General features: G+C 35.4%; 42 protein-coding genes and 2 pseudogenes. 37 read left to right on the top strand and 7 right to left on the bottom strand.

Features of this window, described 5'->3' with window-relative positions:
- The 4 genes from DET63_RS30430 to DET63_RS09810 form a co-directional block, all read left to right on the top strand.
- Positions 1–897: MSCRAMM family protein (locus tag DET63_RS30430; protein ID WP_220182449.1), on the top strand; the 897-nt coding region annotated here is incomplete at its 5' end.
- A gap of 249 nt (positions 898–1,146) precedes the next feature.
- A complete protein-coding gene (locus DET63_RS09820; RefSeq protein WP_113936587.1) occupies positions 1,147–1,821 on the top strand; it encodes a hypothetical protein in 675 nt (224 codons plus the stop codon).
- 192 nt (positions 1,822–2,013) lie between these two features.
- Positions 2,014–2,490: a PH domain-containing protein gene (locus DET63_RS09815; protein ID WP_113936586.1), complete on the top strand. Its 477-nt coding sequence runs from the start codon at positions 2,014–2,016 to the stop codon at positions 2,488–2,490.
- Positions 2,483–3,895, top strand: coding sequence for a PH domain-containing protein (locus DET63_RS09810; protein WP_113936585.1), 1,413 nt, complete (start codon positions 2,483–2,485; stop codon positions 3,893–3,895). Before DET63_RS09815 ends, DET63_RS09810 begins: the two co-directional genes overlap by 8 nt.
- A 99-nt stretch (positions 3,896–3,994) precedes the next feature.
- On the opposite strand, the gene hmoB is transcribed toward DET63_RS09810, so the two are convergent.
- Complete coding sequence (gene hmoB / locus DET63_RS09805; protein WP_002087141.1) at positions 3,995–4,498, bottom strand: heme-degrading monooxygenase HmoB; 504 nt, start codon at positions 4,496–4,498, stop codon at positions 3,995–3,997.
- 127 nt (positions 4,499–4,625) lie between these two features.
- Between hmoB and DET63_RS09800 the strand changes: the two genes are divergently transcribed.
- The 4 genes from DET63_RS09800 to hemY all read left to right on the top strand — a co-directional run bounded on the left by DET63_RS09800 (position 4,626) and on the right by hemY (position 10,370).
- Entirely contained in the window at positions 4,626–6,743 is a 2,118-nt protein-coding gene (locus DET63_RS09800) for a transglycosylase domain-containing protein (protein WP_113936584.1), read from the top strand.
- Positions 6,744–6,932: 189 nt separating this feature from the next.
- Positions 6,933–7,979 (top strand): uroporphyrinogen decarboxylase, encoded by a 1,047-nt coding sequence (gene hemE / locus DET63_RS09795; RefSeq protein ID WP_113936583.1) that lies wholly within the window; start codon positions 6,933–6,935, stop codon positions 7,977–7,979.
- A gap of 14 nt (positions 7,980–7,993) precedes the next feature.
- A complete protein-coding gene (gene hemH, locus DET63_RS09790; RefSeq protein WP_113936582.1) occupies positions 7,994–8,929 on the top strand; it encodes a ferrochelatase in 936 nt (311 codons plus the stop codon).
- A 19-nt stretch (positions 8,930–8,948) separates the two neighbouring features.
- Positions 8,949–10,370: a protoporphyrinogen oxidase gene (hemY, locus tag DET63_RS09785; RefSeq protein ID WP_063217635.1), complete on the top strand. Its 1,422-nt coding sequence runs from the start codon at positions 8,949–8,951 to the stop codon at positions 10,368–10,370.
- Positions 10,371–10,431: 61 nt separating this feature from the next.
- Here the strand turns inward: hemY and DET63_RS09780 are convergent, their stop codons facing one another.
- Positions 10,432–11,784, bottom strand: a complete 1,353-nt coding sequence (locus DET63_RS09780; RefSeq protein ID WP_002125811.1) for a DUF4026 domain-containing protein — start codon at positions 11,782–11,784, stop codon at positions 10,432–10,434.
- A 241-nt stretch (positions 11,785–12,025) separates the two neighbouring features.
- Between DET63_RS09780 and DET63_RS09775 the strand changes: the two genes are divergently transcribed.
- A complete protein-coding gene (locus DET63_RS09775) occupies positions 12,026–14,392 on the top strand; it encodes a DUF6359 domain-containing protein (RefSeq protein ID WP_113936581.1) in 2,367 nt (788 codons plus the stop codon).
- A 103-nt stretch (positions 14,393–14,495) separates the two neighbouring features.
- Entirely contained in the window at positions 14,496–14,795 is a 300-nt protein-coding gene (locus DET63_RS09770) for a hypothetical protein (protein WP_113936580.1), read from the top strand.
- A 48-nt stretch (positions 14,796–14,843) separates the two neighbouring features.
- On the opposite strand, the gene DET63_RS09765 is transcribed toward DET63_RS09770, so the two are convergent.
- Positions 14,844–15,686 carry an ABC transporter permease gene (locus DET63_RS09765; RefSeq protein ID WP_016101578.1) on the bottom strand — a complete coding sequence of 281 codons (843 nt, stop codon included), beginning with the start codon at positions 15,684–15,686 and terminating at the stop codon, positions 14,844–14,846.
- 433 nt (positions 15,687–16,119) lie between these two features.
- Here DET63_RS09765 and DET63_RS09760 point away from each other — a divergent pair, with 433 nt between their 5' ends.
- Entirely contained in the window at positions 16,120–16,692 is a 573-nt protein-coding gene (locus tag DET63_RS09760; protein ID WP_061688996.1) for a TetR/AcrR family transcriptional regulator, read from the top strand.
- A 206-nt stretch (positions 16,693–16,898) separates the two neighbouring features.
- A complete protein-coding gene (locus DET63_RS09755) occupies positions 16,899–19,634 on the top strand; it encodes a YhgE/Pip domain-containing protein (RefSeq protein WP_113936579.1) in 2,736 nt (911 codons plus the stop codon).
- Between the two features lie 83 nt (positions 19,635–19,717).
- On the opposite strand, the gene DET63_RS09750 is transcribed toward DET63_RS09755, so the two are convergent.
- Positions 19,718–20,437 carry a hypothetical protein gene (locus DET63_RS09750; protein WP_113936578.1) on the bottom strand — a complete coding sequence of 240 codons (720 nt, stop codon included), beginning with the start codon at positions 20,435–20,437 and terminating at the stop codon, positions 19,718–19,720.
- A 343-nt stretch (positions 20,438–20,780) separates the two neighbouring features.
- On the opposite strand from DET63_RS09750, the gene DET63_RS09745 reads away from it, so the two are divergent.
- The 3 genes from DET63_RS09745 to yknW are packed head-to-tail and all read left to right on the top strand — an operon-like array spanning position 20,781 to position 22,034.
- Positions 20,781–20,993: a hypothetical protein gene (locus DET63_RS09745; protein WP_113936577.1), complete on the top strand. Its 213-nt coding sequence runs from the start codon at positions 20,781–20,783 to the stop codon at positions 20,991–20,993.
- Between the two features lie 36 nt (positions 20,994–21,029).
- A complete protein-coding gene (locus DET63_RS09740; protein ID WP_113936576.1) occupies positions 21,030–21,332 on the top strand; it encodes a DUF2087 domain-containing protein in 303 nt (100 codons plus the stop codon).
- 24 nt (positions 21,333–21,356) lie between these two features.
- Positions 21,357–22,034, top strand: coding sequence for a YknW family membrane protein (yknW, locus tag DET63_RS09735; RefSeq protein ID WP_113936575.1), 678 nt, complete (start codon positions 21,357–21,359; stop codon positions 22,032–22,034).
- 175 nt (positions 22,035–22,209) lie between these two features.
- Here the strand turns inward: yknW and DET63_RS09730 are convergent, their stop codons facing one another.
- Positions 22,210–22,551 carry a PH domain-containing protein gene (locus tag DET63_RS09730; RefSeq protein WP_113936574.1) on the bottom strand — a complete coding sequence of 114 codons (342 nt, stop codon included), beginning with the start codon at positions 22,549–22,551 and terminating at the stop codon, positions 22,210–22,212.
- Between the two features lie 149 nt (positions 22,552–22,700).
- On the opposite strand from DET63_RS09730, the gene DET63_RS09725 reads away from it, so the two are divergent.
- Positions 22,701–23,210 (top strand): GNAT family N-acetyltransferase, encoded by a 510-nt coding sequence (locus DET63_RS09725; protein WP_113936573.1) that lies wholly within the window; start codon positions 22,701–22,703, stop codon positions 23,208–23,210.
- A 224-nt stretch (positions 23,211–23,434) separates the two neighbouring features.
- Entirely contained in the window at positions 23,435–24,448 is a 1,014-nt protein-coding gene (locus tag DET63_RS09720) for a LacI family DNA-binding transcriptional regulator (RefSeq protein WP_002087115.1), read from the top strand.
- A gap of 39 nt (positions 24,449–24,487) precedes the next feature.
- Here DET63_RS09720 and yhfH read toward each other — a convergent pair whose 3' ends face one another.
- Entirely contained in the window at positions 24,488–24,616 is a 129-nt protein-coding gene (yhfH, locus tag DET63_RS09715; protein ID WP_000567010.1) for a protein YhfH, read from the bottom strand.
- Positions 24,617–24,819: 203 nt separating this feature from the next.
- Here yhfH and DET63_RS09710 point away from each other — a divergent pair, with 203 nt between their 5' ends.
- From DET63_RS09710 to DET63_RS09655, 12 genes are all read left to right on the top strand, one after another.
- Positions 24,820–25,554 carry an MBL fold metallo-hydrolase gene (locus DET63_RS09710; protein ID WP_113936572.1) on the top strand — a complete coding sequence of 245 codons (735 nt, stop codon included), beginning with the start codon at positions 24,820–24,822 and terminating at the stop codon, positions 25,552–25,554.
- A 9-nt stretch (positions 25,555–25,563) separates the two neighbouring features.
- Entirely contained in the window at positions 25,564–26,553 is a 990-nt protein-coding gene (gene lplA / locus DET63_RS09705; protein ID WP_002030357.1) for a lipoate--protein ligase, read from the top strand.
- A 252-nt stretch (positions 26,554–26,805) separates the two neighbouring features.
- Positions 26,806–27,231, top strand: coding sequence for a hypothetical protein (locus DET63_RS09700; protein WP_113936571.1), 426 nt, complete (start codon positions 26,806–26,808; stop codon positions 27,229–27,231).
- Between the two features lie 176 nt (positions 27,232–27,407).
- The gene (locus DET63_RS09695; protein WP_113936570.1) at positions 27,408–28,940 is read left to right on the top strand and encodes a fatty acid--CoA ligase family protein; all 1,533 of its coding nucleotides are present in this window, start codon (positions 27,408–27,410) and stop codon (positions 28,938–28,940) included.
- Between the two features lie 185 nt (positions 28,941–29,125).
- Positions 29,126–29,377: a hypothetical protein gene (locus tag DET63_RS09690; protein ID WP_002064161.1), complete on the top strand. Its 252-nt coding sequence runs from the start codon at positions 29,126–29,128 to the stop codon at positions 29,375–29,377.
- Between the two features lie 97 nt (positions 29,378–29,474).
- The gene (locus DET63_RS09685) at positions 29,475–30,497 is read left to right on the top strand and encodes an S-layer homology domain-containing protein (RefSeq protein ID WP_113936569.1); all 1,023 of its coding nucleotides are present in this window, start codon (positions 29,475–29,477) and stop codon (positions 30,495–30,497) included.
- 233 nt (positions 30,498–30,730) lie between these two features.
- Complete coding sequence (locus DET63_RS09680) at positions 30,731–31,786, top strand: sulfate ABC transporter substrate-binding protein (RefSeq protein WP_002166179.1); 1,056 nt, start codon at positions 30,731–30,733, stop codon at positions 31,784–31,786.
- A gap of 21 nt (positions 31,787–31,807) precedes the next feature.
- Positions 31,808–32,635 (top strand): sulfate ABC transporter permease subunit CysT, encoded by an 828-nt coding sequence (cysT, locus tag DET63_RS09675; RefSeq protein ID WP_002011198.1) that lies wholly within the window; start codon positions 31,808–31,810, stop codon positions 32,633–32,635.
- An 11-nt stretch (positions 32,636–32,646) separates the two neighbouring features.
- Positions 32,647–33,504 (top strand): sulfate ABC transporter permease subunit CysW, encoded by an 858-nt coding sequence (gene cysW, locus DET63_RS09670; RefSeq protein ID WP_113936568.1) that lies wholly within the window; start codon positions 32,647–32,649, stop codon positions 33,502–33,504.
- Positions 33,505–33,516: 12 nt separating this feature from the next.
- Positions 33,517–34,590 (top strand): sulfate/molybdate ABC transporter ATP-binding protein, encoded by a 1,074-nt coding sequence (locus DET63_RS09665; RefSeq protein ID WP_002125843.1) that lies wholly within the window; start codon positions 33,517–33,519, stop codon positions 34,588–34,590.
- A gap of 165 nt (positions 34,591–34,755) precedes the next feature.
- Positions 34,756–35,607 (top strand): leucine-rich repeat domain-containing protein, encoded by an 852-nt coding sequence (locus DET63_RS09660; RefSeq protein WP_113936567.1) that lies wholly within the window; start codon positions 34,756–34,758, stop codon positions 35,605–35,607.
- 14 nt (positions 35,608–35,621) lie between these two features.
- Positions 35,622–35,939: a ribonuclease E inhibitor RraB gene (locus tag DET63_RS09655; RefSeq protein ID WP_113936566.1), complete on the top strand. Its 318-nt coding sequence runs from the start codon at positions 35,622–35,624 to the stop codon at positions 35,937–35,939.
- Positions 35,940–36,049: 110 nt separating this feature from the next.
- Here DET63_RS09655 and DET63_RS09650 read toward each other — a convergent pair.
- Positions 36,050–37,404, bottom strand: a protein-coding gene (locus tag DET63_RS09650) for an IS3 family transposase (protein ID WP_113936565.1) whose coding sequence is annotated in 2 segments (ribosomal slippage) — positions 36,050–36,951 and positions 36,951–37,404 — 1,356 coding nt in all. Because the reading frame shifts where the segments join, the coding sequence is not laid out codon by codon here.
- 120 nt (positions 37,405–37,524) lie between these two features.
- Between DET63_RS09650 and DET63_RS31025 the strand changes: the two are divergent.
- From DET63_RS31025 to DET63_RS09610, 8 genes and pseudogenes are all read left to right on the top strand, one after another.
- Positions 37,525–37,731: pseudogene (locus DET63_RS31025) on the top strand (RHS repeat domain-containing protein); the annotation flags it as partial.
- A 19-nt stretch (positions 37,732–37,750) separates the two neighbouring features.
- Positions 37,751–38,061, top strand: a pseudogene (locus DET63_RS09640) (hypothetical protein).
- Positions 38,062–38,212: 151 nt separating this feature from the next.
- Entirely contained in the window at positions 38,213–38,500 is a 288-nt protein-coding gene (locus DET63_RS09635) for a hypothetical protein (protein WP_113936564.1), read from the top strand.
- A 48-nt stretch (positions 38,501–38,548) separates the two neighbouring features.
- Positions 38,549–38,722, top strand: a complete 174-nt coding sequence (locus tag DET63_RS30190; protein ID WP_181777907.1) for a hypothetical protein — start codon at positions 38,549–38,551, stop codon at positions 38,720–38,722.
- Between the two features lie 94 nt (positions 38,723–38,816).
- Positions 38,817–39,281 (top strand): DUF6882 domain-containing protein, encoded by a 465-nt coding sequence (locus DET63_RS09630; RefSeq protein WP_113936563.1) that lies wholly within the window; start codon positions 38,817–38,819, stop codon positions 39,279–39,281.
- A 111-nt stretch (positions 39,282–39,392) separates the two neighbouring features.
- The gene (locus DET63_RS09625) at positions 39,393–40,322 is read left to right on the top strand and encodes a hypothetical protein (protein WP_113936562.1); all 930 of its coding nucleotides are present in this window, start codon (positions 39,393–39,395) and stop codon (positions 40,320–40,322) included.
- Positions 40,323–40,378: 56 nt separating this feature from the next.
- Positions 40,379–41,227, top strand: a complete 849-nt coding sequence (locus DET63_RS09620) for a hypothetical protein (protein ID WP_113936561.1) — start codon at positions 40,379–40,381, stop codon at positions 41,225–41,227.
- 1,081 nt (positions 41,228–42,308) lie between these two features.
- The gene (locus DET63_RS09610) at positions 42,309–43,415 is read left to right on the top strand and encodes a metallophosphoesterase (protein ID WP_113936559.1); all 1,107 of its coding nucleotides are present in this window, start codon (positions 42,309–42,311) and stop codon (positions 43,413–43,415) included.
- Positions 43,416–43,546: the final 131 nt, after the last annotated feature.

The following is a 43,546-nucleotide window of genomic DNA, read 5'->3' as shown; positions in this document are numbered from 1 at the left end:
GTAGAAATTACAAAAGTAGATAAAGAGAACCAAAAAGCATTAGAAGGCGTAGTCTTCGAAGTGCAAGATGAGCAAGGAAAAGTAGTAACAGAAGTAACGACAGATAAAGAAGGAAAAGCAACAATTTCAGATTTATCTGTAGGTAAGTACAAATTAGTAGAGAAAGAAAGCTTACCAGGTTACAAAGAACTAACAGAACCAGTATCATTCGAAATTACAAAAGGTATGACGAAAGTTTTATCATTGAAAGTAGAGAATGAACAGTTAGACAAAGGTTCAGTGGAAATTACAAAAATGGCTGCTGAAAGCAAGAATATATTATCAGGAGCTGTGTTTGAAGTTCATGATGAAAAAGGTAAAGTAGTAGCGAGAGTAACAACAGATAAAGAAGGAAAAGCAAAAGTCTCAGATCTATCTGTAGGTAACTACACACTTGTAGAAGTAGAAGCACCAAAAGGATATGAAAAATTAACTAATCCAATTCCATTTGAAATTACAAAAGGAATGATAAATTCAGTTCAATTAGAAGTATTAAACGAATTGAGTCAATTAGCACCACCAGGTCCAGAAAAACCAGATCCAGAGAAACCTGGAACAACAGATCCAGAGAAACCTGGAACAACAGATCCAGAGAAGCCTGGAACAACAGATCCAGAAAAACCGGAAACAACAGATCCAGAGAAGCCTGGAACAACAGATCCAGAAAAACCGGAAACAACAGATCCAGAGAAGCCTGGAACAACAAATCCGGAGGAACCTGGAACAACGAATCCAGAGAAGCCTGAAAAAGAATTACCGAAGACAGGACAGAAAATGCCTGTGGAACCATATATGGGAGCACTTCTTATAATGATGAGTTTTGGGTTACTCGTATTAGGTAGAAAACAACAGAGATAATAAAAGTGGAAAGGTATCCTCAAAGTATTTGAGGGTACCTTTTTAGCATAAAAAAAAGCATCTAGCAAAAGTACTAGATGCAAATAAAAACACAAGGGAAGATAAATGTCTTCCCTTTTCCCGTAAGTAATTATATCAAAAAAATTATAAAAAACTAGCTTTATTTTTAATATAATGAATGTGTGAAGCTATGAAAGTAAAAGATTACACTATTTTCGTAGTGTTTTTTATTAAAAGGAGTGAATTATAGTGCTCGGAGTAAAATTTTATGATTGGAAAAAACAACGTCCTAAAAAACATTATTCGCGTGTGCATGAAATTAGGATTTTTGAGTTAATTTTCTCAAAGAAAATTAACGAGTTTGAAATGGGATTGGGAGAGATTGAGCAAGTTACTGTCTATTGTTTAGCTAATGAAAATACTGATATTTCATATAAAGTGAATAGAGCTTTAGGTGAAATTTGTGTATATGTTCCTTACGATTTTATGGAATTTTTAACACTTGATTCAGTTGAAGAGAAATACAATGAGTTTTGTAAATTAGTACATCAATATGTTATCCCCGGACTTGAAGAAAACTCTACTCTCTCACCACCTATTGTTAGAAAGTATGTCGAAGAGTCTTTGGGAGAAATTGTGAAACGAAACTATGAAGGGATATTTTTAGTAGGAAAGACACCTAAAAAAAGCCCAAGCCGTAAGAAGATAGCGATATTAAAAGGAATTCATCGTGTTAAAGGTTTTCAACTACGATGTGAGGTGTACGATGAAAAGGGTTTAAAGATTCGCGATCAATTATTGGTGGAAGAGGTAGGTAACGAAATGGTGTATTCAAGATTTTTAGGCACATTAAAATGGGAAAGTGAAAATTTAATTGTGGTCAAATCAAAATCTAGTAGTTGGAAAGAAGAAATTTATATTTAATAATAAAGCTATTATAGAAGAAATGATTTGTAGAAAGAAGAGATGCTATTGCTTCTTCTTTCTTTATGTTTATTCGATTAATGAAGGGGATTTTAAAGAAATGCTCGACACAATGTAAGAAACTATAATTTTACAAAACTGTATATAACAACTAATATATAATTAATAAATTCATATAATTGGAGTGATGAGATGCAGCCGTTAGAGAGGGAGATTCATTCTAATATGCTAAAAGTGTGGAGAATTCATGCTTTAATTGGGGCGGCAGTTATACTAGCAGTCGTAATTGCGTATTTCTTTTTTATGATTAACTTTAACTGGTGGGGCTGGTTGTTTGGATTGTTAGTGACAGGAGCAGTTATATACATACCACTCGACTATTTTGTATTTCCAAATTTACGTCAACGTTATTATAGTTACAGATTAAATGAAGAAGAGATTGAGATTCAAAAGGGAATGTTCGTTGTGAGGCGCGTACTTATTCCGATGATCCGCGTGCAGCACGTAACGATTGAGCAAGGACCAATTATGAGAAAGTATAATTTAGCAGAATTACATATTTCAACAGCGGCAACTTCTCATAGTATTCCTGGTTTAACGAAAGAAGAAGCAGAACAATTGAAAAGGCAAATTGGAGAACTTGCGAAAGTGAGTGATGAGGATGTATAAGAGGCAACATCCGATCACGATTTTATTAGGTATTAGGGTTGCGAGTTTGTTGCCACTTATTATTCTTGTTTTATTTAAACCTGACGAACAAGTGGAACCTTGGTATTTATTTTATCTTTTCCTTTTGTTTGTTTTATTCATTATGGCTATTTTTTCAGCAATCAAATGGTATTTCAAAGTGTACTGGATTGAGAATAATATTTTACATATAAAACACGGTGTTTTTGTGAAGAAGGAAAGTTATTTAAATAAAGACCGTGTGCAAAATATTAGTACGTCTTCTAACGTTATTTATCAATTACTTGGGCTTACGAAGTTAAACATAGAAGTAGCGGGTGGCGGTAGTGAGCCAGAAGTGATGTTAGCTGGTATTAAAGAAGACGAGGCAAAACATTTAATCTCTTTATTACATAAGAAAGAAGTTACTGTAAATGAAGAAATAGAAGAGGAAGAAAGCAAGAGGGTTTATCAGTTAACATCGAAAGAAGTTTTAGCAGCAGCGATTACATCTGGTCGGTTGGGACTAGTGTTTTCTGGACTAGTACTTCTTTACACAAAGTTTAATTTTGTTCTTCCGGAAAGGTTCACAAATAAAATAGAAGTGTATGTGATGGGGAATGGTGTCTATAAACTAATTGTAATTGCAGTAATTTTAATGGCGATTTCATGGATTGTTTCTACGGCGGGATATGTGTTAAAATATGCAAACTTTAAAATTGAGCGAAAAGGGGAAGAGATTTGTATCGTTCAAGGGTTATTTGAAAAGAAAGAGTTTGTCTTAAAATTGCACCGCATTCAAGCGATTACTGTGAAAGAAGGTATTTTTCGCCAACCATTTGGTTATTGTGCTGTTGAAGTGGAAGCAATTCAAAGTATTGGAGCAGCAAGTAACGAAGTGATGCTGCATCCTTTTATGAAGAAAAAAGATGTACAGCACCTGCTCACATATTTAGAGTTACCTTATGAAATCGAAGAGGAGATCGTTCACTTACCAAAAACAGCGTTGCGTCGTTATTTCATTATAGGCTGGTTAATAAGTATCATGCTCACGGTTCCAATTGTCGGCGTGAGTATATATTTTAAACAATATATCACTTTATTTGTTCTTTTACCGTTATTTATCGTGTTTTCGTTACTTGCGTATGCTAGATATAAAAGTGGCGGCTATGCAATAAGAGAAAATCAACTAACGGTCGTGTACCGTGATTTTGCGAAATATACAGGAATGATGCGACGAAGACATGTTCAAGCAGTGGGCTATAATCAATCGTATTTTCAAAGGAAAGATGAATTATGTACTACTCCTGTAGCGGTAGCTGGGCGCGGTTATGAAGTGAAGCATATGCGAAAAGAAGACGCGCTTCGCATATATAATTGGTACAAAGAAAAAGGAAACACCGTGTAATGGTGTTTCCTTTATTTGTGTCGTGATTTGTCGATAAGTCGATATATTCGAAAAATCGCCGATATAATTTCATATACCGCCGACTCCGAACTCCGAAAATTAAACTAACACATCAAAAGTAGTCACGAACGACGGGCGAGAGAAAATGCTTTTTTGCTGTTCTGCATGTGGATGCGCCTGAGCCTGAGCTTGTCCCTCTGCTTGTGCAGGACGTTTTTTATGAGCGTTTTCGAATGAACGTGATTCCGTCCAGTCTTTAAAGTTTTGCTCAGTTTCCCACATCGTTAAGATGACATATGTATCGTTACTTAATGGGCGAAGAACACGGATTGCTTGGAAGCCAGGCTCATTTTCGATTAGACCAGCACGGTTTTTAAAACGGTTTTCAAATACTGGGCGACCTTCGTCTGTTACAGAAATGTTGTTACAAACGATGTAGCCAGGTTGTCCTTTAAATTCTCCAACAGCGTCTAATACGTCATACTGAAGTGTGGATTCCACAGATTCTTCAGTATTTTCTTTATAAAACATATCTTTTTCGTTATTTTTTGCAGTGAAATGTGCTTGTTCTAGAGGTGTTTCGTATGAAATAATAGCCTTCATTTTAATGCCCCCTTTATGGTTTGTCTCTATTATATCAATTCTCTTAAAAAACTTCGAAGATTATATACATAAAGATACTTCTTTTTCAAATAATAAATGTACCATCATTTGGAAAGAAGGCCGATGTATGAAGAAAGCAAAGTGGACTTTATTAGGCGGGATAGCAACGTTCGTAGTAGCGATTGTACTCTATAAACTTATTGTGTTAACTGGTGGCTATATGATGGATGAAAAGCAGCTTGTTTTCCACTCTTCATCACGTATCGTTGACCAGAAAGGAAAAGAAATTACGAAGTTATATGTAGAAAATAGAGAGCTCGTGCCGATTGAAGAAATTCCAAAGTACGTGCAGCAAGCATTTATTGCTGTGGAAGATTCTCGTTTTTATGAGCATCAAGGAATTGATTACCCTTCTATATTTCGGGCGCTTTATAAAGACGCGTTAGCTGGAGAGAAGGTAGAAGGCGGTAGTACGATTACGCAGCAACTAGCTAAAAATGTCTTTTTAACTCGCGAAAAAACATTTACGCGTAAATTGAAAGAGGTCGCAATTTCTCTTCAATTAGAGCAAAAATATACGAAGCAGCAAATTCTTGAAATGTATATGAATCATATTTATTTCGGTCATGGGGCATATGGTATTCAAGCGGCAGCAAAGTTGTATTTTAATAAAAATGTAGAAGATTTAACAGTGGAAGAGGGAGCTATGCTTGCAGGGCTTCCGAAAGCGCCAAATGGCTATTCACCGTACTTATCCCTAGAAAAGAGTAAAGGGCGCCGTGATCTTGTTTTGTCACTTATGCATAAACAAGGCTATTTAACAGCGGAAGATAGTGTTCGTTACCAAGGGAAAACAATCGCTCTTTATAAAAATTCAGATGAACGTGAACTCGCATATATGCCGTATATCGATATGGTTATAGATGAAGCGGCGCGTTTATATGGTTTATCGCATCAAGAAGTACTGCGCGGAGGATATACGTTTGTCGTACCGATGGATGAAAAAGTTCAAAAGGTAGCATATAACCAGTTTCAAGATGCGAGAAATTTCCCTGGTAAAGAAAACGGGGCGCAAGGTGCATTTTTATTAATGGATAATCAGACTGGCGGAATTAAAGCCGCGATTGGCGGAAGAGAGTATGTTCCGAGAGGGCTTAATCGCGTTTTTGCAAAGCGGCAGCCTGGTTCTGTTTTAAAGCCGCTTATCGTATATGGACCTGCACTTGAGACGAAGAAATATAATCCATATTCTTTATTAACGAATGAAAAAAGTTCGTTTGAAGGTTATGAACCTCGAAATTATAATCATGAGTATACGAAAGAGATGACGATGTACGATGCGGTATTAGAATCAGCAAATGTGCCAGCTGTATCTTTATTAAATGAATTAGGGGTAGATGAGGGAAAGCAATATTTAGAGAAAGGGAATGTTCATATTGCGGACTCAGGTTTAAGCACAGCACTTGGCGGGCTGAAAAATGGTGTGTCTCCATTTGATCTTGTAAAAATGTACCGATCTTTTTTAGCAAACGGGAATATTATCGAACCGCACGTTATCGATAAAGTATTAAATAGACACGGAGCAGTCATTGGAGAATCATCAAAAGCTGAAACGAAAGTCTTTTCGAAGCAAACGGCATGGTATATGACAAAGATGCTTGAAGGAGTTGTGAAAGAAGGTACGGCGAAAGCTGGCGTATATAGTGGAGCTTTAGCTGGAAAAACAGGCACAACTTCACTGCCGAATGATGACAATGGTGCGCGTGATATGTGGTTCGTTGGATATACACCGAATTTAGTAGGTGCAGTTTGGATTGGCTATGACCGCACCGATAAAGAGCATCAATTACAAGATGGAAATGCATCTGCAACGATGTTATTTAAAAAGATTTTAACGAAAGCAAATATACAAGATAAAGCGAGTTTTCATAGGCCAAAAGGTGTTGAAACAATTGGACTGCCAATTCGTTTAGATAAGATTCAAAACGTGGAAGCAAAACTAGCATTTAGTCCTTTCGGTTTATTTGCAATGAAACTAAGCTGGACGCCGCTTCCTGATGAGAGAATTATGTACCGGATTTATAAAGTTGAAAAAGGAATTCATACTCACGTTGGAACGGCAAAAGGAACAGGGAAATATGAGGAAAAGTTTATTAATATATTCTCAAAACCAAGTTTTTACGTTGTGCCATATAACACACAAACGAACCGTGAAGGAGAAAAGTCAAAAGTAGCTAAACCGTAGTTTTTCTCTGTGCTATAATAAGAATGTTGTGAAAATAGTAAACGTTTTTACGAACGTTTGTGTCAATTTAATGAACAACGTACATAATGTTATGCATTTTGTTTTTACAAGCTGTATAGTAAAAAAAGATAAATATCGGAATAGAGCATATTTAAAGAAAAAGCATTGGTAAGGAAGGGAGCTAGGGTCTTGGTAAGAACTATAAATGAGACATTTTTAAAAGCATGTAGGGGGGAACGTACAGAGTATGTACCAGCATGGTATATGCGTCAAGCAGGTCGTTCACAGCCGGAATATAGAAAGATAAAAGAGAACTATTCTTTATTTGAAATTACACATAATCCAGAGTTGTGCGCTTACGTTACAAAGTTGCCAGTTGATCAATATAACGTAGACGCAGCAATTCTTTATAAAGATATTATGTCACCACTACCTGCAATTGGTGTTGATGTGGAAATTAAATCTGGCATTGGTCCAGTTATCGATAATCCAATCCGTTCTTTACAAGACGTAGAAAAATTAGGGGAAATCAATCCAGAAGATGACGTACCTTACATACTAGATACAATTCGTTTATTAACGACAGAAATGTTAGATGTACCGTTAATCGGTTTTTCAGGAGCTCCATTTACGTTAGCGAGCTATATGATTGAAGGCGGTCCTTCTCGTAATTATCATAATACGAAAGCGTTTATGTATGCAGAGCCGAAAGCTTGGTTCGCTTTAATGGATAAGCTTGCAGATATGGTTATTACATATTTAAAAGCGCAAATTAATGCAGGAGCAAAAGCGGTTCAAATTTTCGATTCTTGGGTTGGAGCAGTAAATGTAGCGGATTACCGCATATTTATTAAACCAGCGATGGAGCGTATTTTTGCAGAAGTTCGTAAGGTGGGTGTTCCAATGATTATGCACGGCGTAGGTGCTGCACATTTAGTGAATGAATGGCACGACTTACCGCTTGATGTAGTAGGTTTAGATTGGCGCTTACCGATCGAAGAAGCACGCGCACGTGGTGTTCACAAGGCGGTACAAGGAAATATGGATCCTTCATTCTTATTAGCACCTTGGCCTGTTATTGAAGAACATGTAAAAGGTATTTTAGATCAAGGGATGAAGCAGCCAGGTTATATCTTTAACTTAGGTCACGGCGTATTCCCAGAAGTAAATCCAGATACATTAAAACGCTTAACTACATTTATTCATGAGTACTCTAAAGAACAGTTAGCGAAGTAAAGGAGATTGTCTGTATGAAAAAGAAAATTGGTTTGCTTGTAATGGCATACGGAACGCCATATAAAGAAGAAGATATTGAACGTTACTATACACATATTCGCAGAGGAAGAAAGCCAAGTCCTGAAATGCTAGAAGATTTAACAGAGCGTTACCGTGCAATTGGTGGTATTTCTCCTTTAGCTACTATTACATTAGAGCAAGCTAAAAAGTTAGAAACGCGTTTAAATGAAGTTCAAGATGAAGTAGAGTACCACATGTATCTTGGTTTAAAACATATTGAACCGTTCATTGAAGATGCAGTACAAGCTATGCATAAAGATGGAATAGAAGATGCAATTGCACTCGTTCTTGCCCCTCACTATTCTACTTTTAGCGTGAAGTCGTATGTAGGACGAGCGCAAGAAGAAGCAGGAAAACTTGGGAACTTAACAATTCACGGCATCGATAGCTGGTACAAAGAACCGAAATTTATTCAGTATTGGGTCGATGCAGTGAAAGGTATATATAACGGTATGTCAGAAGCAGAACGTGAAAAAGCAGTGTTAATCGTATCTGCACATAGCTTACCAGAAAAAATTATCGCACTCGGCGATCCATATCCAGATCAATTAAACGAAACAGCTGACTATATTGCACGTGGTGCTGAAGTAGCAAATTATGCAGTTGGCTGGCAAAGTGCCGGAAATACACCAGATCCTTGGATTGGTCCAGATGTACAAGATTTAACGAGAGAATTAAATGAAAAGCACGGCTACAATTCATTCGTATATGCACCAGTTGGATTTGTTGCGGAACATTTAGAAGTTTTATATGACAATGACTTTGAGTGTAAAGTGGTAACGGATGAAATTGGCGCGAAATATTATCGTCCAGAAATGCCAAACGCATCGGACGCATTTATCGACTGTTTAGCAGATGTTGTATTAAAGAAAAAAGAATCTGTAATGTAAGTAGAAAGGGGGAGCTTACTTGAGGAAAAAAGTTGTGATCATCGGCGGTGGCATCACAGGATTGACAACAATGTATAACTTACAAAAAGAAATTCGTGAAAAAAACTTGCCGATAGATGCATTGCTTATAGAAGCGTCTGGTAAACTTGGCGGGAAAATTCAAACCGTTCAAAAAGATGGATTTACAATTGAACGCGGTCCTGATTCTTTCTTAGCAAGAAAAGAGAGCGCAGCTAAATTAGTGAAAGAATTAGGACTTGATGCTGAACTTGTAAATAATAAGGCCGGTCAATCGTTCGTTCTCGTAAACAATCGGTTACATAAAATGCCGAGCGGTTCAATGATGGGAATTCCAACGCAAATTACGCCGTTTCTATTTTCCGGATTGTTCTCCCCAATTGGTAAACTAAGAGCTGGTTTTGATTTATTAATGCCTAGATCAAAACCAGTTTCTGATCAATCACTCGGGCAGTTTTTCAGGCATCGCCTTGGAAATGAAGTTGTTGAAAATTTAATTGAGCCATTATTATCTGGTATTTATGCAGGGGATATTGATGAAATGAGTTTAATGTCAACATTCCCTCAAATTTATCAAATTGAACAGGAGCACCGTAGTATTTCACTCGGTATGCGTACGCTCGCTCCAAAGCAAGAGAAGGCTGAATTGAAAAAAGGAATCTTTAAAACTGTGAAAACGGGTTTAGAATCTATAGTAGAATCTCTTGAAACGAAGATTCCTAATGATATGGTAATGAAGGGAACTCGTATCGAAAAGGTTGCAAAACTTGGTGATAGTTATACGATTACGCTTAGTAACGGAAAAGAAATGGAAGCAGACGCGATTGTAGTTGCGACGCCGCATAAAGTATTGCCATCTATGTTTGCGCAGTATAAGCAGTTTCGTTTCTTCCGTAACATTCCGTCTACATCAGTTGCAAACGTGGCACTTGCTTTCCCAAAGTCTGCAATTCAGAGTGATATTGATGGTACCGGATTTGTCGTATCAAGAAATAGTGATTATACAATTACAGCGTGTACGTGGACACATAAAAAATGGCCACATACAACGCCAGAAGGAAAAACGCTTCTTCGCTGTTACGTCGGACGCCCAGGTGATGAAGCGATTGTTGAACAAACTGACGAAGAAATTGTGCAGCTCGTACTCGAAGACTTACAAAAGACAATGGATATTACAGAGGATCCAGAGTTTACAATTGTAAGCCGCTGGAAAGAAGCCATGCCTCAATATACAGTAGGCCATAAAGAGCGAATGAAAAAGCTCACAACATTTATGGAGGAAGAATTGCCAGGTGTGTATTTGGCAGGTAGTTCTTACGCTGGTTCTGGTCTTCCGGCTTGTATTGAGCAAGGTGAGTTAGCGGCGAAACGTGTGTTATTTCATTTAGAGAAAGTAATGGAGACTAAATTAGTCGCACATTAAAATATTTCAAACAAAACGCCTTCAATTATATTGAAGGCGTTTTGTTTATTATATAAAATACTTATTCACCAATAAACATATATAAGTTATTTGGCTTTATAACGGCATCTCCTGCATAAATAACCCACTCTGTTAAGTTATCAAAATCTAAATGATAACTATTTCCTTCACTCATATCTTCTATAAAATATGGTTCATTAATGAGTATTCCTTGAATGAAATCTTCGGTAATGTTTTGCATTTCAAACCACATATGTTCACTTTTTCCTTCTTCGTAGGAGACACCAAACTTAGCGAGGAAACGAAAATCTTCATTTGATTGTTCAATGTGAAAAATGTTGCTGAAATACCCGAAAGTATTCTTCGCATTATAAGCCATACGATCAGTTTCACTATTTGTTTTATAGAACATGAGCCCTGTAGCTTCCTCGTGTTCTTTGAAAAAACTTTCAATATATTCTTCTGAAGTATTAAACTTGAATAAGAGAACGGATGGAGATTGATGGTATTCATCTCGGTCATCCATCCCGCCAAGAAATACGTTTTGTGCATCTATTGGTTGTAGTTTCACTTCTTCATCCTCGATTGAAGATAATTGATCCATACTCGTTTTATGCCCAATATAAGATAATCCTTTTTCCCATGGAACAGCTACTGTATGTATAGAACCTTGCTGACTATGCGCGATAACGATAGGCTCATTCATAGGGACTTGTCCATTCTCAACGGCATTATTAGCAAATGTTTGAAAGAGATCACCAATGCCGTAATAGGAAGAAATACGATTTGGAATAATTAATTCTATTTCTGTTACGCCTGCTCTTAAAAGGCCGTGTGTATGAAACCAATATTGCGTAGGCTCACCTTCTTTATCGTCTTCATAAACGGAATGAATAACATACAAGTCAGGAATGTCAGGTAATAATTCATTTTCAACGTGATATTCAATATAGCTTCTAGATATCACTTTCATTGCGGCACTTGAATCGATTACAAATAACAAGTCTGGGGCGAGGTTCCATAGAAACTGTAACTGCTGGAAAAAGCAGCCCAGCACATCGCCTACAAATAGCGTACGAGTGAAAATTTCAGTGCCATAAGCAGCATCTTCAAAATTACGATCTACGATTGTAGAATCTTGTCTATTGTACATTTTATATTCTTCTGGGTCATTCGCCTCATCAATATGCAGTTCATACGGTATGATTTTTTCATCCATATGTAACTCGACAATAAGGCTTATCTCATCACTATAAACAATTTTCAACTCATCAACTTTAGTAGAGATAGTTTCTAGCCGCTGTTTTAACTGTTCAATTGTAATTTTAGTTGGTATAACAGCAATCATATCTGAAAAATGACGTTCTAATGTTCCATTCATAGCTGCGCGGTATGTTTCTATTTGCACTTCCATCCAATCACTCCTATTCAAATGAATCTATTTTACATGCCAATTAAATTTCTATATTTTCTGTTTTCTCTCTCTAACATTATAGAGCGCATTCGTAGAAGGTGTAAAATTATTATTTTGTATTATAGTTTGAAAACTTGTAAATTAAATAAATTTTGTGTAAAACTTGTCGAAATATAGTTCTATATAACGAATCATTTGATATGATAGAAATGCTGAGAAAATATGAATTAGGGAGAGGGAAATGGCTGTGAAGAAATTATTAAGTGTCTTTTTATCATTGATGTTATTGCTTTCATTTACTGGAACTTTAGCGCAGGCGGAAGAAACTACTTCTATGTCAGTAGAAAAAGCAATTCAAGTATTTAAGCAGCAAGGGAAAACGAAGGGGATAGTGGAAGGATATATCGTTGGGTATACGCAAAGTCCTTCTAAATACACGAAAGATCCGGCTAAGTTTGACGACACAAACGTGGCAATTGCCGATTCGCCAAACGAAACGAATCCAGACAAAATCATGCCTGTTCAATTGCCAAAAGGCGATGTGAGATCGGCAGTAAATGTGAAAGACCATCCTGAAAATATCGGAAAGAAAGTTAGGTTGACAGGGACGCTTGAGTTATATTTCGGTAGCCCAGGTTTAAAATCAGTAACAGCTCATAAGTTTCAAGGAGAAGAACAAAACCGCGTTAGCGATGTAGTGGCATCACCAAATGGTGGGGAAGTCGCAAAAGGAACAGCAGTAACATTAACAACGAATACAGAAGGAGCAACAATCTACTATACGTTAGATGGCTCTAATCCTACAAATAAAAATGTTCGTTATAAAGGACAAATTGTAGTGAATGAAAATAGTGTAGTGAAAGCAATCGCTGAAAAAGAAGGGCTTACTTCTTCAGCAGTTTCGACATTTTCATTTATAATCGTAACAAATGAACCAGTTCGTATTCATGATATTCAAGGGAAATCACATATTTCTCCTTACAATGGGAAGAAAGTAAACAATGTGGAGGGCGTTGTCACAGCGCTTGATAAAAATGGTTTTTATATAGAAGATAATCAGCCGGATAATGATCCAGCTACTTCTGAAGGTATTTACGTATACAAAAAAGATGCGAATGTAGCAGTAGGAGATCTTGTCCAAGTTGATGGAGAAGTAGAAGAATATGTTGGACCTGGATATGCAGAGCGATTTGAGACAGACTTAACGACGACGGAAATTAAGGCGAGTCGCGTTGCTGTAATCGCAAAAGAGCAACCTTTACCAGCGCCGATTGTATTAGGAGAAAACGGTGTAAAAATCCCTGATCAAATTATCGATAATGATGCATTCGGTCTATTTGATCCAAATGAAGATGCAATCGACTTTTATGAAAGTGTAGAAGGTATGCGCGTTACGATACCAACACCAAAAATTATCGCTCCGCAGAAAAACGGTAATTTATATGTAACAGTAAAAAATGGCGGAGATAAAGTAGTAACGAAGTATGGTACACCTTTATTAGATAAAGAGCAATTAAATCCAGAGCGCCTTTCTGTAAAAGTACCTCGTGATTATGTCGCGAAAGTAGGCGATACGTTCACTGGAGATATAACAGGCGTAGTAGGATATGACTACGGTTCGTTCCGCATTTCGCCAGTAACGGAATTACCATCTGTAGTGGACGGCGGATTTAAGCAAGTAGGGGCAAATATTCAGCCGCGTCTTGATAAGTTAACAGTTGCTACATATAACATTGAAAACTTCTCAGCGAACAAAAAAGAAACAACAGATGAAAAAGTGAAAGCGTTAGCTTATTCTATTAAATATAATTTAAAAATGCCTGATATTATCGGTGTACAAGAGATGCAAGATAATAATGGAGCAATCAATGACGGTACGACTGATGCATCTTTAAGCGCAAAACGTATCATTGATGCTGTATTAGAAATTCGTGGACCGAAGTATGAGTATGTAGAAATTGCGCCGAACAACAATCAAGACGGCGGGGCACCTGGAGCGAATATTCGCGTCGGTTTCTTCTATAACCCATCTCGTGTGAAATTAGCGACAGTACCGAAGTTACTAGATAAAAATGTAGTTCGTATTGGAGACGAAAATCCTTTATTTGAAAGTACACGTAAACCGTTAGCTGCAGAATTTACATTCCAAGGACAAAACGTTGTTGTCATTTCAAATCACTTAAACTCAAAACTAGGAGATGCAACGCCATTTGGAAAAGTGCAGCCGCTCGTATTAAAGAGTGAAGAAAAACGAGTTCAATTAGCACAAGAAGTGAATCATTTCGTACAAGGTATTCAAGAAAAGAATACAAATGCACCAGTTGTTGTATTAGGTGATATGAATGACTTTGAATTCTCTAAACCTTTAGAAGCACTAGAGGGAACGATATTAAAAGATATGTTAAACACAGTGCCGAAAGAGAACCGCTACACGTACATTCATGAAGGTAACGCACAAGTGCTAGATCATATTTTAGTAACAAACAACATCGCACCGCACACAATTGTAGACCCTGTACACTTAAACTCAAACATTATGAAAGAACATGGACGTGTAAGTGACCACGATCCAGTACTTGTTCAAATTGATTTGAAGAAGGCTTCTTAAATAGTCGAGAAAGAACGCTTAGAAATATACTAAGCGTTCTTTTTCTGTAAAAATCATGTTAAAATTGATTAAAAATTCAGTTTTTATAATGAGGAGGTTAAAGATGCAAGCATGGTTAAATGGAAAGTTAATGAATCGGCTTGCAATTTTTTTTAGTACGATCGTGATGCTCCAATTTGTAGCTGATGTAACAGGGCTTACTCAAAGTTTAGACATTACGTATAACTTAATACATACAGCATCTTCCTATATAACGTTTAGTTTGGCGGTTATTTTTACTTTAATCGGTGCAAGAAGAGAATTAAGTAAATATGCAATTATTGCATTATGTTTAGTGGTAGCTATTAAAGCAATTTATTTTGCGGCTGTTGTTATTTTGTGGGGATTGGCTGGTACGCCGTAAATGAATAAAAAAACCTAATTTCCAAGATAACGTGAGGAAATTAGGTTTTTACAATGGCTGAAAAGCTTTTCTACATCGATCTCGTTTTTGAAGTCTTCTCATATATCTTTTTTTGTCCCGTTGTAATCCTTTTATGTACATAAATAAGCTGACAAGGAAGAAAAATGTACATTGTAAAATGTATGGTGACATCCCGTGTAATGGTTGTTTTGGATCATATAAGTGAATAGGTGCTCCGCCTATTGTAGGGAATATTGTATTTAGCAGGACGAAAGGAATGGAAGTAACTGCTAATGGGAATAGAAGTGCCATGTAATCCTTTTGTGACCATGTGGACGCTGCTAAACCTAAGAGGGCCATTAAACCAGCGAATAAAAAATTAATCCCAATATATAGATAAATATAAGTGATGGGAGAAGAGAAATATAACTCTGCGAACATTCCGTTGCCATTTATCATGCTAGTACCGACAGTTGGATCTCCATTTGGAATTGTTAATTTGCAAAGTAATAAAGAAAGAATGAACGGTAAAGTATAAAGAAATCCACCGCAGAAAAATGTAACGATATACTTTGTAAAGGAATACGAGAATAGGGAAATTTCCTTACTTATAAAAGTTTTGAAACCATCGGATTTATCGGAATTATAACTCGTACTAAATGGTAAACTTGCAATAACAGGCATTAATAATAAATAAATATCCATTTCATTATTACGAAACCCGATCCATTTAAAAGCAGTTGCTATAGCCCCATTCGTTGCGTCTCCTAAATAACGAATTACATAATAATAATGATAAATAGAAATAAGAGCTAATCCACTAAACATAATAATTAAAGAAACACGATTACAAAAAGCTTGCCTTATATTTAAACGAAGCGCACGCATCATGACTGAAAAAGCCTCCACTATTTTTATAAATCTGTCTACTTTCTATATTACTATTAAATGTAAGGATTTTCTTGTTTTTTTATTTGTTTATTAGAAAAAGAGGAATTTTGTTGTTGTTAGGTAAGGTTTAACTGTAGAAGAAAATTGTCAGAGTGAAAGGAAAAGGAAGGACATATTGAATTCTAGTTTAGACAAAATTAAGCTTTCTAAACTGAAATAAGAAAAAGGTGTTCATAAAAATTATATCTGAAGAACATCTTTTCCTTTCTCCTTTTTTTCTGATACACTATGACAGTATTATATAGATTGACTGGAATTTTTTTATACTGGGAATAATAAAAAAGAGAACTTGTATAGAATGTAAGCGTGTGGTAATATCAAAGATGTACTGATTGACTATATTATCCAATTGGTCATTTTTGGAGGTGACGATGTGGCGATAGATCGAAAACGTTCTATTATTGAAGCTGCAACAAAGTCTTTTTCAGCGTTCGGTTATAAAGCAACAACGATGGATCAAGTTGCGAAGTTAGCGAATGTAGGAAAAGGAACGATTTATACTTTTTTCAAAAATAAAGAAGAACTATTTGGTGAAATTATTTCTAATTTAATTACAGAGATGAAGCAAGTTGCAGAAAATGCAATTCGTTCAGATATTTCATTTTTTGAAAATGTACATAGAGCACTATATAGCATATTAGAATTTAGAAAAGAACATCAGCTCATGATTAAATTAATTCAAGAAGAGCGTGATATGGGAACGAAAGAAGTACAAGAAGTGATGCAACAAGTAGATGTGGAAATCGTTTCTGTCATTCAATCGTATTTAAAGATTGCGATTGAAAAAGGTGAAATTAGCAAATGTGATCCAGAAATTACAGCATTTATTATGCTTCGCTTATACGTATCGCTTATTTTTGATTGGGAAAAAAATCATGAACCGTTAGAAAAAGAAAAAATATCGGAATTATTCGAACTTTATTTACTAAAAGGATTGTCAAATTAAGATAATCCTTTTAATATTATAAAAAATGACCAATTGAACAAATTGGTCAATCGTATAAGGAGGATGGTTAAATATAATCATGTAGATGAAAATGTGCATAGTATAAATTCGGGGATAAGGCATATGTATGAACAGATATAGCCTTTTTATTTGGGTAAAAATGACTAAAAATACATTTTGGTCATTTTTGAAAAGGGGGATAAATTATGAAATGGCATAAGTTGCTTAGTAAAGAATTTGCAGAGATTATAAAAAGTAAAAAAATATTAATCCCAATCATTGCGGTTTTATTTGTACCGATTTTATATGCAGGTATGTTTTTATGGGCCTTTTGGGATCCGTATAAACAGTTAGATGATTTGCCAGTGGCGGTAGTCAATTTAGATAAAGGTGCAGTATTTGATGGGAAACCAATTGAGGTCGGAAAAGAGCTCGTTGATAACTTAAAAGATAATAAAAGTTTTAAATGGGAATTTGTAAGTGAAAAAGAAGCGAAAGAGGGAATGGAAGGCAGAAAGTATTACATGTTAGTACGTATCCCAGATGACTTCTCAAGTAACGCTACAACGTTATTAAAAGACGATCCGAAACCATTAAACTTAGAATACATTCCAAATGAAAGTTTAAACTTCTTATCTTCACAAATTGGCGGAACAGCAATTGAAAAAATTAAAGGTGAAGTATCAAGCACGTTAACGAAAACATATGCAGAGAAAATGTTTGATTCCATTAAAGACGTCTCAAAAGGATTAGCAGATGGAGCAGAAGGGGCAAATAAACTACACGACGGATCAAGTGAGTTACATGATGGTTCAAGTAAAGTGACGGATGGCCTTCATACACTTCAAGGGAAGTCTGGAGAGATGAAAGATGGAGTTCAGAAATTAGCAGATGGATCTAATAAATTACAAGATGGATCCGGAAAAGTGACAGCAGGTTTAAATACATTAAATAGCAAAACGGGTATAGGAAAATTACAAGATGGATCAGGAAAAGTAACAGACGGTTTAAATACGCTAAATGGCAAAACAGGTGAAATGCAGACAGGTATAGGAAAATTAGTAGACGGATCAGGAAAAGTAACGAACGGTTTAAATACGTTAAATAGCAAAACGGGTGAATTGCGTGATGGATCTGAGAAAGTGACTGGTGGCTTGAACAAACTAGTAAGTAAATCTGGTGAATTACAAACAGGAACAACTGACCTATCAAATGGTATGGGAAAACTTGCTGAAAGGCAAAGTCAATTAGAGGAAGGTTCTCAAGAAATTCAAAAGGGATTGCAAGAGTTAAATAGTAACGTACAAAAGTCTGCCGCAGGCTTAGAGGAAATGCAGTCGAAAGTTCCTTCTATATTAAATACAGTAAATGAGAAAATAGATGGAGCTGGGGCGAATGTAAATCAGTTAAATGAACTTACACAATCAACAGCAGGAGATGCCAAAAATGCAGCGCAAGAGGTAGCGAATTTACAAAAGCAAATTGAAAGTTTACCAAAAGAATATCAAGAGCAGTTACAACCATTCATAACAAGTGCTGTAAAAAGTACAGCGACAGTTCAGCAAAAAGCTGCCGGAGTAGCAGGTGGAACAAATAAATTAAATGAAGAAGTAAAACAATTAACAGGCGAAATACATCAAACAACAAATGGATTGCAAAACAAATTACCAAATCCAGCAGGGGTGAAAACTCTGGCAGTTGGTGTTGAGAAACTAACTTACGCACAAAATGAATTTGTTAGTAAGTTTCATGGGTTTGGTGAGGGATTAGATAAAGTAAAAATAGGTGCTGATAAATTAAAAGATGGATCGGTTCAATTAATTGATGGAGTAACGCAATTACAAAGCGGATCCGGAAAAGTGACAGCTGGATTAGGTCAATTATCTGCAGGAGCAAATCAATTAGCAGATGGCTCAAACCAAGTAACAGGCGGTTTAGGTACGTTATCTGTAGGAGCAAACCAAATGGCAGGTGGAATAAATCAATTAGCGGACGGTTCAAGTCAAGTAACAGGTGGTTTAGGCACATTATCAGTAGGAGTAACTAAATTAGCAGATGGCTCAAGTCAAGTAACAACTGGCTTAGGTACTCTAAATGGTGGGCTAAATAAAATGTCAACTGGCTCAACCCAACTAATCGACGGAGTAAATAAACTAACAGACGGATCCGGAAAAGTGACAGATGGACTTGTGAAAGTAAATGATGGTTCAGGTGAACTTGCTGAGAAACTTGGTGAAGGTGCAGAAAAAACAGGAGAAGTAAAAGGAACGGATAAAACGTATGATATGTTTGCAAGCCCAGTAAAAGTGAAGACGGAGAAAATGGCGGAAGTTCCAAACTACGGAACAGGATTCACACCGTATTTCTTATCACTCGGTTTATTCGTTGGGGCATTACTATTATCTATCGTTTACCCATTACGCGATACAGTCGGTGTTCCGAAATCAGGATTTAGTTGGTTTATTAGTAAGTTTGGTGTTTTACTATCAGTCGGTATTATTCAAGCAATAGTAGCAGATGTCATATTACTTTTCTGGTTAGGTGTAGAAGTACAAAGTATTCCATACTTCATACTCTTTAGTATTGTTACGAGTTTAGCGTTTATTTCATTAATTCAATGTTTAGTAACAGCATTCGGTGACGCAGGGCGTTTCATCGCCATCATCACATTAATTATTCAGCTTACAACAAGTGCTGGAACATTCCCGCTAGAGTTGATTCCGAAGTATTTACAACCATTTAATGCTTGGCTACCGATGACATACTCTGTATCAGGATTTAAAGCAGTCGTATCAAGCGGTGATTTTAACTTCATGTGGCAAAATATAGGGATACTCATGATCTTTATCGTTGTATTATCACTTGGAACAATTGCTTCATTAACGTGGATGCACAAACGACAATTTAAAAATATTGCTGAAAATCAATCGATTGAAGCGTAGAAAAAAAGCACCTTTTCGGTGCTTTTTTATTTTAACTTATCGTTTGTATAGGTCAGTCTACTATGTTAGTGTTTCTTTTTATTTTAGTTCTTTAATTCCATTTTTATTCTTTTTAATGCTAATTCAGCTGCCAATTTCCCGTTATGTTGTCCATGTTCTTTAACCCAATTTAGTTTTTCGCTAGCTGGTACGTATCTATGGAAACCTAGAATTTCAGCCGCTCTCTCTTGTACCCACATATCCGGGTCGTCCAAGAGGGGAAGTATTTCATGCAATTGCGCGTAAGGAGTTAAAGCCATAATTGAAAATAAATAGTGAGCTCTTTTTTCTTCAGTTAATTCAGGTTGTTTAAGAAGGTTTTTCAATTCTTTAATGGTGTGTACATCTTGCTGTATTTGCAATTCATCCGTATTTTCTTTGGAACAAGGATAATGTTTTGGAAGTTCATACCAATCGACTTCAGGACTTTCTAATAGAGTGTTTATTAACGTTTGTACATTAGGATATACTGGGGACAAATCCATTTCTTCATGGTCTATAAAACAAACTCTGCCTGATAGCGGCCCTAACATGTAAACACCTACATAATTGGAGTTATCATCTGTCCATAATGGGAAAACTTCTGAAATAGTAACATCTTCATGTAGGTATAAATACACTTCCATGGCTTCTTCAAAGGATAATAAGCGTATTAAAAAGTCATTCTTGTGCTGCAAATAGATTGGATTTTTGAAAGCATTCATCATTTCTTGAGGTAATGATATGTTAAAAAAAGTTGCAATTTGATTAAATAAATTGTCCATTATGTATTCTCCATTCATTATATTTAAAACTAACTCGAAATTTGAACCTCTTCATAAATGGAAATGAATGTTTCTTGGGATTTTTCCGTCATCAACAATTTCGTATTCTATTTACTTATACTCCTATAAATTTTTTACTATACATTTATAATACAAAAGTCCTTTGCAATAACACCAATGTTTTAGAAAATAGATTTTTTATTTTCTTCATTAATTCGGCTATTCTAGAGGCTCAAACAATTTGTCTTTGGAGCTATTGCTTTTAACTTCTGATTGCAGTCTAAACAAAAGAAAAGGAATTACAACAATTTACAGAGAAAACTAGAATAGAGGAGTTGATACGATGAAAGGAAACCTTACTTACTATTTTATCTTATATCCGCTAATCTTCTTTCTTGTTTTCACCCTTTCACCTATCTTGTTTCATAAAGAAGAATATACAAGTATGAAAGATACATTTGGAATACTTACATTCTACTACGTGTTAATGATTGGGTATTACTTTATGGATGTTGTAAGTAAAAGAATGAAGAAACATAGTAAGGACAAACAATAAAGTTTTATTACATAAAAACTGATGGAGGACAACAAAATGACCGAAAGCCAAATGAAATTTCGTGATACGACCATTCGCAATTTTTTCGATAAAGAGGATCGTTTAAAATCGATTCCAGGTCAAAAGAAGAAAAAACTAGTATTGTTAAAGTATTTAGTGAGCAAATTAAACGCTGAAAATCAGTATACGGAAAAAGAAATTAATACATTCATAAAACAATATCATGATGATTTTTGTACGATTAGACGAGAGTTTATTGTGCACGGTTTTATGGATCGAGAGGATAATATGTACCATATAAATGGGAGAGAAGTGTGGACGAAGTGGGAGGAGTTATAAATGTAATGAGGAAGGGGGATTTTCTTGCAAGCTAGTAGTCTTATACAGGAAGAGATTTCAGGGAAACCATCGATTATTGGGATATTCACTTCACCAACACTACAATTCAAAAGGATGAAGAATCAAAGAAATATATTTTTCCCGTTAGCTCTTTTAATTGTGCTTATTATAATTTCAAGTGCCTTAATGTCTTGGAATTCTTTAAATAATCCTGCACTCAGCATGTTTCATGATAAAACGGGATTTACTGTTCCGAAATACATAACTTTCTTTACTACATTTGGATTTTCAGCAGTCAGTGGAATCGTAGCTATACTTTTTGCACCTATATTCTATAAGAACATTATGATTTTCTTTGGAGTTGATATTAACTATAAAGAAACATTCCCGATAATCATTTATGCTTCGTTTGTATTAAGATTAGGGATGATTTTAAACGGATTAATTGCATTTTCTCTAAGTGGGTATGAGATATCGTATACAGGTTTAGGTGCAATAGCAACAGATAATATGATCTTGCATACAATCGCTCAAAGAATAGATATATTTAATATTTGGTATTACGTTTTATTAGGAATAGGTTTAAAAACGATAACGAATTTAAATAAAGACAAACTTATCCCTCTTATTATTGTACTTTTCGTTTTCACTAGTTTATTAGCGAGCATGGCTGGGTTTATGCAGGAAATAGCTAAACCGTAAGGATAGGTGGGAAGTATAATTATAAGCTTGTATGAAAAAGGTCGTTTGGATATGGACAAACCACCTTTTATCCCGCTATTTGCCGGGCAGTAAAACTCCCACCTCAAAATGCGGCTGGAGCAAAGAAGCTAGGTGGGAGATCAACAGCCCGTAAATGCCCGATTAGTAGCCCGCGCTAGTCTTGTATTTTTCTTTGTAGTAAGTCTATGAACTCTTCAATATTTGAACTTGTAATGTATCCCACCGTTATATATTCATCTTCATAATAAAATATTATTTTTTTGTCAAAAATTCTTCTCTTCGTTTCTATAGATACAATTTTTTCATACTCAAATTCGACAATTAATGTATTTTTATATTGGCTAAAAAAGAGAAGTCTTCTATTAGTAGCAAGTAGCATGCCCGGATACGGAACTTTATGCGTAATAATATAGCCAGTAAGTGAACAATTTAAAGTAGATATAATAACTTCGTCTTTATGTAATAGTTGTTTTGCAGCTGTTAAAATTGGATTCATTTTATGCATTCCTTTTATATAGATGTAAGGATATTGTATCAAAAGTGAAAAGATTCTCAATATGTAATGTTGCATATTGAGCGTTTTAGAGATTCTTAGTTTGATAGTTCCAATATTATTTTTAAAAGAAAAAGGTACGAGGTGATTCGGTGATACGATTAGCAAAAGAGGTTGATGCGGAATCAATTATGGATATTAGAAAAGAAATTATATTATCAGAAACTACTACAAAGTTTTTTATATCATCTCCAAATAAATTACCAAATGATATTGATTCAGAAAGAGAAAAGATACAGACAAGTAGTGAAAAAGGCAACCTTTATATAGTTTACGAGGTAGATAGTAAGGTGGTTGGCTTTCTGGTTTTCAAACGATATGAACTAGAACGGTTACGACATGCAGGCACAATGGGAATGGGGATTAGGGAGGCGTATTGTAATCAAGGCATTGGTACGAAGCTAATTGAATTTCTTATTAGTTGGGCTAAAGAGAAGAAAGATTTAGAGAAAATTTGCTTAGGCGTAGTTTCTATTAATGATAGAGCAATTAAAGTGTATAAACGAACTGGCTTTGTAGAAGAAGGAAGGCAAAGAAAGCAAATTAAATATGAAGATGGATCATATGGAGACGACGTATTGATGGCTTTTTATATTGAATAGAATTCTTATTAAGTAAGAAGGTGTATATGCGTTATGGTATGTACATCTTTTTTCATATTCTTATTGTGAAATTCTAAAAGTAGTGTGTAATTCCCTGCCATTAACAGACTTTTCCCTATGTATAATATTAATATAGTAAAATCATAAGAACCTATATTGCAGTTTCCAATAATATACTATATAATCAGGATAAGAAAACGTTTTCATGCAAAGGGGGAAATTTCGTGTCGACTATCGAGGACGTGGCGAAATTAGCGGGGTTATCAAGGACAACGGTTTCTAGGGTGATCAATAATCATCCATATGTTTCAGATGAGAAGAAGAAAAGGGTTCAATTAGCAATGAAGCATTTAGGCTTCGTTCCTAATTCTGCGGCGAGAAGGCTTCGTAAACAAAAAACAGAAACAATTGCGGTGCTTGTTCCAAGGATTACAAATCCTTTTTTTAGTAGATTTATTGAAGCAATCGAGATTGCTGCTTCTGAACATAAATATAAACTGATTATTTGTCAAACAAGATATTTACCGGAAAAAGAGATGGAGTATTTACAATTATTATCTACGAAACAAGTAGATGGGATTATTCTATGTTCACTAGAAAATCCATGGGAGAATGTGGAGCCATACTTGCAACACGGTCCAATCGTGTTATGTAATGAATATATTGAGGAAGCAAATGTTCCAACAGTGAAGTTCGATCATGCCCAGGGTGCATACATAGCTGCCAATCATGTATTAGAACAAGGATATCGTAATCTGATATTTTGCCGTGGTAACGAAACGAAAGTAGTGAGCCAACAGCGAAAAATGGGCTTTTTACGCGCTATTACTGAAAAGAGTAGAGAAGTGGAAGCGATCGATTTTCTTGAAAACGCTTTCTCTTGGGATGATGGAAAACGAATATTCAATGAAGTATTAAAGGACAAAAAAAATCCTACCGCGATTTTGGCAGGAGGCGACGAGGTTGCAGCTGGAATTATCTCAGAGGCGAAACGCCATGGTTGGAGTATTCCAGAAGATCTCGCTGTGATCGGTTTTGATAATCAAATTTTAGCGCAGATTACAGAGCCAGGTATTACGACAATTGAACAACCAATCGACGAGATGGCCCGAAAAGTTGTCGACTTAATGATGGATAAAATCCATACGAAAAATTATCGACAAAAAGAATTGTATGAGTTTGAACTGGAGCTCTTGGTGAAAGGTTCAACGATGAAGGATACGATGTTATTAGCCTAGTAGACTATGTCTGCTAGGTTTTTTTATGTTTACAAACTACTATTCTTCGTGAACGCAATCGTCACATTTGTTATGGTATGCTTCGTGCTGCTCATCAATTTCCTTCCCGCAATGAGCACAAGTTTTCGTCGGTAAATTTCGGAAAAACTCCATTGGTTGATCGATCATGTCAATCCCTCCATTTCCATTTCTTACTATCATTGTATTAGTACAAGAAACAAAAGTCAACAACTGTTTTATAACAAAAGTGAAAATTAATGAAAAAGTTTAGGAAATGGATTATAGTTAACAATGTAGGATGTAAGTAAAAAACTTTCTCAAGTACGGAAAAAAACGGCATTCCTACGCGGTTTTAGAAAGGATGGATACATATGAAGATGACTGTTGTCGGCTTTTGGGGCGGCTTTCCAGAAGCGGGAGAAGCAACGTCGGGGTATTTGTTTGAACACGATGGTTTTCGTTTACTTGTCGACTGTGGTAGTGGTGTACTAGCACAGCTTCAAAAATATATAACACCATCTCATATAGATGCAGTTGTACTGTCGCACTATCATCACGATCATGTTGCAGACATTGGGGTGCTGCAATATGCAAGATTAATTACGAGTGTGACAAAAGGACAACTACCGGAGTTACCAATATACGGTCATACGTTTGATGAGAATGGATTCCATTCTTTAACGCATGAACCGCATACGAAAGGAATCGCGTACAATCCAGAAGAAACACTTCAAATTGGACCGTTCTCCATTTCATTCTTAAAAACTGTTCATCCTGTTACATGCTTTGCGATGCGTATTATAGCTGGCGATGATGTTGTTGTATACAGTGCAGATTCAAGTTATATTCCTGAATTTATTCCGTTCACAAAAGATGCTGATCTTTTCATTTGTGAGTGTAATATGTATGCACATCAAGAGGCTGCAAAAGCAGGGCATATGAATAGTACAGAAGTAGCAAGTATTGCGAAAGATGCAAATGTAAAAGAACTTTTATTAACGCACTTACCGCATACAGGCAACCCATCTGATTTAGTAACAGAAGCAAAACAAATTTTCAGTGGCCATATTACGCTAGCGCATAGTGGCTACATTTGGAACTCATGAGGTGATACGATGTTATTTATTGATAATAAAGGGATTACAGATCCTAGAATAAACTTAGCAATTGAAGAATATTGTGTGAAGAATTTAGATATTAACGAAACATATTTACTGTTCTACATTAACAAACCTTCGATTATCATTGGTAAAAACCAAAACACAGTAGAAGAAATTAATGCAGATTACGTAAAAGAACAAGGTATTCATGTCGTTCGTCGTCTATCAGGCGGAGGCGCAGTATATCATGATTTAGGAAACTTAAACTTCAGCTTTATTACGAAAGATGATGGAGATAGTTTCAGCAACTTCAAAAAGTTCACAGAGCCTGTAACGAAAGCGCTTGGTAAATTAGGCGTAAATGCAGAACTAAGTGGTCGTAACGATATTTTAGCTGAAGGTAGAAAAATTTCAGGTAACGCGCAGTTCTCAACGAAAGGTCGTATGTTTAGTCACGGTACGTTACTATTTGACTCTGAAATCGATCACGTTGTATCAGCACTTAAAGTGAAAATGGATAAAATTCAATCAAAAGGCATTAAATCAATCCGTAGCCGCGTTGCGAATATTACAGAGTTCTTAAACGAAAAAATGACGACAGAAGAGTTTAGACAACTTCTTCTAGAAACAATTTTCGAAGGAGAAACAGAAATTCCAACGTACGAATTAACAGAAAATGATTGGAAAGAAATCCATAAACTTTCTGAAGAGCGCTACCAAAATTGGGATTGGAACTACGGAAAATCTCCGAAGTTCAACTTACAACATTCACACCGCTTCCCAGTTGGACAAGTTGACGTTCGTCTTGAAGTGAAAAAAGGAACAGTAACAGAATGTAAAATTTACGGTGACTTCTTCGGATCACTAGATGTTCATGACATTGAAGAGCGTCTAACAGGCGTACAATTTGATAAAGATGCATTCACTGTAGCTTTAGAAGGCGTAGATATCGTACGCTATTTCGGTAATATTACAACAGAAGATTTCTTACATTTATTCTTCTAAAAATAAGAGAGGCTGCCGTAACGGGCAGCCTCTTTTTTGCGTAGATTGTCATGTTTTGTCGGTAAGTCGATATATTTTAAAAATCACTGATATAAGTTGAGTTACGGTCGATATATTTGGAAAATCGCTGATATATTTCGAGTTACGTTCGATATATTCGAAAAATCGCCGATATAATTTCATATACCATAAAATCACAGGACATTTGCCCCTCATAAAGGCATATATATATTCAAAAGGAGGCGGATTGAAATGAAGAGGGTAATGTATGTTGTATTACTGCTCAGCTTCGTCGTCGGAATGACAGCTTGTAACGATGAAACGTCCTCAAGTCGCACACTTTTATCTATTGGAAAGCCTGCGAAGGATAATGTCATATATTTTACACATACAGATAGCAGACGAAAGATAGCTGATATACAAACTATGTTTCAAAATAAGAAATGGAAAAGAAATGAAACGTTTAGTACCGTTGGTAAAACGCCAGATTTCGTCTTGTCGATAGATGAGGACAATAAAGGATTGCCGACATTATATGTTACAGTCTACTTGCATGAAAATGGAGCGGACGCTCTCAATTTGTATGGAGAGTATACGGCTTTAAATAAAGAGGAAGTTGAAAAACTTAGTGAAAAGATGAGTGCATATTATCCTAAAATGATTTTAGCTATAGTTTAACTATATGTTTGTACCTGTTTTTTTACATATAATTCTCGTATCTTACTAAAGTATTCTGGAATAAAGTGGTTGATGTATATTCGATTAATAGAATATCACTTGCTACTTTAATTTTCTTTTAATATAATTAATTTAGAATTTTTAAATATTCTAAATTTTATAAAGGTGGGATTTGTGTGAATCTCGTTCAATCTTTGGCTGAAACGGCAAAAAATAAGGGGGATAAACCGGCATACATATTTATGGATCAGTCGGTCTCGTATGACCAATTAAACAAAGTGGTCACTAGGTTTTCTAGCAATTTAGCAAAAATGGGCATTGGAAAAGGGGACAATGTCGCATTAGCTGTAGGCAATTCACCACATTTTTTAGTCGGTTTATACGGAACGATGAAAGCTGGAGCAACTGTCATTCCGATTAATCCAATTTATACAGCAGACGAAATACATTACATATTAAAAAATGGAGATGTAAAAACAATCATCGTACTCGACGTCCTTCTACCTGTTATACAATCTCTTACAACAAGACTTCCTTCACTTGAAAATATCATCATATGCGAAACCTCATCAGATTTTAACCATACAGAAACTGAAAAAATGAAAACGTTTACTAGTTTTATAGGAACTGGAGATGTAACTTACGAAGGTCCTGAACTAGATGAAGAAGATGTAGCTGTTATTTTATACACTTCAGGTACAACTGGAAAGCCAAAAGGCGCTATGTTAACACATAAAAATTTATATAGTAATGCAAGCGATGTGGCGTCGTATTTACAATATACTGCGGACGATCGCGTCGTTGCGGCACTGCCGATGTTCCATGTATTTTGCTTAACAGTGGCGGTCAATGCGCCGATTGTGAACGGGGCGACTATTTTAATGTTACCGAAATTTAGTCCGAAAGAAGTATTCCGTATTTGTCGCACGTACGAACCAACGATTTTTGCTGGTGTACCGACAATGTACAATTATTTATATTTATTCGAAGAAGCAAGCGCAGAAGATGTGAAGACGCTTCGTCTTTGTATTTCAGGTGGTGCGTCAATGCCTGTTGCGCTTCTGCAAAACTTTGAAAAACGTTTTGACGTTATCGTTTCAGAAGGATACGGTTTATCAGAAGCATCACCAGTTACTTGTTTTAATCCATTAGATCGTCCTCGTAAACCAGGTTCGATTGGTACAAATATTTGGCACGTAGAAAATAAAATTGTGAACGAACTTGGGGAAGAAGTACCTGTTGGTGCAGTTGGGGAGTTAATTGTTCGCGGACCTAACGTTATGAAGGGTTACTATAATGCGCCAGAAGATACTGCGGCGACAATTAAAGATGGCTGGCTATATACAGGAGACTTAGCGAAAATGGATGAAGAAGGTTACTTCTATATCGTCGATCGCAAAAAAGATATTGTTTTAGTTGGCGGTTATAACGTATATCCTCGTGAAGTGGAGGAAGTATTATACACTCACGATTCGGTAGCTGAAGTTGTCGTAATCGGTGTTCCTGATGAAAACTTAGGAGAAGCAGTGCGAGCTTACGTCGTTCTGAAGCAAACGAGCGTAACAGAAGAAGAGCTTATGCATTACTGCACGTTACATTTAGCGAAATATAAAGTGCCAATGAGCATTGAGTTTTTAACAGAATTGCCGAAGAATACAACTGGTAAGTTGTTACGAAGAGCTCTGAGAGAGAAGGCATTGCAAGTGTAAAAATAAAGATATCCATCTCTATGACTACATGTATAGAGATGGATATCTTTTTGTCCTGTAAAAGCTGGATTAGTTTGGATGGACAAAATTCCTACTGATTGAAGTCTCACTTTATTTTTTAGAATTGGTTAAGCTATAAGCCCATATATTTAAAACGTAATATGACTAATAAGGAGGAGATATACGTGGAGCAGAAGGAATTACGCTTACGGAAAGTACAGTATCTTATTTGTGACATTATGGATGAAATGAATATGGAGAATGAAAAGAAGAACTTAGAAACATTGCAAAAGGTAATTGATCACCTTTCAGGAGCGATTGGGGATTTAGTGGATCCATCGGGTACGTATTCATTGGACTATTTAGAGAGAAAAGTGCATACGGCTCATTATTTATTGTTTAAAAATGACCGGAAAGCATATTTATGTAATAAATAGGTAGTATTCGTTTAATTTTTTATTTGACATTGATAATCATTATCAATATGATAGTTATGTTGGGTATATTCATATAAAGGGAGATGTCGTATTGATAATGATTAAGAAAAAATATATTAATGCATTCGTTATAGCAGCAACTTTAGCAGTTCCACTAAGTGGTTTCAATGCGCCAATTGCAAAAGCAGATGTGATTGAGATGAAGGCAGCTAGTAAACTTGCAGATGGCACATATGACGTTATTTTAAAAACTTATAAAGATCAAACGAATGAAACATCTGTTGCTTCTACATATTTAAAAAATGCAAAAGTAACAATTCAAGGTGATAAAAAAATCGTTACGTTAACAGTTCAAGATAGTAGCTATTTCCAGTATCTTAAAGTAGAAGATACTAATAAATTAGGGACATTCCATGATGTGAAAGTGATCTCTGAAGATAAAACAAATAATGGCACGAAAGTTGTTCAATTTGAAATCGATGAGTTCTCGAAAAAATATAATATGCAAATGCACATATTAATTCCAGCAATTAAATATGACCATAAATATCAAGTGCAGTTTGAAATCGATGCGAGTGCAATTGAAAAGAAATCTAAGTTCTCAGATGTACCGACTTGGGCACAAGAGTCAGTTCAATATTTAGTAGACAAAGAGGCAGTACACGGTAAGCCAGATGGTACATTTGCACCAGCCGAAAATATCGATCGTGGTTCAGCAGCAAAAATATTAGCTACTGTTTTAGGGTTAGAAATTAATAAAGATGAGAAGCCATCATTCCGCGATGCTCAAAATCATTGGGCTACACCTTACATCGCAGCAGTTGAAAAAGCTGGTATTGTAAAAGGTGATGAGCAGGGTAACTTCAATCCGAGTGGACTAATTAACCGTGCATCAATGGCTACTATGCTAGTAAATGCATATAAATTAGAAAGAAATGAAAATATTAAACTACCAAAAGAATTTGCTGATTTAAAAGATCATTGGGGTACGAAGTATGCGAACATTTTAATCCAAGAAAATATTTCAGTTGGAACAGATAATGGATGGGCTCCAGATAAATCGGTAAGCCGCGCAGAAGCAGCTCAATTTATTGCGAAGACAGATAAGTTAAAGAAATAAAGCGAAACTAAAATCAGTGGGATTCTATTCCCGCTGATTTTTAGCTTGTATGAAGTTTCTTATATAATAATTCCAAATTCCAAGTTGACACATGTGAATTACGGAATTAAAATGGAAAGAAATCAAACAGAATACAATAGAAGCTCATCAGAGAAACTGAAGGCGCACAACGTTCACTTTTGTGAATAGATTGTGTGCCTTTTTCTATTGTACAAACTAAGGGGGCTTTATATATGAAACAGTGGAGTAAGACAGCATTAATGAAAAGTACAGGTGTTTTATTATCAGCATTTGTCCTTTTGTCAGGGTGTGGTTCGGCAACATCCACTAACAATTCTGAAGGAAGTGCAGATAAGAAGACAGTCGAACTTTTAAATGTTTCATATGATCCAACGCGTGAGTTATATCAGGATTTCAATAAAGACTTTGCGAAGTATTGGAAAGAGAAGCATGGTCAAACAGTAAATATAAAGCAATCACACGGGGGATCTGGAAGTCAGGCACGCTCCGTTATTGACGGCTTAGAAGCAGACGTTGTAACACTAGCGCTCGCTTATGATATTGACGCGATTAGTAAGAAGAAACAACTAGCAGAAGATTGGCAGAAGCGACTTGCGGATAATTCTACTCCGTATACATCAACGATTGTATTTCTTGTTAGAAAAGGAAACCCGAAAGGAATTAAAGATTGGGATGATTTAACGAAAAAAGGTGTGTCTGTCATTACACCAAACCCGAAAACATCTGGGGGAGCACGGTGGAACTATTTAGGGGCGTGGGGATATGCACTGAAGAAATATAACAATAGTGAAGATAAAGCGAAAGAGTTTGTCGGTCAAATTTATAAAAACGTGGAAGTACTAGATTCAGGAGCACGCGGGGCAACGACGACTTTCGTTGAAAAAGGAATTGGTGATGTGTTAATCGCTTGGGAAAATGAAGCGTTATTATCACAAAAAGAACTTGGAAAAGATAAATTCGAAATTGTAACACCTTCGATTAGTATACTTGCCGAGCCGCCAGTAGCAGTTGTAGACAAAGTCGTTGATAAAAAGGGAACGAAAAAAGTAGCAGAAGGATATCTTGAATATTTGTATTCAGAAAAAGGGCAAGAAATTGCGGCGAAAAACTTTTATCGCCCTCGTAATGAAAAAGTAGCAGAAAAGTACGCATCACAATTTCCGAAAGTTCAATTATTTACAGTTGATGAACTATTTGGAGGATGGAAAAAAGCACAAGAAAAGCATTTTAATGATGGCGGCGTATTCGATCAAATGTATAAAAAATAAGGGGGGATGAGGTGACGTTATATGAGGAAGAAGCGTGTCTTACCAGGGTTTGGATTATCTCTTGGATTTACAATGCTATATATGAGTTTATTCGTACTTATACCACTTTCTATCGTATTTATTCAAACTTCGCAGCTAGGTTGGAAGAAGTTTGCTGGGGTTATAACGAGTGAGCGCGTGTTGCATTCGTATCAAGTAAGTTTCACAACTTCACTTGCAGCGGCAATCGTAAATGCCATTTTTGGTTTATTAATTGCTTGGGTACTCGTTCGCTACACATTTCCAGGGAAGCGGTTATTAGACGGACTAATCGATTTACCATTCGCTCTTCCGACTGCTGTAGCTGGTATTACACTTACGACGCTTTATGCGGAAAATGGATTTATTGGAAAAATATTTAGTGTGTTTCATATAAAAGTAGCTTTTACCCAGCTCGGCATTATTGTGGCGCTTACGTTTATTGGCTTACCATTTGTCGTGCGAATGGTGCAACCAGTACTACAAAGTATTGATAAAGAAGTAGAAGAAGCAGCTTCTAGTTTAGGGGCGTCACGCTTCCAAATATTTGTGAAAATCATTTTGCCAGAAATATTCCCGGCCTTGCTTGCTGGTTTTTCACTCGCCTTTGCTCGGGCGTTAGGGGAATATGGATCTGTCGTGTTCATTGCAGGTAATATGCCGATGAAAACAGAAATCGCACCGCTTATGATTATGACAAAACTCGAACAATATGATTATGCAGGCGCAACAGCTGTAGCGGCTGTGATGCTTATTATTTCTCTCCTTTTCCTACTATTTATTAATATGATTCAAACTTGGAGCAGAAGGCATGAATTGAAAAGCGAATAGGAGGGGAGAAAATGGAACCAACATTATTAGAAAAGAAAATAGTAAAAAGCGTATCAGTTAAAAAAGAATCTAAATTTGTACCAATTCTATTCATTACGATAACAATTTTATTTTTATCTCTCTTTCTATTACTGCCGCTCGTGACAATTTTTATGAAAGCGTTCGAACGAGGAATTGATGTATATATTGCCGCTGTAACAGATCAAGAAGCATTTTTGGCAATCAGGTTAACACTTCTCGTTGCATTAATTGTTGTGCCGCTGAATACGATATTCGGAATTGCAGCAGCTTGGCTTATTACGAAGTTTCAGTTTAAAGGAAAGCAACTATTATTATCTCTTATTGAACTGCCGTTTGCTGTATCACCAGTCATTGCAGGATTAGTATTCGTTTTACTTTTCACACCTCGTGCTGCTTTTGGCGGATGGTTAATGGAACACGGGATAAAGCTCATCTTCTCTGTTCCTGGCATTATCATTGCGACGATCTTTGTTACGTTTCCATTCGTTGCGCGTGAATTAATCCCGGTTATGCAGGCGCAAGGGAAAAGTGAAGAAGAAGCGGCTCTATCACTTGGCGCAAGTGGATGGAAAATGTTTTGGCGCGTCACATTGCCAAATATAAAATGGGGTCTATTATACGGCATGATTTTATGTAACGCCCGGGCCATTGGTGAATTCGGAGCAGTCTCCGTTGTGTCTGGTCACGTGCGCGGCATGACAAATACGATGCCGCTTCATATTGAAATTTTGTACAATGAATATCAATTTTCAGCAGCGTTCGCTGTGGCGACTTTAATGTCACTCATCGCAGTTTTTACGCTCGTTATAAAAAACTGGATTGAGTGGAGAATGGAAAAACGACAATAAGGAGTGAGTGCGGTGAGTATTCAAATTCAAAATGTATCAAAACAATATGGTACATTTCAAGCGCTGACAGACATTCATTTGGATATTCCAAAAGGTGAACTGGTCGCTTTATTAGGCCCATCAGGTTCTGGGAAGACGACGTTATTACGAATTATTGCAGGCCTAGAAGAAGCAGATGGAGGTTCGATTTCATTTGATGGAGAAGATTTAACTGATATTCACGTGAAAAACAGGCAAGTCGGTTTCGTCTTCCAGCACTATGCACTTTTTAAACATATGAATGTATTTGAAAATGTCGCTTTCGGTTTAAAAGTAAGAAAGAAAAACTTACGACCTTCAGCTGAAGTAATAAAAGAAAAAGTAACAGAACTATTGAAACTAGTAAAAATGGATGGTTTCGCAAAACGTTATCCAGCGCAATTATCTGGCGGACAACGCCAACGTATCGCACTAGCCCGGGCGCTTGCAGTCGAACCGAAAATTTTATTGCTAGATGAACCGTTTGGTGCACTTGATGCAAAAGTGCGGAAAGAATTGCGAAGATGGCTCCGGAAACTACATGACGAATTTCAAATTACGAGCGTATTCGTAACGCATGACCAAGAAGAAGCGTTAGACGTTGCGGACCGCATCGTTGTAATGAATGAAGGACGCATTGAACAAATGGGAACGCCGGAAGAAGTATATGAAAAACCGGCAAGTCCGTTCGTATATGACTTTTTAGGAAACGTGAATTTATTTCACGGCCGCGTTCATAAAGGTAAACTAAATGTAGGATCGGTGGAGCTAGAAGCACCAGAGCATAAGCACGTTTCAAACGTAGACGGAGTGGGATACGTAAGACCACATCACCTATCAATCGATCGTACGAAACAAAGTATAGATGCCATCCCGGCGAAAGTAACATACTCTCACGCAGTTGGCCCTGTCGTATATGTAGAATTGAAGCGCGACGGAACAGATGAGTATCTAGAAGCAGAAATTAGTAAAGAGCAGTTTAGACAGCTAGGCATTCAAACAGGTGAGTTTGTATACGTACATCCGAGAGAAGTGAAGGTGTTTATTCCGGAGGATTTTGTTATTTAGGAGAGTAGTATTATAAATAAATTTAAAATGAATTAATAATAAAAAACGATAATAGTAGCAACCTACCGATAATAGGAGGTCGTCCAAAAATGTCTTTTGGATGACCTCTTTTTTGTTTTACTGTGCTATCTTATTGTTATGTGAAATATAGTTGAGGAGTAGTTTATGAACTTAAAATATAAAAATGGTTTTTATGTTAGAGAAGATATAGACGGGGAAACTGTATTAGTATCTCAAAAAAACTTAGGTGAATGTATCGAATATATTAATAGATTTAATATTTCTGGAGTGCAAATATCTGATATGTACTATGAACTAGAAGATATTAACTTTTTGAATGAGTGTGAAAATATTACACATTTAATGTTAGATAACATGTTTTTAAAAGATGTATCTAGTGTATACAATTTAAAAAATCTTAAAGACTTAGCAATAGTTGATTCTAATTACGTATTAGAGTTGGATAGAGTAAAAAACTTAGAAAATTTAAGTATGTACTGTGATAAAAAGATAACAGGTTTACAGGAAGTGTGTACTTTAAAATCACTTTTTTTATGGAAATACAATCCTAAAAATAGAGATTTGAAAGAATTAGAAAAATTACGAGATTTAGAATACCTTAAAATTACTCAATCAAGAATTGATTCACTTAGCGGAATTGAAAGTTTTAGAAACTTAAAATCTTTGCAATTATATTATCTTCGTACATTAAAATCACTAGAATATTTAAAATATACAAGTGGGAAATTGACTAATTTGGAAGTCGAGATGTGTAAAAATATAGAAGCTTTTTGTAGTATTGGATATTTAGAGTCTCTAGAAGTATTACGTTTATTAGACTGTGGAGATATACCGACGATAGATTTTATAAGAAATTTTAAAAAATTAAATTGTTTTTCTTTTGTAGGTAGTACGGTTGTCGATGGCGATTTAAGTTTTTGTGAAGGAATAGAAACTGTGAGTTTTACAGATAAGAAACATTATTCACATAAAAAGTTATCTTTTCAAAAGGTATAATAGGAGGAGAAAAAATGAAATTTCCAAGAGATGAAGATGGACAAGTATTAAATATGTTATATAAACAAGGGTTAGATTTTAATAAAAAACATATAGTAGATTTCTTTATTGCGATTCCTCATCAAGATAATGGAGAAAAAATAATTGGCAGACTACAAGCGCTGGGCTTAAATTGTGAATTCGATTTTAATGAAGAATTTGAAGATTGGACATGTACTTGTTCTAAAGAGATGTTCTTAATTTATGAAGATATCGTAGAGATGCAAAAGGAATTGAATAAATTAAGTGAAGAGTTTGGTGGATATACAGATGGTTGGGGGACTTTTGCTTAATAGTGGGTTTGTTTATGATAATATACTAAATTAGACTGAGTAAAGAAAATGTTTAGGGAAAGAAGAGCTATTATTGAAGTGACCCCTAAAAGTTAGACACGGTTATTTCATTAGGCTACTTGATCCAAATGAGTCCGGTATTGTACCGGGCTCATTTTTAATTTTGCCTTAATCCGTTTCTTATTATAATAATCTATATATTTTTCTAATTCTATTTTAAAATGCTCTATACATTCAAATTCTTTTATATAGAGGAACTCCGATTTCATAATCCCAAAGAAATTCTCTATTACTGCGTTGTCGTAACAGTTTCCTTTTCGAGACATACTCTGTACGATAGCTCTTGATTCAAGTGTACGGACGTACTGTCTCATTTGATAATGCCATCCTTGATCCGAATGCATCAGTAGCTGGTGGTTTTCAGGTAAACGTTCTAATGCTTTCTCTAAGATCTCTGAAACAAGTGAATACGCCGGTCTAGAACCAATTGTATAGGTAATAATCTCACCATTATACAAGTCTAATACAGGTGATACATACAGTTTTTCTCCAAATAATTTAAACTCTGTGATGTCTGTTACCCATTTTTGATTCGGTGCATCTGCATAAAAATTACGCTCTAAAATATTGGGTGCAATTTTACCGACTTTCCCTTTATAGGATTTATATTTCTTCATACGCACAACACACTTTAATCCAAGCTCTTTCATAATACGTTGCACCTTTTTGTGATTCACTTTCTGACCACGATTCGTTAACTCGTCACGAATGCGACGGTAGCCATAACGACCTTCATTCTCCTCATAAATCGCTTTAATCTCAGCTTTCAAATCGGCATCTACATCTGGGCGATTCATCTTCTTTACTAAATCATAATACGTGCTTCGTGGAATAGTAGCTAACTCCACGAGTGCCTTCACCGAATATTTATGCCTTAATTCATAGACTACTTGCGCTTTGTCTTGTTTAGTGACTTTTCCTTGTTTTGAACTAAGGCATTCAACTTTTTTAAGTACTCATTTTCCATTTCAAGCTGTTTAATACGTGCTTCAAGTGCTTCGACTGACCCTTCAGCTAAAGCTTGTTTTACTTGTTTATTTGAATCTTTTTTCATGGATGGACGCCCCTTTTTCTTAGATTGAAGGGCATCAATTCCTTGTGTTTCGAGTTGTTTTTTCCAAACAGAAATCGTTGAAGGGGCAGGAATGTTAAAGATAGCTGCCGTCTCAAATAAGGACATACCGTTTTCAATCATAAAGTTTAGTACGTCTAGTTTAAATTGTTGTGTGTAATTTGTACATCGTTTTAGAAAAGTTTCCACACCATTCTGCTTATATTGGTTTACCCAATTCAAAATGATTGTGCCACTTATACCGATCGCTCTACCCATTTCTCGATAACTTTCATTTCCGTTCAAATAACGTAGAACGATCTGTATTTTTTCATCAGCTGTAAATTTAGCCATAGAAAAACTGCACCTCCAATTGTTAGACTATGTCTAACAATTGGGGTGCAGTTCATTATCTGCTCTTCTTTCTTTATATAAATTAATTTTTATTGTTGGTGGAATCGAAAGGATAAATGCTATCACTGTAACCCTTGTAGTGATGTAGTAGCGATGACGGACCAAAATGGACAAGTTGTAGCGACTTGCGAATATGATGCATGGGATAACGTAGTAAAGAGTGACAAGAAAGATATCACAGCAGACAATCTATTTGGATATGCGGGATACATGTATAATAAAGGTATTGGCATGTATGATTTGATTGCGAGATACTATAATCCAGATAAATTAAGGGAGACTAAAAGTGCTTATAGAAATTTCGGGATTTTCTTCTATCTTGGCTTTAGTAGTTGTATTAACATTAACTGTTATGTTGCAAGATATATTTTTTGTATCCGTATGCTATTCGGGACATGGGTAATATTTGTTACGGAAACTACTATAATTGCTATTTCAAAAGTGATTGTAATTCAATTAATTATTTTACTTCTTATTTGGTCATTCTCGAAGTATGTACAAAAAACTCGTGAAAACTGGCTAATTACTATAGTTGTTGTTGTTATTTATGGTGTTGGTACTTACATGTATATTCAGTTTGCTTTTAGAGGCTATTAATATATCATCAAAAAAATTAGTGATTAGAAAGATTCATTTGTTAAATGTGTGTATGAAGGAAGTACATGAAAAGTTACCATACTACAAAGTAATCCAGGGGATGTTACAGATGCTAGAAAAAGTATGTAAAATGTTCAAGGAGGATTAATGAATGTTTAGTTTTTTATTAGGATTAATTAGTGGGATTTTAGAATCTAGTGGATTAGATTCAGGTTTAAACACTAGAAAAATTGATAGAAATATAAAATGTCTTCAAAATTATGAATGGTTTCAGCAAATATATAATGATACTAAGTATAGGAAGTTGTTTTTTACCAATTACAAAGTACGTTCATATTTACAAAGCACGATTAGAGTTAAACTAATAATAAGGAATGAGAAAAATAGACAGAAGTTTTATGCTGTACTGGACAACCAAATAAAGAGAGATAAAAAGTAGTTAATGGGTTAAAGATATACTGTTGGGTGTTCATTAGAAGAAGGAGAGTTGATAGAGACTCTTCTTTCTTTATATATGGAACAGTGTGATGTCATTGCGATGACAGATCAAAATAAAGAAGTTGTAGCAGCGTATGAATATGATGCATGGGGTGTTCTTATCGGTGAATCCGGGTGGTCATTTTGCGCAGTTTATTCCTATTACAATAATAGGTGGATATAGAGTATACAAAGGATATAAAACTTATAAAAGGTAAAGTTTCCTTTGAACAAATCAATATTACTTGGGAATCTTGCAGTAAAGGAGCATGTGATAAGTGGCAATGACAAATGAACAATTCGAGAATTATCTTGTTATGTGTTATGACAAATTAGAAAGCAAACAGCAAAAATTCATTTCGGATTATAATATCTATAACTTTGATGAGTATTGGTATGATCAAGATCAATGTATATTACAGTTTAAAAATAATGGTCAAGTGTTACTTGAATTTAGTGTTGTTTTTATAGGTTCTTGGTCTGGAAAGAGTAACAGTTGGATGTGGTCTTGGGCTAATGAGAATGTGGCTGATTATGCAAGAAGTAAGTCTAACTGTTTGAAAGATTTACAAAAGATTACAGGAAGTGAGGTTTTTATAAATTCACTTTTTGAATGCGATCAAGAAATGGCGTATGAGCTAGCAGCCTTTTCCATTGAATATTTAGATGCAGAAGGAATATATATATCACCAGGTGAAAGAAGTGATTTGTTTATGGCTGTTATGTTACCGAATGGATTGTAAGTAGAGCCTACTAAAAATTATAGATAAGGTAAGCTCTTCCTTTTATCTGGTGGAAGTGAGAGCATTCCGACTGAATTAGAGTATTATCAATTCATTGGAGGTCTGTTAGTTATGAAAAAACTAGTATTTAATAAGCGGATGGATTTTTCATGTGTAGAAGGGGAAATTCTCTGTATTGCAACGGGAAATAAACAAGATATTATAATTTTAGTATTGGATAAAAAGGTTACAGACCTTTATCATTATAAAATTATACACTCGTTGAAATCTGGCGTTTTGAAACACTATACTATAGAAAATAATCAATATTTTAACTTCATTCAACCTTTAGGAGAAAATTGGGTTTTGGTTAAAAGTTTCGTTGAGAAAAAGGACGATACAACGGCTACAATTTTTGATAAAAAAGGAAATATCGTTGCTTCATATTACTTAGGAAATGGAATAAAGTATTTTCAAGTTGATGAAGAAGAACATTTATTGGTTGGGTATAGTGAAGAAGGTATATTTACTTCTGTAGAGGAATTGTTTATTTCAGATGAAGAGTTTGATTCGATAGATTGGGAAAATATATATGATATTAATAAATTTGAAAAGAGCGGATTAGCTATTTTTTCTAAGAATGGCGATTTAATTACTAATGAATTTAATAATTCAATAAAGAGATCTGTCTGTGATTGTACAGCAATACATATACAGAAGACAGGTGATATTTTAATGTCTTACTATAACGAGCAAGGAACGTATTCATTCACACAGATTAATAAAGAACGATGCGAACAAGTTATTTTGTATGAAACAACATTGAATCATATATCACTATATTTAAAAGTACAAAATAATATTATCTTTGGTGTAGATAACAATCAAATACATGCATATTCACTTGTAAATAAAAAATTAGCAACTCTGTTAACAGTAGATAGCGATGGAAATCCTATTCAATTTGAGTATATTTTTTCAAGGGATCAAACAATATATGCTGTTAAAGGGAAACGAATATTTTGTTGGGTGCAATATGGGATTTTAGAAGAGGGAGAATAAATAGAAGTTTGACGCTTATTTTTATGTTTAGAATCAATGAGAGGATTTTCATCTATATGAAAGATATTGTATGTAAAGAGTTAATAAGTTTTAAGGATATTGTTGAAGCTTATCAGTTAAAAAAAGTGAGTTTGGATTATAAACAAAATGTGATTTTACTAGTGCAAGATAATACGAATCAACCTTGTATTATTTATTTGGATAAAAATAATGTGAATATAAGTAAATTCAATTTAAACGTAGATATTGATGTTGAATCTGTGCGATGTATGCAACGAATCGGAGAGAAATGGTTACTTATATTTAATTATGAAGATGATAATGCGGTTATTTATAATGCGGACGGAAGTGAACATTGTAAGTTTTATGCCGGAGAAGGGATTCAAGATTGTCAGGTTGATGTGAACGAAGATATATGGATTAGTTATTGTGATGAAGGAGTTTTTGGAGAGTCCTCGATTGGAGCAAACGGGATAGTTGCTTTTGACTCTACAGGTCACTTGATTTTTAATAATTATGATCAATATGTAGAAAGGTTTAATGTACCTCCTATAGATGATTGTTATGCAATGAACGTTATAGATGGAGACGTTTGGCTCTATTATTATTCAGAATTTCCTTTAGTTCAAATGAAAGATAAAAATTTTCATATGTTGTGGAATGAAATAAATGTAACGATGGAAATATGGTCGAAAAGTTTTGCGGTTGCTCAAGATAAAGTAGTATTTATTACTCAAGATAAAAAGTTGGTTGTTTATGATTTAAATAATAATCATGTGTATGATAGTAATCCTTGTAATGAACTAGGTGAGCCGATTCAATTTGTTAATTATTACAGCCGCGGATCTGTTATGTATTTTCAGACGGATGATACGCTATATTATGTTGAGTTACTTAATATATGAGGATGATAAATATGAACGAACGATTAAAGAGAATTGCAATGTTAAGAGAAAGGATTGTCTTTATACGCAGGGTTTTATCTTTGGTATTCTACAGGTAAACATAATTATAAACAGCAAAATAGGCCAGCCTATAACAAGGAATATGTGAATAAAGCTGCTAGAAAAGCAGGTTAAAATTAAGTCTCAAAGCATTTGTGGGCGTTAGATTAATAGAAAATGCTTATGTTTTGGATAGGCAGTATACAAAGGACATAAACAAACATATAAAAACTAGCGTTAAAATAATAAAAAATCCAGAAAGTGATCTTGGTGAATTTGATGATGAATTTTAATAGTATAGACAATTTATTTTTGATACTTTTAAAGTATCCAGTACGTATAATTTTAATATGTATTGGAATCGGCTGGATTTTTAAATGTATCAAACAAGGTTTCTTATTTTCAGCCGCACTTATGTTAACGATACTTACACTACTTTTTATTGTTACATTTACAGACATATTAGCGTCTGTTTTAAATGGTATTCCCCTTGCTATACAATATAGTGGTGTAGTATTTTTGGTAATACTATCATGTATTATATTTGACTATGAATCTTCTCGTCAGTGAACTACTCACAACTTATCGTTCTTGCAGACTGTTTTCTATGTATGTGTGTTGGGATAGCCAGTGGGATTTAAAAAAAGAAAAGTAGCTCTTATAATTAAGTGAAAATATAGCGAAATCAGCGGTCAAAGGAGCGCTATTCACTGGTAGTAAAGCTGGTGGAGGGATAGGACTGATTCCGGACGTGGCGGTTTTTGTAGATGGATATTATAAGGTGTATAAAAAAGGATATACGGATTATAGACCGAAAAAAACTAATTCTAAGAAAAGGTGGTTTTAATATATCAGTTACAAAAAAATGTCCGATTTAATGCCAGAGGATCACAAATAGCAGGTTACTATAAAGAAAACCTGTAAAAATAACTTTGTGCTGTAGCAGATAAAGCAGCTTATTACGGTCCGTTTGGAATGCTTAATATTTACGTTATTGGTACATAACAAGATATAATAGAAGAAATCAATAAGGAGGCTAGCAGTGAAAAATTTTCGTTATCTCAATATATTCACTATTTTAATTGTATACACACTACTCATGTTTTACATCGGCTGGAACGGATGGATTTGGCTCAGTACGGTGTTCGGCTGGGAATCTTGGGGATATTACGCTTTCATAGTCGGATTTATTTCATATGCGTACATTCTCGTACAAGTGTTTAAATTCCTTCCTTTCCTGCGAACGGTCGGTTCAATTTGGTTTGCGGTTATACAATACGCGCTTATGTTATTGCCGTTAGCCGATATTACAGTTTTCCTTCTACAGTTTTCAATGGAGAAAGAGACGGCAATTGTTTGGACAGGATTGGCCGTGTTACTTGCGTTCATCTTTATTTTTGCGTATGGAGTATTCAACGCATATAGTCCAGTAGTAAGAAAGTACGAAGTGCACATACCGAAAAAAGTAGAAGGGCGTAAAAGTTTACGCATTGCGATGGCCTCTGATATGCATTTCGGTAAACTGTCTGGAGTTGCTCATTTAAAGAGACTCGTTCGTCATGTAAATGAAATGAAACCCGATATTATTTTACTGCCGGGTGATATTATCGATGATCATCCAGGTGTGTTCATTCAAAAAAATATGGGACCAATCATGAAACAGATGAAAGCTCCATTAGGCGTATATGGTGTGTTAGGAAACCATGAATATTACGGCCGAGCTGTTCCTGAGTTTTTACAAGAGATGGATAAGATTGATATTCGTATTCTTTTAGATGAAGTCATTACAATTGAAGATGATTTTTATCTCGTCGGAAGAAGGGATAAAACAGAGCGTGATCGTCAAAGCTTTGAAAATCTAATGAGTACGGTAGATAAATCGCTTCCTGTTATCGCAATGGATCACCAACCATTTGAATTAAAACAAGCAGCGGATGCTGGCGTTGATTTACTACTATCCGGTCACACGCACCGCGGACAAATGGCACCGAATCATATTGTAACGAGAAGAATGTACGAACTAGACTGGGGATACGCACAAAAAGGTGCATTCCACGCGATTGTTTCTTCTGGGTTTGGATTCTGGGGACCACCATTAAGACTTGGAAGTAGGTCGGAAATTGTACAGGTGGAGGTTACTTTTGCATAGGGTTATATATAAAAGGGACTATACATGATTAATATGTTGGTCTTATCCCTGTCAAGTAGACAGTATTAAAAAGACTAAGCAGCCATCGAGATTCGATATTCTATCGGAGCTCGATGGTTGAGTCGTTTTTG

The organism is Bacillus sp. DB-2 (assembly GCF_003315125.1).
GTDB classification, from domain to species: domain Bacteria; phylum Bacillota; class Bacilli; order Bacillales; family Bacillaceae_G; genus Bacillus_A; species Bacillus_A mycoides.
The sequence above is the reverse complement of the archived record's forward strand: the minus strand, read 5'-3'. Positions and strand labels throughout refer to the sequence as shown.

Coding starts and splice junctions, on each gene's coding strand:
- DET63_RS09745 (WP_113936577.1), top strand. CDS start 20,781: ATGAAAGGAAACCTTACTTACTATTTTATCTTATATCCGCTAATCTTC.
- DET63_RS09740 (WP_113936576.1), top strand. CDS start 21,030: ATGACCGAAAGCCAAATGAAATTTCGTGATACGACCATTCGCAATTTT.
- DET63_RS09755 (WP_113936579.1), top strand. CDS start 16,899: ATGAAATGGCATAAGTTGCTTAGTAAAGAATTTGCAGAGATTATAAAA.
- DET63_RS09685 (WP_113936569.1), top strand. CDS start 29,475: ATGATTAAGAAAAAATATATTAATGCATTCGTTATAGCAGCAACTTTA.
- DET63_RS09750 (WP_113936578.1), bottom strand. CDS start 20,437: ATGGACAATTTATTTAATCAAATTGCAACTTTTTTTAACATATCATTA.
- DET63_RS09620 (WP_113936561.1), top strand. CDS start 40,379: ATGAAAGATATTGTATGTAAAGAGTTAATAAGTTTTAAGGATATTGTT.
- hemH (WP_113936582.1), top strand. CDS start 7,994: ATGAAAAAGAAAATTGGTTTGCTTGTAATGGCATACGGAACGCCATAT.
- DET63_RS09780 (WP_002125811.1), bottom strand. CDS start 11,784: ATGGAAGTGCAAATAGAAACATACCGCGCAGCTATGAATGGAACATTA.
- DET63_RS09680 (WP_002166179.1), top strand. CDS start 30,731: ATGAAACAGTGGAGTAAGACAGCATTAATGAAAAGTACAGGTGTTTTA.
- DET63_RS09700 (WP_113936571.1), top strand. CDS start 26,806: ATGAAGAGGGTAATGTATGTTGTATTACTGCTCAGCTTCGTCGTCGGA.
- DET63_RS09655 (WP_113936566.1), top strand. CDS start 35,622: ATGAAATTTCCAAGAGATGAAGATGGACAAGTATTAAATATGTTATAT.
- DET63_RS09810 (WP_113936585.1), top strand. CDS start 2,483: ATGTATAAGAGGCAACATCCGATCACGATTTTATTAGGTATTAGGGTT.
- DET63_RS09800 (WP_113936584.1), top strand. CDS start 4,626: ATGAAGAAAGCAAAGTGGACTTTATTAGGCGGGATAGCAACGTTCGTA.
- lplA (WP_002030357.1), top strand. CDS start 25,564: ATGTTATTTATTGATAATAAAGGGATTACAGATCCTAGAATAAACTTA.
- hmoB (WP_002087141.1), bottom strand. CDS start 4,498: ATGAAGGCTATTATTTCATACGAAACACCTCTAGAACAAGCACATTTC.
- DET63_RS09660 (WP_113936567.1), top strand. CDS start 34,756: ATGAACTTAAAATATAAAAATGGTTTTTATGTTAGAGAAGATATAGAC.
- DET63_RS09730 (WP_113936574.1), bottom strand. CDS start 22,551: ATGAATCCAATTTTAACAGCTGCAAAACAACTATTACATAAAGACGAA.
- DET63_RS09765 (WP_016101578.1), bottom strand. CDS start 15,686: ATGATGCGTGCGCTTCGTTTAAATATAAGGCAAGCTTTTTGTAATCGT.
- DET63_RS09625 (WP_113936562.1), top strand. CDS start 39,393: ATGAAAAAACTAGTATTTAATAAGCGGATGGATTTTTCATGTGTAGAA.
- DET63_RS09775 (WP_113936581.1), top strand. CDS start 12,026: ATGGCTGTGAAGAAATTATTAAGTGTCTTTTTATCATTGATGTTATTG.
- yhfH (WP_000567010.1), bottom strand. CDS start 24,616: ATGATCGATCAACCAATGGAGTTTTTCCGAAATTTACCGACGAAAACT.
- DET63_RS09635 (WP_113936564.1), top strand. CDS start 38,213: ATGTTTAGTTTTTTATTAGGATTAATTAGTGGGATTTTAGAATCTAGT.
- cysW (WP_113936568.1), top strand. CDS start 32,647: ATGGAACCAACATTATTAGAAAAGAAAATAGTAAAAAGCGTATCAGTT.
- DET63_RS09815 (WP_113936586.1), top strand. CDS start 2,014: ATGCAGCCGTTAGAGAGGGAGATTCATTCTAATATGCTAAAAGTGTGG.
- DET63_RS09770 (WP_113936580.1), top strand. CDS start 14,496: ATGCAAGCATGGTTAAATGGAAAGTTAATGAATCGGCTTGCAATTTTT.
- cysT (WP_002011198.1), top strand. CDS start 31,808: ATGAGGAAGAAGCGTGTCTTACCAGGGTTTGGATTATCTCTTGGATTT.
- DET63_RS09710 (WP_113936572.1), top strand. CDS start 24,820: ATGAAGATGACTGTTGTCGGCTTTTGGGGCGGCTTTCCAGAAGCGGGA.